This is a genomic window from gamma proteobacterium symbiont of Scutellera amethystina (assembly GCF_059730845.1).
Window position 1 is genome coordinate 2,802,496 of the sequence record NZ_AP035935.1, and the last position, 56,782, is coordinate 2,859,277.

The following is a 56,782-nucleotide window of genomic DNA, read 5'->3' on the forward strand; positions in this document are numbered from 1 at the left end:
CAGGTCGTTCGGCCAGATATAAAAATAGGCGGTACGCGCATCCTGTTCGACGATGGCGGTTAAAGTGTGTTGCTGATTCGGCACCTCAGCAATCAGAGGTTGGTGTGTCATAACGCCTCGACAATGCCTGGAGGGATCCATTTTCCCCGAGAATAGAGCAGGATCGGCACTCGCGCCATGTGACACAAGGGTAAAACTCTCAAAGTGCGCCAGGCCATCGTTCAGCCTGGCTTAAGAATGGTGGGGGCAGCGGCGGCGAAGCTTCAGATTTTTTTGCGATTCATTTACCGCTTCGCATGCTATTGTCAGCGCACTCTTCTGTTGCGGAGCTGTCGTCATGGTGCTGCAAACCCTCGATCTCAATCTGCGCGAAATCGTGATTCTCGCCCTGCTGCTGTGGCTGTTTGTCCGCTATACGTGGGTGATGGCAGCCCTGACGCTGAACGTCGGTGCCATCGCGCTGCTGGTGCTGCTGCCGCTGGATATCTACTACACGCTGGTGCCGCTGGCGCTACTGGGCGTTGGCCTGGGCATGCTGCTGCATCACTATCAGCAGCGCCAGCTCCTGCTGAAACGCGAGGCGCGCACGCCGCGTAGCTATACCAGCAAGCAGGATGAATTTCACCTGTAACGCGGATCGCGCCCCATGCGCTGCATGGCACGCGCCCAGGCGCCACGCTGGATTGACCAGCGCAACAGGGCGGCAATCAACGCGATCTGCTTATCAATCCGCCATTGCGCCACTGGCCCGATCGGCTGTTGCATCAGCTGTTGCGCCCAGTCGGGCAGCAGACCACAGCCAGCCCGCAGCATGACGCGCATCGCCGGTTTCGCCTGCCAGCTGGGTGCTGGCGCATTAAGCAGCAGCTGCATCACTTCGTGAGTGCGCGCATCGTAAACCAGCTCTGCCCGCATCGCCTGTAAATAGGCCTCAACCGCCTCTACGCTTTTCGGCACCTGCTGCGCACCAAGCGCTTCCGCCACCCGCGCCGCTTCGGCGTAATAACGATCGCGATCGGCGAGGCTGAGCTGTGGATTTTTGTAGCGCAGATGCGCGGCCAGGAAGCGGCTGGTTTCTGCAACGTGCACCCAGGTAAGCAGATGCGGATCGCTGGCGGCATAGGGTTTGCCGGTGTTATCGATGCCGGTGACGCGCAGATGGATGCGTTTGACCCGCTCAATCAGCGTATGCGCATCGGCGGTGTTGCCGAAGGTGGTGACCGCGATGAACTGGCTGGTGCGCCGCAGCCGGCCGAGCATGTCCTGGCGGAAACTGGAGTGATCCCACACGCCCGCCAGCGCCGCCGGATGCAGCATCTGTAGCATCAGCGCGCTGATGCCGCCGCACAGCATCGCGGGAAAGTCGCCGTGCACCTGCCAGATGATGTGGTCAGGACCGAACAGGCCGGGATCGCCCGGCGGTTGAGAGATGTCAAATTCGTTGAGCGACAGGCCGTTAAGGCGAAAGACCTGCTGTTCGATGCGGTGGCGGAGATTCATCATATTGACGCGTCAGGCTGGTTAAGCTGGTCGGCATGAATGCCGACCCTACAATGTCACGTCAGCATAACATGTACAGGTTGATCTGGTCGGCATGAATACCGCCCCCGGAATGCTACGACAGCATAACCTGTAGGGTCAGCATTTATGCTGACCCTAAGACTCACAAATAATCGAACTGCGCATCCTGGGTTCTGACTGAATCCAGACCGATCATCACGTTGAATTTGCCCGGCTCGGCGACGTGCTGCATCTTCTGATTCCAGAACTTCAGCGCATCGACATCAATCTTAAAGCGCACGGTCTGCGACTCGCCGGCCTTCAGCATAATGCGCTGGAAGCCTCGCAGCTCCTGCACCGGACGGCTGATACTGGCAACCGGATCGTTCAGGTACAGCTGCACCACCGTGGCACCATCGCGTTTGCCGGTATTCGTCACCGTCACGCTGGCTTCCACCGTGCCGTTACGCGGCATGGTCGGGACAGACATCTTCACCGGCGACACGCTGAACTGGGTATAGCTCAAACCGTAACCAAACGGATAGAGCGGACCGTTGACCGCGTCGTAGTAGTGCGAGGTGTACTTGTTCGGCTTCTCGAAATTGTACGGACGGCCGGTTGGCAAATGATTGTAATAAATCGGAATCTGTCCGACCGAGCGCGGGAATGACACCGGCAGTTTGCCCGATGGGTTGTAATCACCGAACAGCACATCGGCGATGGCGTTCCCGCCCTCGGTACCGCTGAACCAGGTCTCCAGCATCGCATCCGCCATGCGGTCCTCATTTACCAGCGCCAGCGGACGGCCATTCATCAGCACAATCACCAGCGGTTTCCCGGTGGCTTTCAGGGCCGCCAGCAGCTTCTGCTGGCTCGGCGGGATCACCAGATCGCTGCGGCTCGACGCTTCATGCGCCATGCCCTGCGCCTCGCCCACTGCCGCCACTACCACGTCCGCTTTTTTCGCCTGCGCGACCGCTTCGTCAATCAGCTGCTGCGGCGAACGGGCATCGACGCTGACCGCCTGCTCATACAGGTTGAGGAAGTTCTGGATACCTTTGTTATCAGAAATATTGGCCCCTTTGGCATACAGCACGGTGCCTTTGCCGGCCATGGCGCTGCGCATGCCCTGCAGCAGCGAGACAGATTGCTTCGCCACACCCGCAGCCGACCAGCTGCCCATGATATCGCGCTGACTATCGGCCAGCGGTCCCACCAGCGCCACGGTGGCCTCTTTCTTCAGCGGCAGGGTTTCATGCCAGTTTTTCAGCAGCACCATACTGCGGCGCGCCACGTCGCGCGCTTCCGCCCGGTGCAGGCGGCTTTCCGCATTGGTGTCCTGCGGATCGCTGCCTTTCGGACCCAGATGGCTGTACGGATCGTTGAACAGGCCCATGTCATATTTAACGTTGAGCACGTGACGGGCCGCATCGTCGATTTCCGCCATGCTCACCGCGCCGCTTTTCACCAGTCCCGGCAGGTATTTGCTGTAATACTCGTCGCTCATACTCATGTCGATACCGGATTTCAGCGCAATGCGCACGGCATCCTGCGGATCGCTGGCGACGCCGTGTTTGATTAACTCTTTGATGGCACCGTGATCGCTGATGGTGATGCCTTTGAATTTCCAGTCGTTGCGCAGAATATCTTTCAGCAGCCAGCTGTCGGCGGTGGCCGGGGTGCCGTTCAGCGAGTTGAGCGCCACCATCACGCCGCCGCTGCCGGCATCCAGTGAAGCTTTATACGGCGGCAGATAATCCTGGAACAGGCGCTGCGGGCTCATGTCGACGGTGTTGTAATCACGACCGCCTTCCACTGCGCCGTAAGCTGCAAAGTGCTTAACGCTGGTCATGATGGCGTAGCGGTCAGCGGCGCTCTTGCCCTGCATGGCTTTGACCATCGCACTGCCCATCTGCGAGGTGAGATAGGTATCCTCGCCAAATCCTTCAGAGCCGCGGCCCCAGCGCGGTTCGCGTGACACATCCACCATCGGTGCCCAGGTCATGTTGAGGCCATCGTCTGCCGCTTCATAGGCGGAGATGCGTCCCACTTCGCTAACGGCTTGCAGATCCCAGCTGGCGGCGAGGCCAAGCGGAATCGGAAAAATAGTGCGCTGGCCGTGCACCACATCATAAGCAAAGAACAGCGGCACCTTCAGGCGGCTGAGCTGCATGACCTGATCCTGCATGGCGCGGATATCCGGACGCGTTACCGTATTGAAAATCGCCCCGACCTGGCCGTGCTGAATCATGTCGCGAATCGCCTCTTTTGGCGTATCCGGACCGACGCTAATCAGGCGCATCTGCCCGATCTTTTCATCCAGCGTCATTTTGCTCAGCAGCTGATTAACAAAGGCGTCGCGCGCCTGTTCCGTCATTGGATGGGGGCCGAACAGGTCGTCCGCAAACGCGGGTTGCACGGCAAGGGAAACAGCGAGGCTAACAGAGTAAATCCATTTCATCAGGTCGGGTTCTCTTAAGTAACTGCGCAATATCGAAATAACCGGGGCAGTGTGCCACAAGATGAGGATAGCAGGTAGCCGCCATTGTCACACTGCGCCCCCGTGGCCGACGCGTGCTACAGTAGAAACGCCACGTTAACGACAAGGATAGGCTAATGAATAACAACACCTCACACCCTGCCCTGCTGTCCGAGCTGCGCCGTCTGGTCGGCGCATCACAGCTGCTGACCGACGCGGAGCAGACCGCACGCTATCGTAAGGGTTTCCGTTCCGGCGAAGGCGATGCGCTGGCGGTGGTTTTCCCCGGCTCGCTGCTGGAGCTGTGGCGCGTGCTGCAGGCGCTGGTACAGGCCGATGCCATCGTGCTGATGCAGGCCGCCAATACCGGCCTGACCGAAGGTTCAACGCCCAACGGCAACGATTACGATCGCCCGGTGGTGATCATCAGTACCCTGCGTCTCGACAAACTGCAGCTGATCGACGGCGGCAGGCAGATTCTCGCCTTCCCCGGCAGCACACTGTATCAGCTGGAGAAAACCCTCAAACCGCTCGGGCGCGAGCCGCACTCGGTGATTGGCTCCTCGTGCATCGGCGCCTCGGTGCTGGGCGGCATCTGCAATAACTCCGGCGGCTCGCTGATCAAACGCGGCCCGGCCTACAGCGAAATGGCGCTGTTTGCGCAGGTGGACGCCGACGGCAAGCTCCGGCTGGTCAACCATCTGGGCATCGACCTCGGTCATTCGCCGGAAGAGATTCTCGGCCGGCTGGACGACGAGCGCTGGCAGCCGGATGATGTGCGCTGGGATGCGCGCCACGCGTCCGACCACGAATACGCCGAGCGGGTGCGGGACATTCACGCCGATACGCCGGCGCGTTTCAACGCCGACCAGCGGCGCCTGTTTGAGGCGTCAGGCTGCGCCGGCAAACTGGCGGTGTTTGCCGTGCGGCTCGACACCTTCCCCACCGAGCCAAAGCAGCAGGTGTTTTACATTGGCACCAACGACCCGGCGACGCTCGGCGAGCTGCGTCGCCACATGCTGGCGGAGTTTACCCATTTACCGGTCGCCGGTGAGTACATGCACCGCGATATTTTCGACATCGCCGAGGTCTACGGCAAAGACACCTTTGTGATGATTGATAAACTCGGCACCGACAAGATGCCACTGTTTTTCACCCTCAAAGGCCGGGTGGATGCCTGGCTCAGCAAGCTGAGCTTCGTTAAGCCGCACCTGACCGATCGCCTGCTGCAACGCATCAGCCGCTGGTTCCCGGCGCACCTGCCGAAGCGCCTGAAGCAGTATCGTGACAAATACGAGCACCACCTGATGCTGAAGATGTCCGGCGACGGCGTGGCCGAAGCGCAGGCGTATCTGCAGGAGTATTTCCGCGAAGGCGGCGGTGAGTTCTTTGCCTGCGACGCCAAAGAGGGCGCGCACGCCTTTCTGCATCGTTTTGCCGCAGCCGGTGCCGCCGTGCGCTATCACGCGGTGCACGCTGACGAAGTGGAGGATATTCTGGCGCTGGACATTGCGCTGCGCCGCAACGATCAGGAGTGGTTTGAGCGCCTGCCGCCGGAGTTTGATAACGATCTGATTCATCGCCTTTACTACGGCCACTTCTTCTGCCACGTGTTTCATCAGGATTACATTGTGAAGAAAGGCGTAGATGCCCATGCGCTGAAGGAGAAGATGCTGGCGATCCTCGCGGCGCGCGGCGCGGAGTATCCGGCAGAGCATAACGTTGGACATCTGTATGCGGCCAAACCGCAGCTGCAGGCGTTTTACCGCCAGCTCGATCCGACCAATACCTTTAACCCGGGCATCGGGAAAACCAGTAAGCAGAAAGGCTGGGCGGTGAAAGCCTGAGTCAGATCTGCCGGACCCGTAGCGGCGCGATTTATCGCGCGGGTTTGCTGCATCAGAGGCAAACCTTAGCGCAATGAATTGCGCCGCTACGGTCTCATGCCATTATGGCAACGCTTCACCTTCATTCTGCGGCGCCGGCAGCGCGCGGCGTTCGATGATCATGGTCTGTGGCGTCGACAGCACGATGCCCTCTTTACGCAGGCGCGTCAGGATATCGAACAGCAGATCGCTTTTCGCACCGGAAATCTGGCGCTGGCTGGCGACGTTGCCGGTCACGCTCAGCACAATGCCGGCCGGCGTCAAATCTTTAAACGAAACCGACGGCTCCGGCGTTTCGAGAATACGCTCGTTTTCACGATAGACGTCCAGCAACAGTTCACGCACCTGCACCGGATCGATATCCAGCGGGAAGGTCAGCTGAATCGTCACCACGCCCTGCGCATTGCCCATGGTGGCGTTACGCACGTTCTGCGAAATCAGCTGCGAGTTCGGCACAATCACCGTAGATTTATCGCCCAGCTGAATCTCAGTCGCACGCACGTTAATACGGCGAATATCCCCTTCGATACCGCTGATGCTCACCAGATCGCCGACCTTCACCGGACGCTCGGTCAGCAGGATCAGACCGGAGATAAAGTTCTTCACAATCTCCTGTAAGCCGAAACCGATACCCACCGACAGGGCGCTGACGATCCACGCCAGCTTGTTCCACTGCAGCCCCATAATCGACAGCGTCAGCAGGATAATCAACACGTAGCCGATATTGCTGAACAGCGTCACCAGCGACACGCGCATGCCGATATCCATGGTGGTCTTCGGCAGGAACTCTTTGTCCAGCCAGCGCCGCACCGAGCGCAGCACGTAGATACCCACCACCAGACACAGAATGGCGTTCACCATGTGCGCCGGCACAATGTTGAGCGACTCCAGCCCTTTGCCACCCCAGAACTCAATGACTTTCTGGATCAGCTCAATCGGCGTGGACGAGGCAAACGTGCCGTTGAGCAGCGCCAGCGCGACAAATGCCACCAGCAGAGTTTTCCCCACGGCGCTGAGCAGCGTTGCGGCCTGCTGCAGATAGCGCTCGTCAATATTCAGCGAGGTCTGCAACCGCTTGCCGGTCGCGTTGTTGGTGGAGAACAGGCTTTCACAACCGTCGTTGATCAGATGACTGAGGAAGTAGAACGAGCCAAACAGGATGCCGCACCAGATCACTTCATAGCTGAGGAAGCGCGCCAGCGTGACGTAGCCGACAATCAGCGAAACCAGAATCGCCACGGCGGTGACCGTCAGCGCCAGCTGCACCAGGCCGACGACTGTGGGACGCGCTTCCGGCGGATTGCCGGCCTGCGCCATGCGACGACGCACGCGATTGGTGCGCATGCTGATCGCCAGCCCGGTGCTGCCAATTAGCAGCGCCGTCAGACCGTTGGCAAAAATGGTGGTGTTCAGGCTGGTGCCGACCGTGTAGTTAAACGACTCGGCGGTCTGGAAGATAAACACCAGCGCGGCGGTAATCGGCGGGAACGGCTTCAGCGCCAGCGCCACTTCACTGGAGATACTCGGCAGACGCCAGCTTGGACGGCGCGTTGACAGGAACGCGCGGCCGAGACCGGCGATCAGTCCGCAGTAAACGCTGAGCTGCACCAGACGGCTGATAAAATCCTGCACGTCGCTGGACACTTCATCGCGGCGCACAAACGCCAGCGAGAGAAAGTTAAAGGTCAGCACCACGGCCGCCAGCGTGGTCAGCGCAATCGCCGCCGCGAGGAAGCTGCGGCGCAATCGCCCTTCCGGCAGTTTGTGAATGCTGACCCACGCCAGAAACTCTTCGCTGTAGCGCCGGCCCAGCGTCATCACCAGCAGCGCCGCCAGCAGCCAGCCGACCGTGCCCACGCGCCAGCCTGGCTCCCACGACAGCGCGGCGGTGTCCTGCAGTTCGCTGATAAAGTCGCCAATTTTTTCGCCATCCAGGTCCTGACGGCTGAACAGCGGTGACCAGAAGCGTGGCCCTAAAATACTGCCGGAGTTGAGCGCCAGCTGGCTTTTCAGCTGATCGCGCCGCAGGTTGACGATCTGCGAGGACAGTACCAGCGCCCCGTTTTTGATGCCGTCGGCCTGCTTGATCTGATCATCCAGTTTGCCCTTCTGATTCTCCAGCGCGGCGCGTTTGCGCGTCACTTCCGGCGTCTCTTTCACGCCGCTGTCCGCCTTCGGCGCCGGGCCGAGCACCGCCAGCTGCGCATCCAGCTGCTGACGCTGCGGAATCAGCGCCTGGCCGAGGGTTTCCGCGTTACCTGACAGCTCCAGCGCCATCTCATTGAGCTGGTTGAGCTGGTTTTCATTGGTATCGCCAGACACCTGGCCCTTAATTTTGTCGAGGATCTTCTGCATCTTTGGCAGCTCGACCGCCGGATTGACCTTCGGTGCCGCATCGTCTTCCTGCTGCGCAGCCGCGGCGTTGTCATCCGCATAGCTCAGTGCCGGCGTCAGTAGCACCAGCAGCAGCAGGAACGGGGTAAACAGAGAACGAAACTTGAACATATGAGTGAGATTCCAGCGCAATAACAGCCTATAAACGCAAGGTTGACCGTGAATGGTCGCCAGTGTAGGACTTTGCCGTCAGGGAAACTATAGGAATGGTGGCGTAAAACATTGGTGCTAACGATAAGAAATTTTGTTCATTTAAGCGCCGTTGACCGTCAGTCACGCGCCACCACAATACACGGCGCACTCCCTTGCGCCGCTACGCTGAGTAACAGGTTGCGTTACTCCACGTCCGCACTGCTGGCAAGCTGCGACGCTTTCTGCTTTTTGTACGCCAGCGCGGCCGCCGGCACCGGCGCCGCCTTGCCGGTTTCCAGCCAGTCGCGCAGGCGGTTGGCATCGGCAAAGTGGGTATATTTGCCAAACGCATCCAGCACCACCAGCGCCACCGGACGGTTATTAATCATGGTACGCATTATCAGGCAGTGACCGGCCTCGTCGGTGTAACCGGTTTTGGTCAGCTGAATGCGCCAGTCATTTTTGTACACCAGATGGTTAGTGTTGCGGAACGGCAGCGCGTAGCTGGGGTGTTTAAACACCGCCGTCTCCTCTTTGGTGGTGCTCAGCTGACCAATCAGCGGATACTGGCGCGTGGCCTTCAGCAGCTTCACCAGATCTTCCGCACTGGAAACGTTATGCAGCGACAAACCGGTCGGCTCTACGTAGTGGGTGTGCGTCATGCCGAGCGCGCGCGCTTTGGCGTTCATAGCGCGGATAAAGGCGTCGTAACCGCCGGGATAGTGATGCGCCAGGCTGGCCGCCGCGCGGTTTTCCGAGGACATCAGCGCCAGCAGCAGCATGTTGCGGCGGCTGATTTCACTGTTGAGCTTCACGCGCGAGAATACGCCGCGCATTTCGGGCGTCTGGCTGATATCCACAGACAGCATTTCGTCCATCGGCAGCCGGGCATCCAGCACCACCATCGCAGTCATCACTTTGGTGATCGACGCGATAGGCCGCACCCGATCCGGATGGCTGGAAAACAGCACTTTGTTATTATCGAGATCGACAATCAGCGCGCTGCCGGAGGCGATTTGCGGCTGGGCAATCGGCGCCAGATCGGCCAGTTTTGCTGCGGCGGCGAGCGCCGGAGTCATCGCAGCTGGCGCGGCGACAAACAGCGCCAGCGACAGCAAAGAAATACGCATTTTTACAGACATCGTGTCAAAAAAATCCGGTGAGGAGGTTTGCGCTGTGTTGTAACACAGGCCGCCGGCGTCAGGCCTGATGCGACGCGGGCTGGCTGCGCTATCATACGCGCTCGTCTGCGAAATTTCTTAGGGAGATTGTTTCCGGGCGTTAAAAAAGGCGGGCATAACAAACGCTGTCAGGCGCAGCGGGATCAGTCAGGTCGCCATGGCTGACGACCTGACCCCTCTCACGGTCAGAACAAGCGTGGTCCGTAACCCCACAGAATCACCGTCAGCGCCAGCAGCACCTCGAACACCAGCACACCAATCGCCAGCGTCGAGCCGGAGAAGCGCAGGCTCTCTTCACGGTCAATGTTGAGGAATACCGGGATGCCGACGTACAGCAGATAGCCGGTGTACATCAGCGCTAACGCACCGGCCAGCACGCATAGCCACACCAGCGGATAGAGCGCCACCAGCCCGCTGATAAACAGCGGCGTCGCCACATAGCCGGCAAACACGGTACAGCGCTGGATGGTGGGACGCTGCGGATAGTCGCGCGCCATCCAGTGAATGACGCGGCCCATCACCGCCACACCGCCTAAGATGATCAGGTAAAACAGAATGCCAAGACCAATACCGGTCAGCATGTTGAGTTGCACGAACTGCCCTTCGCCCAGATTCCAGCCCAATTGCGTGGTGCCGATAAAGGCGCAGATCACCGGGATCGCCGCCATCAGCAGAACGTGATGGGTGTAGTGGTGCGAAACGCTCTCGTTTTCCTGCTTGATATCACGCATCTCCTGATTGGGATGCGCCAGAAGACCCCAGACATGATTCATACAATCACTCCTCTGATGCGACGGGCTGCCCCAGCGATCAGGCTGTCCAATGCAGGCAGCTTCAGTTCAAGTATAATCGGCGCGGCTGTTTTTGCGGCCAGCGGCACAAAAAAAGCCGCAGCCAGCTAGACTGTTAGCTGTATCGCTTACCCAGGGAGGAGCAATTGCACATCGATATCAATGGATTAATCACCCAGTACGGTTACCTGGCGCTGCTGATTGGCTGCATTGCCGAAGGGGAAACCTTTACCCTGCTGGGCGGCGTCGCGGCGCACGAAGGCCTGCTGCACTTCAGCGGCGTGGTGCTGGCGGCGATGGGCGGCGGCATTATTGGCGATCAGCTGCTGTTCTGGCTTGGCCGCCGCTATGGCACGCGCATTCTGCGGCGCTTCCGCAAACATCAGGACACCATTAAAAAAGCTAACCGGCTGATTCAGAAGCACCCCAGCCTGTTTGTGATTGGCGTGCGCTTCATGTACGGCTTTCGCCTGATTGGACCGATTATTATTGGCACCAGCCGTCTTAAGCCGCTGCGCTTTTTCGTGCTTAACGTCATTGGCGCCGCGCTGTGGGCGCTGATTTTTGTCACCCTCGGCTACTTCGCCGGTGAAATCATCACGCCGTGGCTGCACAAGCTTGATCAGCACCTCAAGCACTTCATCTGGCTGGCGGCGGCAATTGTGTTCGGCATCGTGCTGCGCTTTGTGATTCGCCGCTGGAACCGCCGCCGCGCCGGTTAACTGTGGTAACCCTTGAACTGCGGGTTGGCCAGCATGAAGCCGCCGTCGACCACGAATGACTGCCCGGTGGTGTAAGTGGCCCATTCCGAGCACAGCCACGCCACCAGACTGGCGATTTCGCGCGTATCGCCAGGGCGGCCAATCGGGATTTCCGGCATGCGCCGGCTGTGCGCCTCGCTGTTGCTCATGTCGTTCATCGGCGTAGCGATGGCGCCCGGCGCCACGGCATTCACCAGAATGTGATGCGGCAGCAGGCTCAGCGCCATCGATTTGGTCAGCCCGCCAAGCGCATGTTTGGCTGCGGTATAGGCAGCGGCATCCGGCAGCGGCGTATGCTCATGCACCGAGGTGATGTTGATGATGCGCCCGCCGTCGCCCTGATCCACCATATGACGCGCGGCAATCTGTCCGCAGACAAAGGCGCCGTCTACGTCAACGGTAAAGACTTTGCGCCAGTCCTCAAAGGTCACATCAAGGAAATCGGCTTTGGTCATCACGCCGGCATTGTTCACCAGCACATCAATGCGCCCCAGCGAATTGATCAGCTGCGCCAGCTGCTGCCCGCCAGCCTGCGGATCGGACAGATCGAGCTGCCGCACCTGGGCCAGCTGGCCTTTACTCTCCACCAGCCGCGCGGTCTCCTGCGCGCCCTCTTCATCCGAGCGCCAGGTAATGCCGACAGTGTAGCCGGCCTCGGCCAGCATCACGGCGCAGCTGCGTCCAATCCCCGAATCTGAAGCGGTCACTACGGCGACTTTCTGTTTGCCCAGTGTCATAACGTTCTCCTGCCTGATGGGTGTCTCCACAGTATAGAAGTTATCGTTCTGTGCCACGTCGCAGCCGATTCTGCCGTTTCGTCTATAGTTAACAATCGGATAGCGTTCAGGAGGCAGGATGAGCAAGATTAAACGCAGAATTGACGACCACGGCGTCATCGGTGATTTACGCACCTGTGCCCTGATCGCGAACGACGGCACCATTGATTATCTCTGCTGGCCCGAACTCGACAGCCCCTCCGTGTTTGCCGCCCTGCTCGACAGCGACGAAGCCGGCCTGTTTTCGCTGGCACCGCAGTGGCAAAACGCGCGCCAGCAGCAGCTCTACCTGCCCGATACCAACATTCTGCAAACCCGCTGGCTTGACGAGGCCGGCGTGGCGGAAATCACTGATTACATGCCGATCTGCGATGAGCGCAGCAAAGTGCCGCGCCTGGTGCGGCGGGTAAAAATGATCCGCGGCACCGCCACCTTTGATCTGCGCTGCGCGCCGCGCCACGACTATGCACGTGCCGAAACGCACACGGAGACGCGCCCCGGCGGTATCGCCTTTGTCGCCGAAGGCCAGCCGTCGCTGCGCCTGAGCGCCACGGTGGTGATGACGCGCGAACCGGACAGCGCGGTGGCGCAGTTTACCCTGCAGGCCGGAGAGCACGCTGAATTTGTGTTTGGCAACGATGACGATCCGCAGGTGCAGCATATCGCGACCGAGCGCTGCTTTCGCGATACCGTGGATTACTGGCGGCGCTGGAGCAGCCACAGCTCTTATCGCGGCCGCTGGCGCGAGATGGTGACGCGCTCGGCGCTGGCGCTCAAGCTGCTCACCTCACACCAGCACGGCTCAATTGCGGCTGCCGCCACCTTTGGCCTGCCGGAAGAGCTGGGCGGCGAGCGTAACTGGGATTACCGCGCCTCGTGGATTCGCGATGCCTCGTTCAGCATGTACGCGCTGATGCGGCTCGGCTATGTGGAAGAAGCGCGTGACTTTACCCACTGGGTCGGCCGCTGCGTTGAGCACAGCCACGACGATACGCCGCATTTGCAGGTGATGTACCGTCTCGACAGCGGCACCGAGCTGCACGAAACCGAACTGCTCAACCTCTCCGGTTACGCCAACTCGCGCCCGGTGCGTATCGGCAATGATGCCTGGCGCCAGACGCAGCTGGATATTTATGGCGAGCTGATGGATGCGGTCTACCTTGCCAACAAATACGGCGAAGCCATCTCGCAGCGCGGCTGGCGCCATGTGTCCAGCATGATTGACTACGTCTGCGTTAACTGGAACCAGCCGGACGCCGGTATCTGGGAGATGCGCGGCGAGCCGGAGCACTTTCTGCATTCGCGCCTGATGTGCTGGGTGGCGCTGGACCGCGCGCTGCGGCTGGGCATGAAGCGTTCGCTGCCGATGCCGTACGATCGCTGGGATCGGGTGCGCAGCGAGATCCGCGACGACATCTGGCAGAACTTCTGGAACGACGAACTCGGCCACTTCACCGCCACGCGCGGCGGTAAATACCTGGATGCGTCGATGCTGCTGATGCCGCTGGTGCGCTTTGTCAGCTCGACCGATCCGGAGTGGATCGCCACGCTGGATGCGATTAAAACCCATCTGGTGAGCGACGGTTTAGTGCGGCGTTATAACATCAGTGAGACGCCCGCCGATGCGCTGACCGGTGGCGAGGGTGCGTTTGCCGCCTGTTCGTTCTGGTATGTGGAGTGTCTGGCGCGCGCCGGGCGGGTGCACGAGGCGCATTTCGAGTTTGAAAAGCTGCTGAGCTACGCCAATCCGCTGGGATTGTACGCCGAGGAGTTTACCTCGCACGGCAACGCGCTGGGCAACATGCCGCAGGCGCTGACCCATCTGGCGTTGATCAGTGCCGCGTTTTTCCTCAACCGTAAACTGAGCGGCGAAGTGACGCTGTGGCAACCGTAAGAAAATTCACATTTTGGGCGGCGTGGCAAAGAGAATAGTCTGTGAAACGTGGCGTTTTGCGTAAAGTATCTTCAACCAGCGAAAATCCTGATTCCCATCATTGCGCCTATGCACATATAATGCGCAGCGGGTTATTCTGACCCTGATGGGTTCGACACACTGACAAGCCATGAAAATGGCCATAACGACTTGTAAAAACATGAAAAAAAGCATTCGCGCGTTCGCTTCACTCGCCCTCGTACTGGCGGCGTTCAGCCAGTCGGCCTTTGCAGTCGTCTATCCGCTGCCTCCAGCGAATAGCCGCCTGATTGGCGAAAATATTGAAATCACCGTGCCAGACGACAGCAAACTGCCGCTGGAAGCGTTTGCGGCGCAGTACCAGATGGGCCTCAGCAACATGCTGGAAGCCAATCCGGGCGTGGACGTTTACCTGCCGAAAGCAGGCACTAAAATGGTGATCCCGCAGCAACTGATTCTGCCTGACGCACCGCGTGAAGGCATCGTGATCAACAGCGCCGAGATGCGTCTCTATTACTACCCGAAAGGCACTAAGACTGTCGTGGTGCTGCCGATCGGTATCGGCGAGCTGGGTAAAGATACGCCGGTTAACTGGACCACCGCGGTTGAGCGCAAGAAGAATGGCCCAACCTGGACGCCAACCAAAGCGATGCACGCAGAGTACGCGGCGCGCGGCGAGAGCATCCCGGCCGTGTTCCCGGCAGGTCCGGATAACCCGATGGGCCTGTACGCGCTATACATTGGTCGTCTGTATGCGATTCACGGCACCAACGCCAACTTTGGTATCGGCCTGCGCGTGAGCCACGGCTGCGTGCGTCTGCGTGCAGACGACATCAAATGGCTGTTCGACAACGTGCCAGTAGGTACGCGCGTCCAGTTCATTGACCAGCCGGTAAAAGCCACCGTTGAGCCAGACGGTTCGCGCTACATCGAGGTTCACAACCCGCTGTCGACCACCGAAGAGCAGTTCAACTCACGTGAACTGGTGCCAATCAGCCTGACGTCCGCTGTGACCAAAGTGGTGGCCGATGCCAGCACCAATCAGGATGCCGTGAACAACGCCATCCAGGCACGTACCGGTATGCCGACCAAAATCAACGGTCAGCCGGGCGAAGCCCAGCCTGCGCCGGTGATGGTACAAGAGTCTTCTGACGCGATGCCGAAAGAAGAGCCGATGACGCCGCAGGGTGCCACCGCCGTCGCGCCGCAGGCCGATGTGCAGCAGCCCGCTGAAGCCGCTCCGGTTGAGCAGGCCGCGCCGGCACAGCCTGCCAGCAACGGCAACAGCCTGTAAGGGTTCGCTGTCGATGATCAAGCCAGCCGCAGGGCTGGCTTTTTTATTGCCCGATCGCCGGGATCATTGTGCGATTGTGTCGCGGTGCAGTTGCGCGCTCAATCGTGTGGTCGGCGTAACGCCAGCCAGCCCGCCACCAGAGTAAACACCAGCACCACCAGCACTAACAGCAGAAAGCCGTGCGGATTGTTCGCCAGCGGAATGCCGCCCACGTTCATGCCAAAAAAACCGGCTACGATATTGATGGGCAGCGCCAGCACGGTGATTGAGGTGAGCAAAAACAGCGTTCGGTTGCTCTGCTCCATCAGGCGGGCAGCGATCTCCTCCTGCAGCAGGCGAATGCGCTCCATCAGGCTGGCAAGATCGTTAAGCGCTACGCTGAACTCCTCGGTGAAAATCCGCAGCTCACTGAGCGGCTCCCGGTTGAGCCAGTTTGGCGGCCGGTTAAGCAGGCGAAACAGCGCGGCCGGCTCCGGCGCCAGCAGCCGCTGGACGCGCAGCAGCATGCGGCGCAGATGGCCCAGCTCGCTGCGGTTGGCTTTGATCGCCGCGCTCAGCAGCCGCTCTTCTATCGCATCCACCGCCTGGCTGGAGCGCCGCACCACCTGCTCCAGCTGCGCTTCCTGTTCGCCGAGCAGCCACAGCAGCATCGCATCCGGCGCGCTGAAGCACAGCCGATCAATCTGCTGATGCATACGCTCAATCATGCCAACCGGGCGATAGCGCGCGCTGACCATCACCTGCGGCCGGCACCAGATCCACAGCGTCGCATTTTGCGTGCTGCGCTCCTCTTTACTGAAGGTGACGTCATTCAGCACCGCCAGCAGCGCATCGTTTTGCTGCGCCAGCCGGGTGCGTGGCGAGGCCGAATGAATCTCATCGAAAAAATCGTCATCTACGCTGAAATGGTCCTGAACCCAGCGCTCGGCGCGGGCATGATTCAGGTTAATGTGCAGCCAGAGAAAGCAGCCGTCGGGTAAGGTGTGCCGCGCCAGCTGCGCGGCCTCGCGCGCGTTGAGCCGCTGTGGCGGCGCATCCGGGTTGAACAGGTAACCGTGAATCAGTCCGGCGACTTCGTTGTTGAAGTCGGGCAGCGAGGCAAGCGGCAGAACAGGCTGGAGCATAGCGGCGTGAAGATCCCAGAGCGGTCAGATCCACAGCCTGCGACAGGTCTGTTACAGCATGATGACAGCCCGCGCTGGCATCATCATTCTGTCATACAAAACCCGTATCACACTGCAGTTAACGGATGCCGTTCGTGCATCGTTAATTCACCCCGGGGGGTGTGTTATGGCTGAAAACAGTTTCCCTGCATCATCGTCCGACCGCGGACGGCCCAATCTGCACCCGCGCAGCGGTCGCGCGTCGCGCGTGCTGTTTCTGCTGCTGCTGGTGGCCGGGCTGGTGTTCACCGGTATCAATCTGTTCAACGACGTGGAAGAGACCGGCGCGGTCGTCACCAGCTATACGCCGTTCCTGCTGCTCGGCGTGGCGCTGCTGATTGCGCTCGGCTTTGAGTTTGTTAACGGCTTTCACGATACCGCCAACGCCGTCGCCACGGTGATCTACACTCACTCGCTGTCGCCGGGCGTGGCGGTGGTCTGGTCCGGCTTGTGTAATTTCCTTGGTGTACTGCTCTCCAGCGGCGTGGTGGCGTTTGGCATTATTTCGCTGCTGCCGGTGGAGCTGATTCTGCAGGCGGGCAGCGGTCACGGCTTTGCTATGGTGTATGCGCTGCTGTGCTCGGCGATTGTCTGGAACCTTGGCACCTGGTATTTCGGCCTGCCCTCTTCCTCTTCGCACACGCTGATCGGCTCGATTATCGGCGTGGGCGTGGCGAATGCGCTGCTGCACGGCCGCAGCGGCACCAGCGGCGTCGACTGGGATCAGGCGGTTAAAGTCGGTTACGCCCTGCTGCTGTCGCCGGTGATTGGCTTCATCTGCGCCGCCGTGCTGCTGCTGGCCATGAAGGCATTGGTACGCAATCGCCTGTTGTATCAGGCGCCGGAAGGCAATCAGCCGCCGCCAGCGTGGATTCGTGGCCTGCTGATCCTCACCTGTACCGGCGTTTCGTTTGCCCACGGCTCGAACGACGGTCAGAAAGGCATGGGGCTGATTATGCTGATCCTGGTTGGCACCATGCCGATCGCCTATGCGCTCAACCGCTCGCTGCCGCCGGAGCAAATTCCGCGCGTGGCGGCGTTAACCCAGGTGACCGAACAGCAGTTGCTGACGCTGCAGCCACCGCCCGCCGCGATGCCGGCAGCGCGTGAGGTGCTGACGGAATATGTACGCACCAGCCAGAACCGGCCGCAGGTGCTGCCGGCGCTCGGCATGATGCTCGGCGATATCGGCGAACAGATTCGCCAGTACGGTTCGGTAGAAAATATTCCGGCGCAGGCAGTCACCAACACGCGCAACGATATGTATCTCGCCTCGGAGACCATCAAGCATCTGCAATCGGCCAACGTCGCGCTGCCGGAAGAGACGGCGCGCAACCTGACGGCGGTGAAGCACGAGCTGGACGCGGCTACGCGCTTTATCCCGATGTGGGTCAAAGTGGTGGTGGCGATTGCGCTGGGTCTCGGCACCATGGTCGGCTGGCGCCGGATTGTGGTTACGGTGGGTGAGCGCATCGGCAAAACCCATCTAACCTATGCGCAGGGTGCCAGTGCGGAGCTGGTGGCGATGGCCACCATTGGCGCAGCCGATGCCTTTGGTTTACCGGTGTCGACCACCCATGTGCTGTCGTCCGGCGTGGCCGGTACCATGGCGGCCAACCGATCCGGCCTGCAGCTCGCCACCCTGCGTAATCTGGCGCTGGCGTGGGTGCTGACGCTGCCGGTATCGGTGCTGCTGTCAGGGCTGCTGTATGCGCTGTTTATTCATCTGGCCTGATAGGCTCTGAAGACTGCTGGTGCAGGCGCAGCGTAATCAGGAACGCGCCCAGCACCATCAGTGCTGCCGCCAGATACACCGACTGCATGCCCCAGTGGCCGATTAACAGCCCCGCCACTGGTCCGGTCAACCCCAGCCCCAAATCGAGAAACGCCGAATAGGTACCGAGCGCCGATCCCTGATCCTGCTGCTGTACCCGCTTCACCGCTTCCACGCCCAGCGCCGGGAACACCAGCGAAAAACCGCCGCCGGTGAGGAAGGCGCCAATATCCACCAGCCAGCTGCTGTCCGCCTGCCAGATCAGCAGCAGACCAGCGCCCTCCAGCACGAAGGAGATCAGCGAGACCTGCAGCCCGCCGAAGCGCGTGATATAGCGCCCGCACGCCAGCCGCACCAGCACGAAGCCGAGGCTGAACAGCGTCAGCGCGAACGCCGCGCCGCTCCAGTCGCGACTGGCGAAATAAAGGGTAATGAAGGTGGAGATCACGCCAAAGCCGATGGTGCCAAATCCCAGCGCCAGGCCAAACAGCCAGACGCGGCTGACCACGCGATGAAACGGAATGCGCACGCCGGCGCTGACGCTGACCGCCGGCTTGCCGGAGGCCATCCAGAAGCCGATCGCCCCCATCAGCGCGACCAGACCGGCAAAGCCGCTGATGCCAAAAATCTGATTCAGCAGCACGCCCAGCGGCGCACCAATCGCCATGGCAAAGTAAGTCGCCACGCCGTTCCACGAAATGACCCGCGCAGTTTGCCGCGGGCCAACGATGTTCATGCCCCACAGCGTCGAGCCGGTACTGCTGAAGCTTTCTCCGACGCCGAGAAACAGCCGCCCCAGCGCCAGCAGCGTCAGGCTCAGCAGCGGCGCACCGCTGCACAGCGCGGCAATGATCGACAGCACGCCGCTCATGCCGCAGCACACCAGCCCCATCATCACCACGCGTTTCGGGCCGTAACGATCGGCCAGCCGGCCAGAGTGCGGGCGACTGAGCAGCGTAGCGAAATATTGCAGACTGATGATCAGCCCGGCGATAAACGAGCTGAAGCCCAGCTGGTTATGCACAAACCCCGGCAGCACCGCCAGCGGCAACCCGACGGACAGGTAGCAAAAGAAGGTGAAAATGATGACGGAGAGGATGCGTTTATTTAACTGAGCATTACTCAGTACAGCGGCGTCAGACATGGAAGATGGCGTCAGAAACGTGGTGAAAGCGAAGGTTCACTATACCGGTTAGCAGACTAAGGATCGCGGCTTTTTTTGTTATAAAACATGGCGGCAGCGCACGCTTTCACCGGGTGATCGCTGGCTTGCCCGTTAAAGCGGCGGACCTGACGGTTCAGGTACCACCGCTCAGGTTCAGATGCAGGACACCTGGGCCATGCGTGCGGCATGGCGTTCGATGGCGCTGGCGATCTCGGCGGAGACACGCAGCGTGCGGATCTCGCTGAACAGGCCGTCGGCCTCATGGTAGGCTTTGCGCAGATAGCCCAGCCACTGCTTGATGCGCGCAACGTGATAGTTGCCGGTATCACCCTGCTTCTCCAGCTGGGTGTAGCGCAGCAGCAGCTCAACCACCTGCGACCACGGCATCGGGGCTTCGTTGTATTTCACCACGCGCCCCAGGTTAGGCACATTGAGCGCGCCGCGCCCGAGCATGACCGCGTCGCAGCCGGTAATGCGCAGGCAATCCTGCGCATCCTGCCAGTCCCAGATTTCGCCGTTGGCGATCACCGGAATTGTCAGACGCTGGCGAATCTCACCAATCGCCTGCCAGTTGATGCTCTCTGCACGATAGCCGTCCTCTTTGGTCCGGCCATGCACCACCAGCTCGCTGGCACCGGCCTGCTGCACCGCATCGGCGATCTCGAAACGCCGCGCGCCCGAATCCCAGCCGAGCCGCACTTTCACCGTGACCGGCAGATGAGCGGGCACCGCCTCGCGCATCGCTCTGGCACCGCGATAGATCAGCTCCGGATCTTTCAGCAGCGTCGCACCGCCGCCGCTGCCGTTCACCAGCTTCGACGGGCAGCCGCAGTTGAGGTCAACGCCCCACGAGCCCAGCTCCACCGCGCGTGCGGCGTTTTCTGCCAGCCATTCAGGATACTGGCCCAGCAGCTGCATGCGCACGCGCGTGCCGGAGGGCGTCCGGCTGTGATGGTGCAGCTCCGGGCACAAACGGTAGAAGGATTTTACCGGCAGCAGCTGATCGACCACGCGTAAAAACTCGGTGACGCACAGGTCATAGTCATTCACGCCGGAGAGCAGTTCACGTACCAGCGAATCCAGTACGCCTTCCATGGGCGCCAGTAAAACCCGCATACCGTTACGCGTTCCCGTTGCTCTTCGCTGCCGGGCGACGTGAGCGCGCCGGTTTACCCGCGTTGCCTGCCGCCGGGCCGTTGTTGCCCGGACGACGCGGTGCACGCGCCTCGCCCTGTGGACGCGCGCCGCCGTTACCGGCGCTGGCACGCTGACCATTGCCGCCGCTGCGGCTGCGCGGTGCGTCAGCACCCTGCCCCGGCGCGCGGCCCTGGCCACGTCCGCGTGGCTGCTGCTGACGGCCATTCTGAATCGGCTCCGCCTTGATGCTCGGATCCGGCTCAAAGCCCGGCAGCGCAATGCGCGGAATTTCCCGCTTCAGCAGGCGCTCAATATCACGCAGCAGCTTGTGCTCGTCCACGCACACCAGCGACAGCGCAGCACCGGTAGCCGCGGCACGACCGGTACGGCCGATGCGGTGCACGTAATCTTCCGCCACGTTCGGCAGCTCGTAGTTGACCACATGCGGCAGCTCTTCGATATCCAGACCGCGCGCGGCAATATCCGTTGCCACCAGCACGCGAATGCCGCCGGTTTTGAAGTCGGCCAGCGCACGGGTACGCGCGCCCTGGCTCTTGTTGCCGTGGATCGCGGCGGCAGTGATGCCATCTTTGTTGAGCTGCTCAGCTAGGTGGTTAGCACCGTGCTTGGTGCGGGTGAACACCAGCACCTGCTGCCAGTTGTCGCGACCAATCATCAGCGACAGCAGTTCCCGTTTGCGCTTCTTATCGACAAAATGCACCTGCTGCGACACCTGCTCGGAAGCGGTGTTGCGGCGTGCCACTTCCACCTGTTCCGGGTTAGTGAGCAGTTTTTCCGCCAGCGCTTTGATCTCGTCCGAGAAGGTGGCAGAGAACAGCAGGTTCTGCCGTTTGGCCGGCAGTTTTGCCAGCACGCGGCGAATGTCGTGGATAAAGCCCATGTCGAGCATGCGATCCGCTTCGTCCAGCACCAGGATTTCCACCTGCGACAGATCGACCGCGTTCTGGTGCGCCAGATCGAGCAGACGCCCCGGCGTGGCGATCAGTACATCGACGCCGCCGCGCAGTTTCATCATCTGCGGATTAATGCTGACGCCGCCGAACACCACCAGCGAACGCATGTTGAGGTACTGGCTGTATTCACGTACGTTTTCGCCAACCTGCGCCGCCAGTTCACGGGTTGGAGTGAGGATCAGCGCACGTACCGGACGGCGACCGCGCGCCGCTGCCGGTTTTTCTGACAGACGCTGCAGCAGAGGCAGCGTGAAACCGGCGGTTTTACCCGTGCCGGTCTGGGCGCTCGCCAGCAGGTCACGACCGGCCAGCACCACGGGAATCGCCTGACGCTGGATCGGCGTCGGTTCACGGTAGCCCTGTTCTGCTACCGCACGCAAAATATCGGCATTCAAGCCGAGAGAGTCAAAAGACATGCAGGTGTATTACTCCGAACCGCCCTGATCGCACTGCGCGATGTAGTTTTCAGGGGGGATATGACGCAGCCTCAAGGCCTGCGTGTGAAAAGGGCACAAACTACCATGCGTAAGAGCGGCAGTGTAGCAGCTTTCCGCAGGAACCGCGACCAGCAAAACGTGAGGGTAATGGGCCGCTGCGCGGTAGCGCATAAAAAAGGAGCCGCAGTGGGCTCCTCTTTTCTTGCTGGCACGTCCGCTTAGCTGCGTTTTTTCTGCACGCGCTGCGGTGGCTCTTTGGCCAGCAGCGACACCAGCGCCGGGCCCACCAGCATTACCACGCCCAGACAACCAATCAGCAGATTGTTGTGGATGAAGCGTGAAATCAGGAACAGCGTCAGCATCGCCGCGCCGAAGTAGTATGTCGTCGTCACTTCTTCCAGAGAGTCACCAAAGCGGCGCAAACGGGCACTACGCTGCAGGGCCAGCATGGTGATGAACACCAGCGCATAAGCTGCCACCAGGGTACTGCTCACTTCGACCAGTGCCTTATGTTTCCAGCCCCACACCAGTGCCGCGATCACCAGCAGGTGGGTCGCAATATGCAGGCAGGTTTGACCGGTAACAATCTGAACACGATTAGACCATTTCATTCTCTTCTCCTGGCAGACCCAACAGGTCGCCCAAGTGTATCTGACCGCAGCCAGACGGATTTCCTCAATGTAAAGCAAATTTCGGATAACACCCTAATTTTCTGTCTCCAGCACCACCCATTTGTGACAAAGACTACACTTTGTTCTGTTGATGATGAAAAGGAGCGCGTCGCAGTATGCCACAAAACACGCAAGGATCTTCATTTAAAGTCCTGACGATCAATACCCATAAGGGGTTCACCAGCTTTAACCGTCGCTTTATCCTGCCGGAACTGCGCGACGCCGTGTGCGCGACCTCGGCGGATATCGTCTTTTTACAGGAGGTGATGGGCACGCACGCCATCCACTCCGCACACATTGAAAACTGGCCGGAAAATTCGCACTACGAATACCTTGCCGACACCATGTGGCACGATTTCGCTTACGGCCGCAACGCGGTCTATCCCGAAGGCCATCACGGCAACGCGATACTGTCACGCTTTCCGATCACCGAATACCAAAACCGCGATATTTCTGTCGCCGGCAGTGAGAAACGCGGCATGTTGCACTGCCAGATCAGCCTGCCGGATCGGCCGGAACCGATTCACACGTTGTGCGTGCACCTCGGCCTGAAAGAGAAGCATCGTCTGGCGCAGATGCGCATGATGTGTGAACTGATTGAGTCGCTGCCACCGGATGCGCCCCTGGTGGTGGCCGGCGATTTTAATGACTGGCAGGTACGCGCTAATCGATTTTTACAGCGCGGAGCCGGTCTGCAGGAGGTGTTTAGCATGAAAAACGGTCGCCCGGCGCGCACCTTCCCGGCGCGCTTTCCGCTGCTGCGTCTCGATCGCATCTATATCCGTAATGCGTCGGTGAGCCAGCCGTGGGCGCTGCCGGTGAAACCCTGGTCACATCTGTCCGATCATGCCCCGCTGGCCGTGGAGATCTTTCTATGAATTTCAGCTGGCGCGAAGGTAACCAGCTGCGGCTGCTGGAGAATGGCGATCAATTCTTTCCACGCGTCTCCGGCGCGATTCAGCGCGCCCAGCGTACGCTGCTGCTGGAGACGTTTATCCTGTTTGAAGATGAGGTTGGTAAGGCGCTGCACCGCGATCTGCTGGCCGCCGCGCAGCGCGGTGTTAAGGTGGAAGTAATGGTGGATGGCTACGGCTCGCCGGATCTTTCCAGCCAGTACATTAATAGCCTGACCGAAGCAGGCGTGCGCTTTATCTATTACGATCCGCGCCCGCTGGTGATGGGCATGCGCACCAACGTGTTCCGCCGTCTGCATCGCAAAATCGTGGTGATTGATGAGGAGATTGCGTTTGTCGGCGGTATCAATTTCTCCGCCGAGCACAACACCGATTACGGGCCGGAAGCCAAGCAGGATTACGCCGTCGAGGTGAAAGGGCCGGTGGTGCTGGATATCGCGCGCTATGTACAGCAGGCGATCGGCAGCGAACAGGTGACGCGCCGCTGGTGGGGCGCGCGCTCCCAGCGCCTGGTGGTGAACGCCCTGCCCGGTGATGCGCAGGTGCTGTTTGTCTACCGCGATAACGATGAGCACCGCGACGACATCGAACAGCACTATCTCGATATGCTGCGCAAGGCGAAGCAGGATGTGATTATCGCCAACGCCTACTTCTTCCCCGGCTATCGCCTGCTGCGGGAAATGCGCAGCGCGGCTCAGCGCGGTGTGCGCGTGCGGCTGATTGTGCAGGGTGAACCGGACATGCCGATTGTCAAAGTCGGCGCCGAGCTGCTGTACAACTATCTGGTGGATGCTGGCGTTGAAGTGTACGAATACTGCCGCCGCCCGCTGCATGGCAAAGTGGCGGTACAGGATCAGCAGTGGTCAACGGTCGGTTCCAGCAATCTCGACCCGCTCAGCCTGTCGCTGAATCTTGAAGCCAACCTGATCATCCACGACCACGCCTTCAACCAGACGCTGCGCGATAATCTTGAGCAGCTGCTGGCTGCGGACTGCGTGCGCGTCGATGAAGACAAGCTGCCGCCGCGCACCTGGTGGCAGCTGACCAAAAGCGTCGTCGTGTTCCATTTCCTGCGCCATTTCCCGGCCATCGCCGGCTGGCTGCCTGCCCATACGCCCCATTTGTCTCAGGTCGATCCGCCGGTGCAGCCGGAAATGGAAACCCAGGACCGGGTTGAAGCCGATAACGAAGGAGCGAAACCCTGATGAGCAAAAAGAACCCGCGCTGGCAGTTAGCGAAAAAAATTCTTACCTGGCTGTTCTTCATTGCGGTGATCGTGCTGCTGGTGGTTTACGCACGCAAGGTGAACTGGGAGGACGTGTATAAGGTCATCGTCGGCTATAACCGCTACGTGGTGCTGAGCGCCGCCGCGTTAGTGGTGGTGAGCTACCTCACCTACGGTCTGTACGATTTGATTGGCCGCGCCTACTGCGGGCATAAGCTGGCGAAACGTCAGGTGATGCTGGTGTCATTCATCTGTTACGCCTTTAACCTGACGCTGAGCACCTGGGTGGGCGGTGTGGCGATGCGCTATCGCCTCTATTCGCGCCTCGGCCTGCCCGGCGGCACCATCACGCGCATCTTTTCACTGAGTATTGCCACCAACTGGCTGGGCTACATTTTGCTTGGCGGCGTAGTGTTTGTCTCCGGCATGGTGCCGATTCCGCCCGGCTGGTTCATCGGCGAGGGCACGCTACGGGTGATTGGTGCGGTACTGCTGGCGATGGTGGTGGTTTATCTGTGGGCCTGTGCTTTCGCCAAAAAGCGCCGCTGGACGGTGAAGGGCCAGCATCTGCAGCTGCCCTCGCTGCGCATGGCGCTGTTTCAGTTTGCCGTTTCCTGCGCCAACTGGATGGTGATGGGCACCATTATCTGGCTGCTGCTGGCGCGTGAAGTGGATTATCCCATCGTGCTGGGCGTGCTGTTAATCAGCAGTATTGCCGGGGTGATTATTCATATTCCGGCGGGCATTGGCGTGCTGGAAGCGGTGTTCCTCGCGCTGCTCAGCGGCCAGCATGCCTCGCATGGCGAGATCATCGCCGCGCTGCTGGCCTATCGCGTGCTCTATTTTATTCTGCCGCTGCTGCTGGCGCTGGTGCTGTATCTGTGGCTGGAGAGCCGCGCGAAGCATTTACGGCAGAAGAATGAGCGCAAGATGGCGGCGCGATAAGGCGTGCCGGGCGCAGGCTGAATAACGCGTAATACACAACGCCGCTACGGACAAGGTGAAACGGGCTGATAAGTACAAACCGTTCACCTCGCCGTAGCGGCGCGATTATTTTCACAGCCTTAATGGCTGGTTACTCTTAGCGACGGTTACCGAAAATCCGCAGCAGCATCAGGAACAGGTTGATGAAATCGAGATACAGCGTCAGCGCGCCCATGATGGAGAAGCGGCGCAGATTCTCTTTATCGTTAACATCAATGCCCTCACCGATGGCTTTCAGCTTCTGGGTGTCATAAGCCGTCAGGCCCACAAACACCACCACGCCGATATAGGTAATCGCCCACATCAGCGCCGGGCTTTTCAGCCAGAAGTTCACCAGCGACGCCAGCAGAATGCCGATCAGCGCCATAAACAGCAGGCTGCCGAAGCGGCTCAGGTCGCGTTTGGTGGTGTAGCCGTAAAAGCTCATGGCACCAAACATGCCCGCGGTAACGAAGAAGGTACTGGCGATCGACGAGTAGGTATAAACAAGGAAAATACTCGCCATTGTCAGCCCGGTCAGCGCGGAATAGAGCATAAACAGCCCGGTCGCCACGGCGCCGCTCATGCGCTGCACCATGCCGGAAAGCACGAATACCAGCGCCAGCTGCGCGATAATCAGGCCGAAGAAGGTGATGCGATTGGCAAACACCAGCTCCATGACGGCAGGCGTGCGCGCGGCAAACCACGACACAAACGCCGTCAGCAGTAAGCCGCAGGTCATCCAGCCATACACCTGCGCCATATAGGTTTGCAGCCCGGTCGACGCCTGCTGCACGATTGAACCATTACGTGGATATCGATCCATGATGCACCTCTTTAAAAGTTACTGATAACGTCAGTGTGAAGTGTACACCACCGATCGTCAACGGCGCGTCATACACTGCTGATATCGCCCGTCAACCCGCTGGGCAAACCACGCGGTGGTGAGATTACGGGTAATTTTCGGGCTCTCCAGCTTAATGCCCGGCAGCACTTCGCGCGGCAGACGTTTTCCCGCCATCTTATCGGCGAGGATAAAGGTCTGTTTCCACAGCGTGCTGTCGCTGAAGCTTTCGCTATCGCCCTTCTCCAGATCGCGGCGAATTTCCCGCGGGCTCATGTCCAGCTGCTTCGCCAGCGTGCGCACCGCCAGTTCGGTGGCGCTCGCCTGTTCGCTGCCGTAGCGGATCAGGTCGCCGTCCAGCGCCAGTTTGATGCCGCTGGCACGCGCCACCGCAGCCTGGAACGCGGCGTTGCGGCTGGCGTACCAGCCGGCGTTGAAGTCAGCGAAGCGATACAGCGGCTGGCTGTAGTCCACCGGATAGCCCAGCAGGTGCAGGGTGCCGAAGTAGATACCGCCGCGCCGGCTAAACACTTCGCGCCGGATCGAACCGTCAATCGGGTACGGATAGCCCTGCGCATGCGCTTCGGCAAAGGCAATGCTGACCTGCATCGGCCCGCCGGTGTGGATTGGGTTGAGATTACCGAACAGCTTCTGCCCCATCGGCACCATATCAATAAAGTCATCGAAAATGGCGCTCAGCTCTTTCTCGCTGTGCACCTTATCGAGACGTGCCGCGTAGCTCTCGCCGTTGGAGGATTTGATCAGTAACGCGGTGCGCACCAGAAACGCCGGCACGTGCACGCTGGCGGCGCGGCGGTCAATTTCAGCCCAGGCGATTTTTGGCAGACCCGGCACGGTGGCATCGGCGCTGAAGTTAGATTCCTGATCGGTCACGGCGATCACCGCGCAAATGTTGCTGGCGCTGGCGTCGATGTGCTGCACGCGCAGCGCGGTATAGATGTCGTCGGCCCAGGCCGATTTTTGCGTCACATGGGCGGGCAGCAATTGCTGAATTTGCGCTTTCACGTCAGCGGGCTGGCGGGCCGGCAGCTGCGGCTCCTTTTTGGTGCTGCATCCGGCCAGCACCAGCGCAGCCAGCAGCGCTGCGCCTCGTAATATCGTGGTGGTGTTCATCCTGCTCCCTGATAAGCCAGCAAAAACCGTACCTTACCGTTTTCGTAGTCTGTCGGCTATCGGCGCGGGCGGATTTTGCGCGCTAGTTCCAGCGTTCAGCGGCCTGATGGTCGCTGTCGCGGGCATCGACCCAGCGATCGCCCTGCGCGGTGGCTTCGCGCTTCCAGAACGGCGCGCGGGTTTTCAGGTAATCCATAATGAATTCACTGGCGGCAAAGGCGCTGCCGCGATGGGCGCTGCTGACGCCAACAAACACGATCTCATCACCAGGGAACAGTTCGCCTACGCGATGAATCACCGTTACCTGCTGCAGCGCCCAGCGCTGACGCGCATCTGCCACAATCTCTGCCAGCGCTTTTTCCGTCATACCCGGATAGTGCTCCAGCGTTAGCGCAGCCACGCTGTCGCCGAGATTATGGTTGCGGACTTTGCCGGTGAAGGTGACGACCGCGCCGTCGCTGTCATGCGCCGCCAGCAGCGCATACTCTTCGCCAACGTTAAACGGCGCACTGCCGACGCGAATTCGGGTTGTCATGCTCAGCCTCCGGTAACCGGCGGGAAGAACGCCACTTCATCGCCGGCGCGCAGCGGATGGTTCATCGGCACCAGCGTCTGATTCACCGCCGCCAGCAGCTTGCCGGACTCCAGCGCCAGCGCCCAGCGATCGCTTTTCTGCGCCAGCGCAGCGCGCAGCGTGGCGACGTCAGCATACTCTGCCGCCAGATCCAGCGCGGCGGTGCCGGTCAGTTCGCGCACCTGGGCAAAAAACAGCACCTTAATCATGGCGCACCGCCTGGAAATCACCGGATTTACCGCCGCTTTTGCTCAGCAGCCGCAGCTGGTCGATAACGATATCTTTCTGCACCGCTTTACACATGTCGTAGATGGTCAGCGCCGCGACCGAGGCGGCGGTCAGCGCTTCCATTTCCACGCCGGTTTTGCCGCTCAGGCGACAGCGCGAGGTAATGCGTACGCGGCTGTGCTCCGGCTCAGCCACCAGCGTCACCTCGACTTTGCTCAGCATCAGCGGATGGCACAGCGGAATCAGTTCCCAGGTGCGCTTCGCCGCCTGGATGCCAGCAATGCGTGCGGTGGCGAACACATCGCCTTTGTCGTGACTGCCGTCGAGGATCATCTGCAGCGTGGCTGGCTGCATCAGCACCAGCGCTTCCGCCTGCGCTTCTCGCACGGTGTCAGTTTTGCCGGAGACGTCCACCATGTGGGCTTCGCCGGCCGCGTTGATATGGGTTAACGAGGACATGCTTATAACTTCTTCAAATGTGAGACAAAATTACACGGACGCGTACGCGCATCCAGCTGGGCTTCAATGATACGCTCCCATGCACTGCGGCAGGCACCGGTTGAGCCCGGCACGGCGAACAGCAGCGTCTGGTTGGCCAGACCGGCCACCGCGCGTGATTGCAGCGTCGCGCTACCGATCTCCTCGTAGGAGATCATGCGAAACAGTTCGCCAAAGCCGTCAATTTCGCGATCCAGCAGCGGCAGCAGCGCTTCCGGCGTACTGTTTTTACTGCTAAAGCCGGTACCGCCGTTAATCAGCACCACCTGCACATCTTCACTGGCGATCCAGCGCGACAGCGTGGCGCGGATGCGATAACGGTTGTCCGGAACAATGGCGTGATCGACCACCTGATGCCCGGCTTCGGTCAGCGCCTCACGCAGATAGTCGCCGGAGCTGTCACTGCTGGCGTCGCGGCTGTCAGAGACGGTCATCACCGCCGCATTTAAGGCGACAAAATCGCCGGAAGGTTTACCCATGGCCGTAACTCCTGTGTTTAGCCACCAATGAAGGAGAGGTTCTGCGTGATGCCGGTATGGCCCTGATGCAGGAAATGCGTCTGCTTCTTCTGCCCGAGGCTGTGGGCGATGCGCGCCTGCAGCTCGGCCTGCTGATCGTCTGAAGCCAGCAGGTCGCGCAGCGGCACGCCGCCGTCGCCAAACAGGCACAGATGCAGGTTACCGATCGCCGATACGCGCAGGCGATTACAGCTGGCGCAGAAATCTTTTTCATACGGCATGATCAGGCCGACTTCACCCTGATAATCCGGATGGCGGAACACCTGGGCCGGACCATCGCTGCGGCCGCGCGGCTGGCGCTGCCAGCCCTGCATGATCAGCTGATCGCGGATCACCTCGCCGGACACATGATGACGGCGGAACAGATCGCCGCCCTCGCCGGTTTCCATCAGCTCGATAAAGCGCAGCTGAATCGGCCGGGTGCGGATCCACGCCAGAAAGGTCTCCAGACTGTGGCTGTTGAAGTCGCGCATCAGCACGCTGTTGACTTTGACGGTGCTGAAACCGGCATCAAAGGCCGCATCAATCCCCGCCATGACTTCATGAAACTTGTTCTGCCCGGTAATGGCGTGAAACTGCCGTGCGTCGAGGCTGTCGACGCTGACATTGATATGGGTGAGGCCTGCCGCACGCCAGGCGCCGACGTCGCGCGCCATGCGGTAGCCATTGGTGGTCATGGCGATCTGGCGGATCGCCGCGTTGTCGCGCACGGCGGCAATGATATCGGTGAAGTCGCGCCGCATCGAGGGTTCGCCGCCGGTCAGGCGCACTTTTTCGGTGCCCGCCGCCGCAAAGGCACGCGTCACGCGACGAATCTCATCCAGCGAGAGAAAACTTTTGTTGTGCACGCCGTTCGGCCGGTAGCCGTCGGGCAGGCAGTAGGTACAACGGAAGTTACACACATCCGTGACCGACAGGCGCAGATAATAAAAGCTGCGCGCATAGGCATCTGTAAATTGTGGCACCTGAACACCTTTCCAAAGTACGGGAGATGCAGTCATTTCTTTCTGCACCCTGGCAGCTCGCGGCTGCGGCCAGGCATCCATATCACACGACTTAGGAACGCAAGGCTTGGGAGTCTGTTGTCATTGTGGACAACACGGTTAAAGCAAATGGTAGCGCGATTTGACGCTCGCATCCATCGGCATTTATCGCTATATATATTGATACATAACGTTATTTCACCGCATTTTCGCGACAGGATACGGTAAAATGCGCGACAGATATTGATACACATCAGACGAACGCCGTCTGCACCTCACGTGCGGCGTTTTTAAGGAGCATCATGAATCGTACCCTGGCAGATTTGGATCGCGTGGTGGCACTCGGCGGCGGCCACGGCCTTGGCCGCGTGATGTCGGCGCTGGCGCCGCTGGGCTCACGCCTGACCGGCATCGTCACCACCACCGACAACGGCGGATCCACCGGCCGCATACGCCGTTCAGAAGGCGGCATTGCCTGGGGCGACATGCGCAACTGCATTAATCAGCTGATCACCGAACCCAGCGTGGCCTCTGCCATGTTCGAGTATCGCTTTACCGGCAACGGCGAACTGGCCGGGCATAATCTGGGCAATCTGATCCTGAAAGCGCTCGATCACCTCAGCGTGCGTCCGCTGGAAGCCATCAACATTATCCGCAACCTGCTGAAGGTGGATGCGTTTCTGATTCCGATGTCGGAACAGCCGGTGGACCTGGTCGCGCAGGATAGCGAAGGCAATATGGTGTACGGTGAAACGGCGATTGACGAAATGAAGCAGGCGCCGGAAGAGCTGATGCTGCACCCTAATGTGGTGCCGACGCGTGAAGCGCTGGACGCCGTCGCCGAGGCCGATTTGATCCTGATTGGTCCTGGCAGCTTTTACACAAGCCTGATGCCGATTCTGCTGATGGAGGAGATGGCACGCGCGCTGCGCCGGACGCCTGCCACCATGGTGTTCATCGGAAATCTCGGGCGTGAACTGAGTCCAGCGGCGGCCAGCCTGACGGTCGCCGACAAGCTGGCGATGATGGAAAAAGCTATTGGCAAACGGGTGATTGACGCTGTAGTGGTCGGCCCGTCAGCAGACACGCGCGGCGTCACTGAGCGGTTGATCGTGCGCGAACCGCTGGAAGCCGCCGATATCCGCTATCGTCACGACCGCCAGCTGCTGCGCCGCGCGCTGGAACATGCCATTCAGGCGGTTTAGCCGGCGCGCAACGCGACCGCCGGTTTCACATTAAGAGGCGGCGATAAACAGTTCACGCAGCTCGTGCAGCTGGTCGCGCACCCGCGCGGCCTCTTCGAACTCCAGGTTCTGCGCGTGCTGCTGCATCTGCCCTTCCAGCTCGTGGATCTTCTTCTGCATGGCTTGTGGCGTGAGCGCCAGATAGCTGGCCTCAGCCTCGGCGGCAGTGCGTGAAGCCGTTTTACCTTTGCCGCGCGTTTTCACCACGTTTTTGCCCAGCTCAAGAATATCGGTGATTTTCTTGTTCAGGCCCTGCGGCACAATGCCCCGCTCTTCGTTATAACGCTGCTGCTTCTCGCGGCGGCGCTCGGTCTCTTCCATCGCCCGCGCCATCGACGGCGTGATCTTATCTGCGTAGAGAATCGCTCTGCCGTTGACGTTACGCGCCGCGCGTCCGATGGTCTGAATCAGTGAGCGCTCGGAGCGCAGGAAGCCCTCTTTATCGGCGTCCAGAATCGCCACCAGTGACACTTCCGGCATATCCAGCCCTTCGCGCAGCAGGTTGATCCCCACCAGCACGTCAAACTCCCCGAGACGCAGATCACGAATGATCTCCATACGCTCAACGGTATCAATGTCGGAGTGCAGATAGCGCACCTTCTCGCCGTGCTCTTCAAGATACTCGGTGAGGTCTTCGGCCATGCGCTTGGTCAGCGTAGTGACCAGCACGCGCTCGTTGATTTCGACGCGCTTGCGGATCTCCGACAGCAGATCGTCGACCTGGGTCGCCACCGGTCGCACCTCAAGAATCGGATCGAGCAGACCGGTAGGCCGCACCACCTGATCGATAACGTCGCCGCCCGATTTCTCCAGCTCGTAGTTACCAGGCGTGGCCGAGACGTAAATGGTCTGCGGTGCCAGCGCTTCAAACTCTTCAAAGCGCAGCGGACGGTTATCCAGCGCCGACGGCAGGCGGAAACCGTACTCCACCAGCGTCTCTTTACGCGCGCGGTCACCGCGATACATGCCGCCAATCTGCGGAATAGTCACGTGGGATTCATCGACCACCAGCAGGCCATCCGCCGGCAGGTAATCAAACAGCGTCGGCGGCGGCTCACCCGGTCCGCGTCCGGAGAGATAGCGCGAATAGTTTTCAATGCCCGAGCAGTAGCCGAGTTCGTTCATCATTTCGAGGTCGAACTGGGTACGCTGGGTGATGCGCTGCTCTTCCAGCAGTTTGTTGTTCTCCAGCAGCACTTTGCGCCGCACCGCCAGCTCATCCTTAATCTCTTCCATCGCCTGCAGAATACGCTCGCGCGGCGTCACGTAGTGCGTCTTCGGGTAGATGGTGAAACGCGGAATCACCGAGATCACCTGGCCGGTCAGCGGGTCGAACAGCGACAGGCGCTCAACCTCTTCATCAAACAGCTCTACACGCAGACCAATGTCATCGGATTCCGCCGGGAAGATATCGATCACTTCGCCGCGCACGCGGAAGGTGCCGCGCTGGAAAACCTGATCGTTGCGGGTGTACTGCAGTTCGGCGAGGCGGCGCAGGATGCTGCGCTGGTCGATGATCATGCCGCGCGTCAGATGCAGCATCATTTTCAGGTAGAGATCGGGATCGCCCAGGCCGTAGATAGCAGAAACCGACGCCACCACAATCACGTCGCGGCGCTCCAGCATCGCTTTGGTGGCAGAGAGACGCATCTGCTCGATATGCTCGTTTACCGCTGCATCTTTCTCGATGAAGGTATCCGAACTGGGCACGTAGGCTTCCGGCTGATAGTAGTCGTAGTAGGAGACGAAGAACTCGACGGCATTATCCGGAAAGAACTCTTTCATCTCGCCATACAGCTGTGCCGCCAGCGTTTTATTCGGTGCCATTACCATGGTCGGCCGGTTGAGATCGGCAATGACGTTGGCGATGGTAAAAGTTTTTCCTGAACCGGTAACCCCCAGCAGCGTCTGGTGCGCCAGTCCATCCTCCAGCCCTTCTTCAAGGCGACGAATCGCCTCAGGCTGATCGCCTGAAGGTTTGAAAGCGGAGTTGAGTTTAAAGGCTTTACTCATGGTATTACGGTTCCTGCTGAAGAAGTCGGCGGGCAGGCTGGTAATTCTACTCTGCTATGGCGATTTTGCCAGAAAAAAATACTGGATATAATTACAGATATGCTGCACGATGATGGGGAGATGTCGCGATTCGCTTCAGCGTAATTTATGCGGTAATCCGGAAGCGTTTGTTGCGCAAGGTTATCCCCAGACGAGCAACGCTTTTAACAATTGTCAATAGAGCGTCATTAAATTGCAGTCTGATGACAAGCCAGACAATTCTCAGGCTTGCTTTTAAATAACCTGCTGATTTAAAAGACTTTGACTCAAAAGCCCAGTTTCGCAGCATTATGTATGCAACCCGCGTATTTCCTCGCTTGCGCCCGGTTTTCAGTCGCTAATGCACAAGGTTATCCACAGGAATAGTGGATAACTGAATCCAGCCCCACGTCCATCGGCTGTGTATAATTTTCCCCTCGCTTATCCTGCCGTGCGAAAAAATTTTTTTTGCGATTATTTTTCCATCATCCCGTGCGGCTTTAACTATTCTTTTGGCGTACCCCATCGTGCCGTAACGGGAAAAAGCCCAGCGTTAAGGCCACTTATTTCTTCAGTCCCTGCCTTATGACAGCACAGATGCACCAGAAACGTTAAGCAGTCAGCACCGTCAAAGTGCAGGCGAGTTATTACTGCGGGCAATTGTTAAGCTTTCCTCATCAATTATGGCGAGTTTCACTGCCTTTTACCCCGGTTGAGGCTGCTTTGGCGGATCTGGCCTGGGAATTGCAGTGAATTAACGGTGGAGTGACGAGTCCATGCCGGCAGGATGAACAAGCGCCGCCGGCGACAGCAGTGTCCCAATAGCCATTGTGCATGACTGTATGCCAGACGACACAGAGCGGGAGCATTCAGGCGAATAATCTGGAAGGAGAATGTCAGATGCTGAGTTTACGTTCGGTGAATCAATTTTACGGTCAGAACCATATTTTATGGGATGTGGATCTCGATCTGCCGCCAGGCACCTGCACCGGCGTGCTGGGCAGCCCGGGGATGGGCAAAACCACGCTGGTGAACTGTATTATGGGTCGCCTGCCCATTAATAGTGGATCGATGACCTGGCAGGAAGACGGCGCGCCGCCGGAAAACCTGCTGCTGCAGCCTGCTGAGCAACGCGCGCGCATGGGCATCGGCTACGTGCCACAGGGACGCCACATCTTTTCCCAGATGAGCGTGGAAGATAACCTGCTGATTGCGTTGATGGCGGCACAGGACGATCGCAGCCGCGCTATTCCCGAGATGGTGTTCGATCTGTTTCCGGCGCTCTACTCGCTGCGTCATCAGCGCAGCGGCGAACTGCCGATGGATCAGCAGCAGCAGCTGGCCCTGGCGCGCGCGCTGGTGCTGCAGCCGAAACTATTGATCCTCGATGAACCCACCGAAGGTATGTCGCCGTGGCTGGAGGAGGAGATGGGGAATCTGATTCGCCGCCTGAACCGCGACTATGGCCTGACGATTCTGCTGCTGGAACAGCATGTGTCGTTCATTCGCCGCGTGGCGGACTATTTTCTGCTGCTGCATCGCGGCCGCAACGTGGCGCAGGGCAGCGTGGCGCAGCTGGATGATGTAACGGTGAGTAAGTGGCTAACGGCCACCTAGCGTCGGTAGCGTGCGGCGCAGGGTGCTGCGCCGCCGCGCCATTTACTCTGGCAGGGTAAGGTAACGGCCACAGTCGGCCTGCTGTGCCGCGCTGCTCAGCCACGGAATCTCACCGAGGAACGGGGCCGCAATGCGCTGTTGCAGCGTTGCCAGATATTCCGCATGTCGCTTACCCGGCGGCTGGATGTCATTGGCAATCCAGCCGGCGAGGCGCAACCCGCGCGCTTTCACCGCTTCCGCCGTCAGCATGGCGTGGTTGATGCAGCCGAGCTTCACGCCGACCACCAGAATCACCGGCAGCTGCTCGGCGGCGACCCAGTCGGCGTAAGTTTGCGTCGCGGACAGCGGCGTGAACCAGCCGCCCGCACCTTCCACCAGCACCCATTCAGCCTGCTGTTCCAGCGCGCGTAAGCCAGCGGAGAGCTGCGCAAATTCAATCGGTCTGCCCTCTTCCGCGCTGACGATATGCGGCGACGTCGGTTCGATGAACGCCAGCGGGTTTACCTGCTCATAGCTCAGCGCCAGGCTGCTGTAGCGCTGCAGCGCCAGCGCGTCGCTGTTGCGCACGCCGTCGGGCGTGATCTCGCAGCCGGAGGCCACCGGTTTGTAGCCAGCAGTGCGTAATCCCGCAGCGCTGGCCGCCTGCAACAGAGCGCCGCTGGCGACTGTTTTGCCCACTTCGGTGTCAGTTCCGGTAATAAACCAGCGTGTCATTTTTGTAAAACTCCATACATCAGGTGATAACTGAGACGATAGCCGTGCGCATCCTGCGGCCAGTGCTGCTCCAGCTGCGCCAGCTGCGGGCGCGTCAGCAGGGCCGCGTGTCGCCCATCGTGCAGGTGCGTTGCGCCGATGCCTTTCAGCGAGCGCATGGCGCTCAGCGCACTGGGGAAGTGCAGCGTGACGATCTGCGTCTGGCTGCGCAGCGGCAGGCCCGCGGCAGCCTGGGCAAAGGCATCGCCGCTGAGGAAGCGATTGGCGTGACGCCGACCATCGATCTGCGCCCACGCCTGATGCACCTCCTGCAGCGAGCCGTCGAGCAGCGTCGAGAACAGCACGCTGCCGCCCGGGCGCGTCACGCGCAGAAACTGCTGCAGCGCGGTGCGCAGATCGCTGCTCCACTGCACCGCCAGGTTGCTCCAGACGCCGTCGACGCTGTTATCCGCCAGCGGTAACTGGTCGATATCGCCCTGTAAATAGTCGTGCGCCGAGTGCTGTTCGCGTGCCGCCTGCAGCATCGCCGGTGACAGATCCAGCGCGCAGACCTGGCGACCGCGATCGCGCCAGTAGCGGCTGAACCAGCCGGTGCCGCAGCCGGCGTCCAGCAGCTGTGGGCCAAATCCGGCCGGCGCCAGCGCCAGCAGCGCCTCGCCGCTCTGGCGCTGCAGCTGAGCATGCTGTTCGTAATGCGCGGCCGCCCGGCCAAATGCCTGCGCCACCGCCTGTTTATTCACCTGCAGCGTCATACAGTGCCTCCAGCAACGCGTCGATATCTTCGGGATGATGCGCCGCGGTGAGCGTAATGCGCAGCCGCGCGGTACCCGGCGGCACCGTTGGTGGCCGGATCGCGCTCACCCAGCAACCGGCCTGTGCCAGCCGCTGTGACAGCGCCAGCGCGGCGCGGTTTTCGCCGACGATCAGCGGCTGAATGGCGCTGTCAGAGGCCATCAGCTGCCACGGCAACTGCGCCGCGCCCGCGCGAAAGCGGGCAATATTTTGCTGCAACCGCGCGCGCAGCGCGTCGCCCTGCTGGATCTGCGCCAGCGCCGCCAGCAGCGCACAACACTGCGCCGGCGGCATGGCGGTGGAATAGATTAAATGGCGCGAGAACTGCTCGACGTAATCTGCGGTAGCGTCATCACACAGCAGCGCGGCACCGCTGACGCCAAAGCCTTTACCAAAAGTCACCACCAGCAATTCCGGTTTCACCTGCTGCTGCCAGCAGCTGCCGCGCCCCTGCTCACCGGTGACGCCAATGCCGTGCGCATCGTCCACCAGCAGCCAGCCGCCCGCGCGCCGGGTTTCGGCGGCAAGTTCAGCCAGCGGCGCACTGTCGCCATCCATGCTGAATACGCCCTCGGTCACCACCAGCGTGCCGCCTTCCGCGCGCGTCGCCAGCAGCTTCGCCAGGCTGGCCGGCTGGTTGTGGGCAAAACGGCGCAGCGTTGCCGGACTGTGGCTGGCGGCATCCAGCAGCGAGGCGTGCGCCAGTTTGTCAGCGATAATGCGATCCGACTTTTGCGCCAGCAGATGGATTACTGCCTGGTTGGCGGCAAAGCCGGAGATAAACAGCAGCGCGCGCGGGTAGCCGAGCCAGGATGCCAGCTGCTGTTCCAGCTGCGCATGATGACGGCTGTAGCCAGTGACGTGGCCGGAAGCCCCAGCACCGACGCCCGCCTCGCGCACGCCCTGCTGCCAGGCAGCCATCACCGCCGGATGCTGGCTCAGGCCGAGGTAATCATTGCTGGAGAAGTGGCGATAGCGCTGCCCGTCGAGGGTAATTTCACGCACGCTGTTGTGCTCAATGCGCCGCCGCTGCCGCCAGCCGTCGGCGGCACGCTGCGCCGTCAGCGCCTGCGCAATACGTTCAGACCACATTTACACGGCCGCGTTATAGAACTGCGCGCTGTCGGCGTGCAGCAACTGCTCGCTGAGCTGATGCTGCTGTTCGTTATCGCCCGCAGTCGTGGCGGTGTGCTCCGGATTCAGGCCCAGCTTGCGGAACAGGATCAGATCTTTGTCTTCTTCCGGGTTCGGCGTAGTCAGCAGCTTGCAGCCGTAGAAAATCGAGTTGGCACCCGCCATGAAGCACATCGCCTGGGTCTGTTCGCTCATCTGCTCGCGACCGGCCGACAGGCGCACGTGCGAGGTTGGCATCATGATGCGCGCCACGGCAATGGTGCGGATAAAGTCGAACGGCTCGACGTCATCGTTATCCGCCAGCGGCGTGCCTTTGACTTTCACCAGCATGTTAATCGGCACGCTCTCCGGCGGCGTGGGCAGGTTGGCCAGTTGCACCAGCAAACCGGCGCGGTCGTTGACCGTTTCGCCCAGCCCGACAATGCCGCCTGAACACACTTTGATGCCGGCGTTGCGCACTTTATCCAGCGTATCAAGACGCTCCTGATAGGTACGGGTGGTGATGATGCTGCCGTAAAACTCCGGCGAGGTGTCGAGGTTATGGTTGTAAAAATCGAGCCCGGCGCTGGCCAGCCGCTGCGCCTGATCGTGGTCAAGCGTTCCCAGCGTCATGCAGGTTTCCATGCCCATAGCTTTCACGCCCTGCACCATCTGCTCAAGGTACGGCATGTCGCGCTCGTGCGGGTTTTTCCACGCCGCGCCCATGCAGAAGCGGCTGGAGCCGGCTGCTTTGGCCTTGCGCGCCGATTCCAGCACCGCTTCCACCTCCATCAGGCGCTCGGTTTCCAGCCCGGTTTTGTAACGCGCGCTCTGCGGACAGTATTTACAGTCTTCCGGACAGGCGCCGGTTTTGATCGACAGCAGCGTGCTGACCTGCACCTGACGCGGGTCGAAGTGCTGGCGGTGCACCTGCTGTGCTTCAAACATCAGCTCGAGAAAAGGTTTATCAAATAGCGCCTGAGCCTGAGCCAGTGTCCAGCGATTAGCCATTGCTTACTCCAAAAAAGGGGGTTCATCCTGACGATTAACGTGGTTATACTTGTAAACTAAATCTTTTCAAAATGGTTTACAAGACAGATGTTCACACAGGACGACCTCCGCTTTGACCGCCAGCATATCTGGCATCCTTACACCTCAATGCGCGATCCGCTGCCGTGCTACCCGGTGGTGGCCGCGCACGGCTGCACGCTGCAGCTGGCCGATGGACGTGAGCTGGTCGACGGCATGTCGTCGTGGTGGGCAGCGATCCACGGCTATAACCATCCGCGCCTCAATCAGGCGTTGCAGCAGCAGATGGCGCAGATGTCACACGTGATGTTTGGCGGCATCACCCATCCGCCAGCCGTGGAGCTGAGCCGCCAGCTGATCGCCATGACGCCCGAGGCGCTGGAGTGCGTGTTCCTCGCCGATTCCGGCTCGATCGCCGTCGAAGTGTCGATGAAAATGGCGCTGCAGTACTGGCTGGGTCGCGGAGAGACGCGGCAGAAATTCCTCACGCTGCAGCGCGGTTATCACGGCGATACGTTTGCCGCCATGTCGGTCTGCGATCCGGAAAACTCCATGCACAGCCTGTGGCGCGGCTACCTGCCCGAGCATCTGTTCGCCCGCGCGCCGCAGTGTGGCTTTGACGATGACTGGGATGACAACGATATTGCCGATTTCGCCCGGCTGGCCGAACAGCACCATCGCAGCATTGCCGCGGTAATTCTGGAACCTATCGTACAGGGTGCCGGCGGCATGCGCTTTTACCATCCACGCTATCTGCAACAGGTGCGGGCGCTGTGCGATCGCTACGGTTTATTGCTGATCGCCGATGAGATCGCCACCGGCTTCGGCCGCAGCGGCAAGCTGTTTGCCTGCGAGCACGCCGGCATCACGCCGGACATTTTGTGCCTCGGCAAGGCGCTGACCGGCGGCACCCTGACGCTCTCCGCCACCCTGACCACGCGCGACGTCGCCGATACCATCAGCCGCAGCGCGGCGGGCTGCTTTATGCATGGTCCGACGTTTATGGGCAATCCGCTGGCCTGTGCGGTGGCGGTTGAAAGCCTGAAGCTGATCAACGAAGGGCACTGGCCGGCGCAGGTAGCGGCGATTGAACAGCAGCTGCGTGCGGAACTGCTGCCGCTGCGCGACCATCCGATGGTGGCGGATGCGCGCGTGCTGGGGGCGATTGGCGTGATTGAAACCCATCAGCCGGTGAACATGGCGGCGCTGCAGCAGTTCTTCGTGGAACGCGGCGTATGGATTCGCCCGTTCGGTAAGCTGATTTACCTGATGCCACCTTATCTGATTTCTGCCGCACAGCTGACGCAGCTGACGGCGGCGTTAAGCGCTGCACTGGCGGTGGACGGCCACTTTCAGCCCTGACACCGCTGGCACTCGCCGCCATTTTCCACCATCATGGAAAGCAGTACACAACAGGAAAGGAGAGATCATGCGCGTAGTGAGCCAGGATTTTAACGATGGCGATAAAATGCCCGAGCGCCACGTGTTTAACGGCATGGGTTACCAGGGCGATAATCTGTCGCCGCACCTGGCATGGGATGAAGTGCCGGCCGGCACCAAAAGCTTTGTGGTGACCTGCTACGATCCGGATGCCCCGACCGGCTCTGGCTGGTGGCACTGGGTGGTCGCCAATATTCCGGCTGAGGTGACCGTGCTGTCACAGGGCGCCGGTTCCGGCGTGGCGGAGCTGCCGGAGGGTGCCATTCAGACGCGTACCGATTTCGGCCAGAGCGGTTACGGTGGCGCAGCGCCGCCGCAGGGCGAATCGCATCGCTATATCTTTACGGTGCATGCGCTGGGCGTGGAGAAAATTGAGGTGGACGAAGGTGCCAGCGGCGCGATGGTCGGCTTCAACGTGCACTTCCATGCGCTGGCCAGCGCGTCGATCACGGTGAAATACGCCTGATTACATAAGGTGCGCATCGCTGCGCACCCTGACAGAGGTCGCCGTAGATGGCGACCCTGCATGACCGAAGCGCGTTCCTCAGTCCAGCGCGTGAATCACTACCCACATCGGGCCCTGACCCACGGCGTAACGCGCCAGCGGTTGCAGCAGGCCACGATCGCCAATGCGATAGACTTCAATGTGATGCGATTTCTGCCCCGCCGCCACCAGATACTGACCGCTGCCATCAATGTTAAAGCCACGCGGCTGAGTTTCGGTCGGCTGATAACCTTCAATCGTCAGCACCGAGCCGTCCTCACTGATACTGAACACGGTCAGCGTGCTGCTGGTGCGGTCACAGGCATACAGGAAGCGACCGTCCGGGGTGATATGGATATCTGCTGCCCAGCGCGTATCGCTGAAGCCCGGCGGCATGATATCAAGACTCTGCACGCGCTCGACCTGGCCGTTAACATTGTTCAGTGCCCAGACGTCGACGGTACTGTCCAGTTCGTTAACCACATAGCCATAGGCACCGTTCGGGTGGAACGCCATATGACGCGGGCCGGCGCCTTCTACGGTGGTCACCTGTGGCTGCGCGCGCGGTGCCAGCGTGCCGTCGGCCTGCAGCTGATACAGGCAGATGCGATCCTGCTTCAGCGCCGGTACAAACAGCGTCTGGTTGCTGAGGTCGATATTCGCCGAATGGCAGCCTTCCAGCCCGTTAATTACCTGCAGCGGCGCCTGCGGCAGGCCGTCGCTGCCAATCGGGCTGATGCTGACGCAGGCATCGTTATAGGAGCCGCAGAACAGATAGTTGCCCTGGCGGTCGGTAGAAATGTGCGTCGGGCTGCCCGGCAGCGGCGCTTCACCGGCCAGGCTTAACGTACCGTCGGCCGCAATGCGGTACGCCAGTACGCGAAAATTCGGACGCACGCCGACATAGAGAAAATCTTTCTTCGGGCTCACCACCATCGGCTGCACCTGGCCGGCCACATCCGTGACCTGCAATAACGTCAGTGCGCCATCTTCCTGCATTTGCCAGGCGTGGATCTGCTGGCTCTCGGGACTGGCGGTATACACGACTTGTTTCATGCGTTTTCCTTATTCGCTGCCTGATGAAAAACAGTAACTGTAGCGCGTTTCACCGCCGCGCGCTGGGCTGATTTGTGCCCTGCTTTTTGTCTCAGGGCCGCTGGCGGGTGTAGACTTAATGCTTTGCTAACTCCGGACGGAAAGTGTAATGAGCTACCGCGTAATCGCCCTTGACCTCGACGGCACCCTGCTGACCCCAAACAAAACCATCCTGCCAGAATCCCTTGAAGCCTTAGCCCGCGCGCAACAGGCTGGCGTTCAGGTGCTGATCGTCACCGGTCGCCATCACTGCGCCATTCACCCGTTTTATCAGGCGCTGCAGCTGACAACGCCCGCCATCTGCTGTAACGGTACGTACCTGTACGATTACCAGGCGCAACGGGTGCTGGCGGCCGATCCGCTGGAGAAAAGTCAGGCGGCGCGGGTGATTGAGATGCTCGATCAGGAGAATATTCACGGTCTGCTGTATGTCGATGATGCGATGCTGTACCAGGAAGCGACCGGCCATGTGACGCGCACCCTCAACTGGGCGCAGTCGCTGCCGGAAGCGCAGCGCCCGCTGTTTGTACAGGTGCCGAGCCTGGCGCAGGCGGCGCACGACGCGCAGTCGATCTGGAAATTTGCCCTGTCGCATCCGGATACCCGCGCGCTGCAGCAGTTTGCCGAGCGCACCGAACGCGAGCTGGGTCTGGCGTGTGAATGGTCGTGGCACGATCAGGTCGACATCGCTCAGGTCGGCAACAGCAAAGGCAAACGCCTGGCACAGTGGGTGGCGAGCCAGGGTCTGAGCATGCAGGACGTGCTGGCGTTTGGCGACAATTACAACGATCTCAGCATGCTGGAGCAGGCCGGGCTGGGCGTGGCGATGGGCAATGCCGATGACGCCATCAAAGCACGCGCGCGCAAAGTGATCGGCACCAACCTTGAGCCGGGCATTGCGCAGGTGATCTACCAGGAAGTGCTGTAATGCCAGGCTGGTCGCGGCATAAGGCATCAGTCAGGTTGGCCGGAAAAAAGCGCGAAAAAACGCGCTGATCCGCAGACCGGACGTACCGCGCTGTCGTCCGGTTTGTGTTACGCGGTAATCGACACGCTCTTGATCTGCGCATACAGCCACTGATCGGGCCGGATATTCAGTTCGTCGCGCGCCCACGGTGAAATGCGCGCCCACAGCTCGCTGACGCCGATGCGCAGCTTCACTTCGACCTGGTCGTCCAGCTCCAGCAGCTCCACCACCTGCGCCGGTAAAATATTGCGGATCGAGGTATTTTGCGGCGGCTGCAGCGCCAGCGACACGTCCGCCGAGGCGATACGGATGCGCAGTACGCTTTTCACCGGCTGATTCACCCGGCTGACCCAGATGTGCTGATCGCCAAGCGACAGCGCGGTCATCGGGTAATCCGGATGCTGCTCCAGCACCTGCACGCGCAGCACGCTGCTGCGCTCGGCCGCCGGCAGCCAGGGCCGCATCGCGCTGCTGCCCCACACTTTTTCCAGCGTGCCGAAGGCTTTGACGTTACCGTTATCCAGCACCAGCACCTGATTCGCCAGCTGGACAATCTCCTCCAGGCTGTGGCTCACGTACAGCAGCGGAATCTCCACCTGCTTCGCCAGCTTCTGCAAATAGGGCATCAGCTCGCGCTTGCGTGGCAGATCGAGCGACGCCAGCGGTTCGTCCATCAGCAGGATATCCGGCGCGCTCAGCAGCGCCCGGCCCATCGCCACGCGCTGCTTTTCACCCCCCGACAGCGAGGCCGGATAGCGATCCAGCAGCGCATCCAGTCCCAGCAGCGTCACCAGCGCCCCGAACTGCGCCTTCATTTTAGGCGCCATGCCATACTGCAGATTGCCGCGCACGCGATAATGGGGAAACAGGCGCGCATCCTGAAACACGTAGCCGATGCGGCGTTTTTCCGGCGGCAGATTGATACCGCTGTCGCGGTCAAACAACAGACGATCGTTAAGCGCAATCTGGCCGCTCTGCGGCTGCGTCAGACCGCTGATGGCATTGATTAATGAGGTTTTTCCTGCCCCGGACACGCCAAAAATCGCGGTGATGCCGCTGGCCGGAATCTCCACATCGACGTTGAGCTGATGCTCACCGAGCTGTTGCGCAATGTTGATTTTCAGCATCAGGCCGCTCCCAGCCGCTTGCGGCCCCAGCGCGCCAGCAGCTCCGAGGCCACCAGCGACAGCAGCGCCAGCGCAATCGCCACCGCGCACAGCCGCGCCGCAGTGCCTTCCGCGCCGGGCGTTTCAATCAGGGTAAACATGGCTGACGGGATGGTGCGGGTTTCGCCGGGAATGTTGGAGACAAAAGTAATGGTGGCACCAAACTCACCGAGCGAGCGGGCAAACGCCAGCACGGTGCCCACGATGATGCCCGGAAAAGTCAGCGGCAGCGTGATGGTGAAAAACACCCGCCAGCGGCCCGCGCCTAAGGTCCGCGCCGCCTGCTCCAGCCGGCTGTCTACCGCTTCCAGCGCCAGACGAATGGCGCGCACCATCAGCGGAAACGCCATCACCGCCGAGGCCAGCACCGCACCGCGCCAGCTGAAGGCGAAGGTGATACCGAACCAGTCGTACAGCCAGCTGCCAATCAGGCCGCGCCGTCCCAGCGTTAGCAGCAGTAAATAGCCCACCACCACCGGCGGCAGCACCAGCGGCAGGTGAATCAGGCTATCGAGCAGGGATTTGCCAGGAAAGCGACAGCGCGCCAGAATCCACGCCATCAGGATGCCAAACGGCAGGCTGCACAGCACCGCCACGCAGGAAACTTTCAGGCTGAGGAACACGGCCTGCCATTCGGGATCGCTCAGTATCATCTCTTCGGCGTAAATCCATACTGTTTAAACACGGCAGCGGCATCCGGCCCCTGCAGATAGTCATAGAAGGCCTGCACCGCTGCGTTCTGGTGATCGCTGACCACCGCCATCGGGTACTCTACGGGTTTGTGACTCGCTTCGGGGAAGCGTCCGACCACCTGCACCTTATCACTGGCTACCGCGTCGGAACCGTACACGATGCCATACGGCGTTTCGCGGCGCTCCACCAGCGCCAGCGCGGCACGCACGTTGTTAGCCGGTGCGAGCTGTGAAGACAGCGTGTCCCACGCGCCCAGCTTTTGCAGCGCTTCTTTGGCATAAATGCCTGCCGGCACGTGATCCGGATCGCCCACCGCCAGGCGCTCGCCCTTAAGCAGGTTCTGCCATGGGGTCTGCGCATTGATGGTCACCGGCTGCGCGTTAGCGCTTTTTGCCGCCACCAGCACCAGATCGTTGCCCAGCAGCGTGTAGCGCGTACTGCCGATCACGCTGTTTTTCGCCACCGCATCGTCCATCCACTGCTGATCGGCAGAGATAAACAGATCCGCCGGGGCGCCCTGCTCGATTTGCCGCGCCAGCGTCGACGAGGAAGCGAACGAGGATACCACTTCAACGCCGCTTTTTTGCTGATATTGCGTGGCAATCTGCTGCATCGCATTGGTCAGCGAGGCCGCGGCGAACACGGTAATTTTCTCCGCCGCCAGCGCCTGACCCGACAGCGACACGGTGACCACGGCCGCGGCCGCCCAGCGATAAACAGTGTTTTGCATAATAAGCTCCAGGTTACGTTATATAGTTGATAATACAACGCGAGCCTGAAAGCTGTCATGAGCTTTATATCGGCAAAAACGGCGGAAAGTTAAGGGCAAAACGCCCGCAGCGTGCGGGCGTTAAAAATCAGTGGTGTGAGCTATTGGCGGGACGGTCGTCGCGGCGGCCAAATTTAGAGATGACGTTAAAGACTTCACCCAGGCCGTAAATCAGACCCAGCATAATCGCCATCACGATGGGCACCATGATGATGGCGACCGCCAGGCTTTTTAACAGTTCCAGCATGGAAACCTCGCGCAAAGAGTAAAAAAGTGATTGTAACGGCTGGAGAAAAAAAGGCACTGCCCTTTTCGTGCTTTTACTTTAGGCCTTACAATTGGCGCATTCACCTAAGGAGCTGACATGCAGGCAGAACTCTCTCTTCACATTCGTCTTCAGCAGAAACTGTTTGCCGATCCGCGCCGTATTGAGCTGCTCAGGCGCGTGCAGGAAACCGGCTCCATCAGCCAGGGCGCCAGACTGGCGGGCATCAGCTATAAAAGCGCCTGGGACGCCATCAATGAGATGAATCAGCTGGCGGATCAGACGCTGGTCGAACGCGCAACCGGCGGCAAAGGCGGCGGCGGTGCCCGGCTGACGCGCTACGGCGAGCGATTGATTCAGCTGTTTCAGCTGATGGAACAGATCCAGCAAAAAGCCTTTGACGTGCTGCAAAACGACAGCCTGCCGCTCGAAAGCCTGCTGGCGGCGATCGCCCGCTTTTCCCTGCAAACCAGCGCGCGCAACCAGCTGTTTGGCACGGTGCAGGCGCGCGATCGTCAGCAGGTGCAGCAGCACATTGAGGTACTGCTGAACGACGGCGTGACGCGCCTGCAGGTGGCCCTGACCGAACGCAGCGCGGAGCGGCTGCAGCTCGACAGCGGTAAAGAGGTGCTGGTGCTGATCAAAGCGCCGTGGATCCGCCTGACGCCTGACGCCGCCGAGGGCGATAATCAGCTGCCGGGCCTTGTCCACACCATCGAACCTGGCGAAACGCAGAGTGAAGTGCTGATTGCGCTGACGGGCGGTGAAATGCTGTGCGCCACCGTCCCCAGCCAGGTGCTTCGCCAGCATAATCTGCAGCCCGGCAGCGCCGTGACCGCCTGTTTTAATGCCGAACACGCCATCATCGCCACACTGCTCTGATCTGGCCGCCATGATTTGACTTCATTTCGCTGGCTCGCTACAACTGAGCGACTTGATGCAGAAAACGGAACAAATCATGGCCTCATTGCAAATTTCGCAAGGCATATTTCACCTGAGCGATAGCCGTACCCTGACCCTGCCGGACTTAACCCTGCACAGCGGCGAAAGCTGGGCCTTTGTCGGTGCCAACGGCAGCGGTAAATCTTCGCTGGCGCGCGCGCTGTCCGGCGAGCTGACGGCGGCCAAGGGCGAGCTGCGGCAGGATTTTCAGCGCCGCACCCGTCTGTCGCTGGAGCAGCTACAACAGCTGGTGACGCAGGAGTGGGAGCGCAACAACACCGATCTGCTGAGTGAAGGCGAAGATGACACCGGCCGCACCGCACTGGAGATCATTCAGGATGAAGTAAAGGATGAGGCGCGGGCGCAGGCGCTGGCCCAGCAGTTTGACATCAGCGCTTTACTGACTCGCCGCTTCAAATACCTTTCTACCGGCGAAACGCGCAAAACGCTGCTGTGTCAGGCGCTGATGGCGCAGCCGGATTTGCTGATCCTCGACGAACCTTTTGATGGTCTGGATGTGGCATCGCGCGCCAGTCTTGCCGATACGCTGCATCAGCTGCATCGCGACGGCTACACCGTGGTACTGGTGCTGAACCGCTTTGACGATATTCCGGATTTTGTCCAGCAGGTCGGCGTGCTGGCGGAGTGCACGCTGACGCACGTGGGCGCGCGCCAGGCGATTCTCGCCGAAGCGCTGGTGGCGCAGCTGGCGCACAGCGAACGCCTGCAGGGCATGGCGCTGCCGGAGCCGGACCAGCCGGATCAGCTGCCGCAGCTGGCGGCAGATGCGCCGCGCGTTATCCTGCGCAACGGCGTGGTGTCGTATAACGATCACGCGGTGATCGACGGCCTGAACTGGCAGGTCAATCCCGGCGAGCACTGGCAGATCATCGGCCCCAACGGCGCGGGTAAATCGACCCTGCTCAGCCTGGTCACCGGCGATCATCCGCAGGGCTACAGCAATGATTTAACGCTGTTTGGTATTCGGCGCGGCAGCGGTGAAACCATCTGGGACATCAAGCAGCATATCGGTTACGTCAGCAGCAGCCTGCATCTGGATTACCGCGTCAGCTGTAACGTGCGTACGGTGATCCTCTCAGGCTTTTTTGATTCGATCGGTCTGTATCAGGCGGTATCGGATCGGCAGAAAGCGCTGGCGCGCCAGTGGCTGGCGCTGCTTGGCATGGACAATGCGCTGGCCGATGCGCCGTTTCATAGCCTGTCGTGGGGCCAGCAGCGGCTGGTGCTGATTGCACGCGCGCTGGTGAAGCACCCGACGCTGTTAATCCTGGATGAACCGCTGCAGGGGCTCGATCCCATTAACCGCCAGCTGGTGCGCCGCTTTGTTGATGTGCTGATCGGCGAAGGTCGTACCCAGCTGATGTTTGTTTCCCACCACGCCGAGGACGCGCCGCAGTGCATCACCCACCGCCTGAGTTTTGTAAAACAGGGCGCGGGCTATGCTTATCAGCAGGAGGCGTTGCGTTAGTTTTCATTGATGAGCGGGTCGCCATCCATGGCGGCCCGGCGATAACAGTACGCACCTGACAGATTTCCTTCCCTAAAAATGTAACCGCTACCACTAGCCTGCCGCATTATTCAGCAAACGCTGCGCATAAACCCACAAAATGAGAATCGTCACCTTGTGTAAACGATACCATTTATCCAGACTGGATCACGCTTTCAGCGCCACCGTTATGCTACGTTGAAGGCAGTGATTTTCTTCTGTTTGCCGATTACCAGGACTTGTTATGCAAAAATTTAACCCGGTCGATCATCCGCATCGCCGCTATAACCCGTTGATCGATCAATGGGTGCTGGTGTCACCGCATCGCGCCAAACGTCCGTGGCAGGGTGCGCAGGAGACGCCAGCGCTGGAGCAACTGCCCGCACACGATCCGGACTGCTTCCTGTGCGCCGGTAACACCCGTATCACCGGCGACAAAAATCCCGATTACAAAAGCACTTACGTGTTCACCAATGACTTCGCCGCGCTGATGACCGATACGCCGGACGCGCCGCAGAGCGATGATGTGCTGATGCGCTGTGAAGGCGCGCGCGGTACCAGTCGGGTGATCTGCTTCTCGCCGGATCACAGCAAAACCCTGCCCGAACTGCCGCTGCACAACTTGCAGGACATCGTGCGCACCTGGCAGGAGCAGACCGCCGAACTCGGCCAGCACTATCCGTGGGTGCAGGTGTTTGAAAACAAAGGCGCAGCGATGGGCTGCTCAAATCCGCATCCGCACGGTCAGGTGTGGGCCAACAGTTTTCTGCCGAATGAAGCGCAAAAAGAGGATGACAACCAGCGCCGCTACTTTGCTGATAAAGGTACGCCGCTGCTGGTGGATTACGTAGCGCGCGAACTGCAGGACGGCAGCCGTACCGTGGTTGAAACCGATCACTGGCTGGCGGTAGTGCCGTGGTGGGCGGCCTGGCCGTTTGAAACCCTGCTGCTGCCTAAAACGCACGTGAAACGCATTACCGATCTCAGCGAGGCGCAGCGCACCGATCTGGCGCTGGCGCTCAAGCAGCTCACCAGCCGTTACGACAATCTGTTCCAGTGCTCGTTCCCCTATTCGATGGGCTGGCACGGCGCGCCGTTTAACGGCGAAGCCAACGATCACTGGCAGCTGCACGCGCACTTCTATCCCCCGCTGCTGCGCTCCGCGACGGTACGAAAATTTATGGTTGGCTACGAAATGCTGGCCGAGAGCCAACGTGATTTAACGGCGGAACAGGCAGCAGAACGTCTGCGCTCTGTCAGCGCTATCCATTTCCGCGAGGAACAATAAATGTCTTTAAAATCGATCACTCAACAGGTTTTCGCTGACACCTTCGGCTATGCGCCGAGCCACAGCATTCAGGCACCGGGCCGGGTGAACCTGATCGGCGAGCATACCGATTACAACGACGGCTTCGTGCTGCCCTGCGCCATTGACTATCAGACCGTGATTGCCTGCGCCCGCCGCGACGATCGCCAGGTGCGCGTGGTGGCAGTGGATTACGACAATCAGCAGGATAGCTTCTCGCTGGATGCGCCGATTGAGCCGCTCAGCGAACCGATGTGGGCCAATTACGTGCGCGGCGTGGTGAAACATCTGCAGCAGCGCGACGCCAGCTTTGGCGGCGTGGATATGGTGATCAGCGGCAACGTGCCGCAGGGTGCCGGTCTCAGCTCGTCCGCCTCGCTGGAAGTGGCGGTGGGCACCGTGTTCCAGCAGCTGTATCAGCTGAAGCTCGACGGCGCAGCAATTGCCGTTAACGGGCAGGAAGCGGAGAACCAGTTTGTTGGCTGCAACTGCGGCATCATGGATCAGCTGATTTCAGCGCTCGGCCAGCAGGATCACGCCATGCTGCTGGACTGCCGCACGCTGGGCACGCGCGCCGTATCCATGCCGGAGGATGTCGCGGTGGTGATCATCAACTCGAACTTCCGCCGTAATCTGGTGGGCAGCGAATACAATACCCGCCGCGAGCAGTGCGAAACCGGTGCGCGCTTCTTCAACAAAAAGGCGCTGCGCGACGTGACGCTGGAGGAGTTTGCGGCGGCAGAACAGCAGCTCGATCCGCTGGTGGCCAAACGCGTACGTCACGTGATCACCGAAAATGCCCGGACGCTGGAAGCGGCGGACGCGCTGAGCAGCGGCGATCTGCAACGCATGGGTGAGCTGATGGCCGCCTCGCACGCCTCAATGCGCGACGATTTTGAGATTACCGTCGCGCCCATCGACCAGCTGGTGGAGATCGTCAAAGCGGAGATCGGCCCGCGCGGCGGCGTGCGTATGACCGGCGGCGGCTTCGGTGGCTGTATTGTCGCCCTGATGCCAACCGATCTGGTCGATCAGGTGAAAGCGGCGGTGGCGCAGCAGTACGAAGCGCAGACCGGCATCAAAGAGACCTTTTACGTGTGTAAAGCCTCAGCAGGAGCCGGCCAATGGTAAGCGACGTCAACTCTCATGCGCCGGACGGCCAGCCGTGGCGCATCACCGTGCTGCGCAACCGCAACGGCATGGTCGCCACCTTTATGGACTGGGGCGCCACCTGGCTGTCGGCGCGCGTGCCGATGCAGGACGGCAGCGTGCGCGAAGCGCTGCTCGGCTGCGCCACGCCGTCCGACTATCTGCATCAGGATGCTTATCTCGGTGCCACCATCGGGCGTTACGCGAACCGCATCGCCTTCGCTGAGCTAAAGCCACTTAACCGGCTGCTGGCGGCCAATCAGGGTCCGCACCAGCTGCATGGCGGGCCGCAGGGTTTCGACAAGCGCCGCTGGCAGATCCTCAGCCAGAGCGACAGCGAAGTGCACTATCGTCTTGATTCGCCGGACGGCGACCAGGGCTATCCCGGCAATCTGATTGCCGATGTAATTTATCAGCTCGATGACGATAACTGCCTGTCGATTCGCTATGAAGCGCAGACCGATCAGGCCTGTCCGGTCAACCTGACCAACCATGCTTACTTCAACCTTGATGCGCATCATGGCGACGCGCGCCAGCATCGCTTACAACTGCAGGCCGATCGTTATCTGCCGGTGGACAGCGCAGGCATTCCCAATGCGCCGCTGAAAGCGGTGGACGGCACCAGCTTTGATTTCCGCCAGCCGAAACGCGTGGCGGATGAGTTCCTGGCCGACGACGATCAGCGCGCGGTAAAAGGTTACGATCACGCGTTTCTGCTCACCACCGCCGGTGACAGCAGCCAGCCTGCTGCGCAGCTGTGGTCAGCGGACGACAAACTTAGCGTGAGCGTGTTCACCGCCGCGCCGGCGCTGCAGTTCTACTCCGGCAACTATCTGGAGGGAACGCGCGCCCGTGAACAGGGCAGCTATACTGCTTTCCAGGGCATCGCTCTGGAGAGTGAGTTTTTACCGGATTCGCCCAACCATAGCGAGTGGCCGCAGCCTGATTGCTGGCTGCAGCCCGGCGACACATGGCACTCCGTGACGCGTTATCGCTTCACCCCGCACTAAGCGCCGGTTGAAAAACGCGCACTGCGGTGCCGACAGGCTTACGCCGTGCGCTGTTTTCCGCTATGGTATGGCGCTATCAGTGTGCCGCTGAAATCAGCGGCCGCAGCCGGTTTCTATCATCATCGAAACATTAAGCATTAAGGAGTAAAGCTATGGCCGTAACTAAGCTGGTTCTGGTGCGCCACGGCGAAAGCCAGTGGAATCAGGAAAACCGCTTCACCGGATGGTACGACGTGGATCTGTCCGACAAGGGTCGCACCGAAGCCAAAGCAGCCGGTCAGCTGCTGAAAAAAGAAGGTTTCGTGTTTGATTTTGCCTACACCTCAGTGCTGAAGCGTGCCATCCACACTCTGTGGAACGTGCTGGATGAGCTGGATCAGGCCTGGCTGCCGGTCGAGAAAACCTGGCGTCTGAACGAGCGTCACTACGGTGCGCTGCAGGGTCTGGACAAAGCGGAAACCGCCGCCAAATACGGCGACGATCAGGTGAAACAGTGGCGCCGCGGCTTTGCCGTTACGCCGCCAGAGCTGGATCGTAACGACGAGCGTTTCCCGGGCCACGACCCGCGCTACAAATCCCTGACCGACGCGCAGCTGCCGACCACCGAAAGCCTGGCACTGACCATCGATCGCGTGATCCCATTCTGGAACGAGAGCATTCTGCCGCGCATCAAGAGCGGTGAGAAAGTGATCGTTGCCGCGCACGGTAACTCACTGCGCGCGCTGGTGAAATACCTCGATAACATGAGCGAAGATGAGATCCTCGAACTGAACATCCCAACCGGCGTACCGCTGGTGTATGAGTTCGACGAGAACTTCAAGCCAATCAAACATTACTATCTGGGTGATGCCGACGAGATCGCAGCGAAAGCCGCCGCCGTTGCTAACCAGGGTAAAGCGAAGTAAGTTCACGCTGAAACGCAAAAGGCCAGACGCGAGTCTGGCCTTTTTTTATGCCGTGCGCTGCCGTTAGCCGCGACGGGTTTTGATCGCCTGCGCCAGCTGACGCAGCGCTTTTTCCGTGTCGTCCCAGCCAATACAGGCGTCGGTGACGCTCTGGCCGTACACCAGCGGTTTACCGCTGTCGAGGCTCTGGTTGCCTTCCACCAGGTGGCTCTCAATCATCACGCCGGTAATCGCCTGCTCGCCGCCAGCAATCTGCTGTGCCACGTCTGCGGCCACCACCATCTGACGCTGGAACTGCTTGCTGCTGTTGGCGTGGCTGAAATCGATCATCACCTGTGGACGCAGGCCCGCTTTTTCCAGCCCGGTTTTCACCGCCGCAACGTGCTCCGCACTGTAGTTTGGCTCTTTGCCGCCGCGCAGAATGATGTGGCAATCTTCATTACCGCTGGTTTCGACAATCGCCGAATGACCATATTTGGTGACCGACAGGAAACAGTGCGGCGCGCTGGCAGCGCCGATGGCATCGATCGCCACTTTGATGGTGCCGTCGGTACCGTTTTTGAAGCCGACCGGACAGGAGAGCCCGGAGGAGAGCTCGCGGTGCACCTGCGATTCGGTGGTGCGCGCACCAATCGCGCCCCAGCTCATCAAATCCGCCATGTATTGCGGCGTGATCATGTCGAGGAACTCACCGGCAGCCGGCAGTCCGGTGTCGTTGATATCCACCAGCAGCTTACGCGCCAGGCGCAGGCCGTCGTTAATCTGGAAGCTACCGTCCATGTAAGGATCGTTGATCAGCCCTTTCCAGCCCACCGTGGTACGCGGTTTTTCAAAGTACACGCGCATCACCACTTCCAGCTCACCCTTCAGCTCCTCGCGCAACGTCAGCAGGCGAGCGGCATACTCTTTGGCTGCCTGCGTATCGTGGATGGAGCATGGCCCAATCACCACCAGCAGGCGGTCATCTTCACCGTGCAGAATGCGGTGAATGGCCTGGCGGGCCTGGGCAACGGTTTGAGCAGCGTTATCGGTGGCGGGGAATTTTTCCAGCAGCGCAACAGGGGGCAATAACTCTTTGATCTCTCTGATGCGTAAATCGTCGTTCTGGTAATCCATACTTATTCCATTCAAATTTCTGGCCCTGCGTACGCCGGGCGCAACCCGTCCAATGTATCCCTTCAGGCACCAGGTGTAAATTATGTCCTGTGCGCCAATGGCTCGCTCAGATTTGCATTTATTCGTTTATGAACTAAGCTTTTTAAACGTAAGCACTGAGGAATGAGGTGCTTTCGCTATTTATATTCATGCCGAACACTCATGACGGAATTAAATTCCGTCGCGGCACGCTTTTTTCGTCAAACAGCACCAGCGGGTGTCACGCGGCAACTATCCATTTATTACAGGAGCATAATGATGAATAAGTTTGCATTGATTTTTCTGACGGCAGCGATGACTTTGGGCAGCGGCGCAGCACTGGCTGCAGATAACAACAACGGCCAGGCGAATGCGTCAGCAGAAGCCGGCGCAGCCGCAGGCGGCGCGAAAGAGAATCTGCCGCCAAATAATGTCGATAATAGCAACATTAATAACGGCAGCATGAACACCAACGGTGCCGCGACTTCTGGTACCAGCTCCGGCAATATGTCGGCCAGCCAGGAACACAAAAATACCATGTGTAAAGATGGTCGCTGCCCGGATATGAATAAGAAAGTTGAAACTAAGGAAGGCGGTGGTCACGTTAAACACAAAACTGACGGCACCACGCAGTAATCCACGCGGAGCGTGATGCAGGGCGAGCTTCGGCTCGCCCTGTTGTTTTTCCCCTGCCCTATTTCCGCTATGCTAACGCTATGAAATTCACAGGAACTGTTTCATGGCTTCGCTGCTGCTTATCGATGATCACCCGTTAGTTGAAGTCGCGCTGGAAGCGGCCTGCCTCAACGCCCCCATTCCGTTACAGCTCTACGCCGCCGGCGACGAAGCTCAGGCGCGCCTGCTGCTGCAACAGCATCCTATTGACCTGATTGTGCTGGATATCGGCCTGCCGGACAGCGATGGTCTGGAGCTGCTGCGCCGTCTGCGCGCGCGCCATCAGCAGTGTCCGGTGCTGATTTACTCGGCCCAGCAGAGCCGCCACACGCTGCTCAGCGCCGCTTCGTTCGGCGCGGCCGGCTATGTGGTGAAGAGTCAGAGCATGGCGCAGCTGCTGAGCGCGATTCTGGCGGTGCTGGGCGGCCAGCAGGCGTTTCCGCCGCTGCCGGAGCGCATCGCGCTGCCGCTTACCGAGAAAGAGCAGCAGATTGTCGCGCTGCTGGTGCGCGGGCTGTCGAATATTCAGATTGGCGAACAGCTGCACATCAGCAACAAAACCGTCAGCACGCACAAGAAAAATATCCTTGAGAAGACCGGCGTGCAGTCGGTGGTTGAGCTGGCAGAACTGTGGAAAGCGCAGCAGTGACACGCTGGCTGCCGTTGCTTTTCCTGCTGTTTAGCCTGCTGGCGCGCGCCGGGCTGCAGCCCGCCAGTAGCGTGATGCTGCCCGCCATGATGCCCGCGCCGCACGCCGAGCCGTGGCCGGGACCGGTGCTGCGCGTGGCGGTGCCGGCGCAAAATAGCGCGCCCTGGGCAATGCGCATTGGCGATCGCATCTGGGGCATTGATGCCGACTATCTCAGCGCCCTCAGCCAGCTGAGTGGCAGCGCATTCAGCCTGCACGGCTACCCTGACTTTGCCGCCCAGCTGGCGGCGCTGCAGCGCGGCGACGTGGATATGGTGCTGAGCACCCGCCAGCGCAATCTGCCCGCCGACGTACTGACCAGCGATAGCTGGTTCACCAGCCCGATGCGCATCTACCGCAATCGTGACAATCAGCGCGCGGTGATGTTCAACAGTGACAACGCTCAGCTGACCATCGCCGCCGACACGCTGGCGCAGCTGCCGCAAAACTTTGCACATCGCCACCGCTGGCAGACGCTGCCCGGCAATTTACAGGCGCTGTATGCGCTGCTGAACCAGCAGAGTGACTATCTGGTGGCCGATGAAGCCAGCGCCGGTTTCCTGCTCAGCCAGCTGCAGCAGGGACAGATTTATCAAATCACTGCCGATCCCGGTGCCGGCGAGCTGTCGCTGCGCGCACTAACGCGCGATCCGGCGCTGATTGCCTGGCTCAACCGCCAGCTGCGTTTGCTGCCAGCGGAGTTCAGCAATCGCGTGCAGCAGCGCTGGAGTCCGCCGCTGCTGCGCTATCAGGATACGCAAACCCTGATGCTGACGGGCGCAGAGAAACAGTGGCTGGCGCAGCAGGATGCCATCCCTTATGCCGCCGAGAGCGATAACGCGCCGTGGAGCTATCGCGATGCCAGCGGCAACGCGCGCGGCTTCGGTATTGACCTGCTTAACGCCCTGAGCCAGAGCACCGGCCTGCGTTTCACGCCGCGCTGGGTCAATAATCCGCAGCAGGCCGCCAGTCTGTTGCAGCAGCAGCAGGTGATGCTCAACCTGTTACAGCCGCTGTACGGGGACGATGCTAACCGCACCGCGCTGCCAGTGTGGCGCGCCATCTGGGGCATTTACACGCTGTCCGACAGGCAGCCGATGGACTGGTCCGCGCTGCACGCTCAGCGCGTCGGCGTGCTGCGTGGCGATCTGGCGCAGCGTCTGCTTCCGGCTGAGATCGCGCCCCAGCTGTTCGACGATCGCGCCCAGCTGTGGCAGGCCCTCAACACTGGCCAGATTGATGCAGTGGTGGATAACGTGCTGTCGGCGCGCTGGCGCATGGCCAGCCATGAGGGCAACCGCGTGCATCTCGCGTTTGTGGCCAGCGATATCGCCTGGCCGCTGGCGCCGCAGGTGAGCGCACAGCAGCCGCAGCTGAGCGCCCTGCTCGACCATGCGCTGCAGCAGATTCCGGCGGATACGCTGAACCAGATGCGCGTCAGTTGGTCGCAGCCGCCGCAGCCCGGCACCACCATGACGATGCGCAATGTGCCGCTGCTGATTTTGATTGCGGCCGCCGTGATCATCCTGCTGTTGCTGGTATTGCTGCTGCGCCGCTATCTGCAGCAGCGGCGTGAGCGGTTACAGCGCGAGCAGGCGGAGCGCGCCAACGCCGCTAAAAGCCAGTTTCTCGCCACCGCCAGCCACGAGCTGCGCACGCCGATGCAGGCGATTCTGGGTCTGCTGGAGCTGGAGCAGCAGCAGCATCCGAGCGCGCGGCTCGATCTGATGCACAGCAGC

General features: G+C 60.3%; 53 protein-coding genes and 1 riboswitch (2 of these 54 running past the window's edge). Of the genes, 23 read left to right on the top strand and 30 right to left on the bottom strand.

Annotated features, from left to right (window positions below):
* Positions 1-111: the 5' portion of a suppressor of fused domain protein gene (locus AC6I79_RS13115; RefSeq protein WP_021508468.1), read on the bottom strand. It extends 999 nt beyond the left edge of the window; only the first 111 of its 1,110 coding nucleotides appear in the window; the start codon lies at positions 109-111; its stop codon lies off the left edge, out of view.
* Between the two features lie 226 nt (positions 112-337).
* Between AC6I79_RS13115 and AC6I79_RS13120 the strand changes: the two genes are divergently transcribed.
* Positions 338-631, top strand: coding sequence for a hypothetical protein (locus AC6I79_RS13120; protein ID WP_021508469.1), 294 nt, complete (start codon positions 338-340; stop codon positions 629-631).
* Here the strand turns inward: AC6I79_RS13120 and AC6I79_RS13125 are convergent.
* Complete coding sequence (locus AC6I79_RS13125) at positions 622-1,503, bottom strand: oxygenase MpaB family protein (protein WP_021508470.1); 882 nt, start codon at positions 1,501-1,503, stop codon at positions 622-624. The two genes, AC6I79_RS13120 and AC6I79_RS13125, sit on opposite strands and share 10 nt — an antisense overlap.
* Before the next feature lie 160 nt (positions 1,504-1,663).
* Positions 1,664-3,961 carry a beta-glucosidase BglX gene (gene bglX / locus AC6I79_RS13130; RefSeq protein ID WP_498027326.1) on the bottom strand — a complete coding sequence of 766 codons (2,298 nt, stop codon included), beginning with the start codon at positions 3,959-3,961 and terminating at the stop codon, positions 1,664-1,666.
* 155 nt (positions 3,962-4,116) lie between these two features.
* Here bglX and dld point away from each other — a divergent pair, with 155 nt between their 5' ends.
* Positions 4,117-5,826, top strand: a complete 1,710-nt coding sequence (gene dld / locus AC6I79_RS13135; RefSeq protein WP_058781288.1) for a D-lactate dehydrogenase — start codon at positions 4,117-4,119, stop codon at positions 5,824-5,826.
* 102 nt (positions 5,827-5,928) lie between these two features.
* On the opposite strand, the gene AC6I79_RS13140 is transcribed toward dld, so the two are convergent.
* The 3 genes from AC6I79_RS13140 to AC6I79_RS13150 all read right to left on the bottom strand — a co-directional run bounded on the left by AC6I79_RS13140 (position 5,929) and on the right by AC6I79_RS13150 (position 10,345).
* A complete protein-coding gene (locus AC6I79_RS13140) occupies positions 5,929-8,370 on the bottom strand; it encodes a DUF3772 domain-containing protein (RefSeq protein WP_498027327.1) in 2,442 nt (813 codons plus the stop codon).
* 224 nt (positions 8,371-8,594) lie between these two features.
* Positions 8,595-9,533: a D-alanyl-D-alanine endopeptidase gene (gene pbpG, locus AC6I79_RS13145; RefSeq protein WP_058769479.1), complete on the bottom strand. Its 939-nt coding sequence runs from the start codon at positions 9,531-9,533 to the stop codon at positions 8,595-8,597.
* Between the two features lie 224 nt (positions 9,534-9,757).
* Positions 9,758-10,345 carry a Yip1 family protein gene (locus tag AC6I79_RS13150; RefSeq protein WP_498027328.1) on the bottom strand — a complete coding sequence of 196 codons (588 nt, stop codon included), beginning with the start codon at positions 10,343-10,345 and terminating at the stop codon, positions 9,758-9,760.
* Positions 10,346-10,509: 164 nt separating this feature from the next.
* Here AC6I79_RS13150 and AC6I79_RS13155 point away from each other — a divergent pair, with 164 nt between their 5' ends.
* Positions 10,510-11,085, top strand: coding sequence for a DedA family protein (locus tag AC6I79_RS13155; protein WP_021508476.1), 576 nt, complete (start codon positions 10,510-10,512; stop codon positions 11,083-11,085).
* Here AC6I79_RS13155 and AC6I79_RS13160 read toward each other — a convergent pair.
* Positions 11,082-11,861: an SDR family oxidoreductase gene (locus tag AC6I79_RS13160; RefSeq protein WP_058757839.1), complete on the bottom strand. Its 780-nt coding sequence runs from the start codon at positions 11,859-11,861 to the stop codon at positions 11,082-11,084. The two genes, AC6I79_RS13155 and AC6I79_RS13160, sit on opposite strands and share 4 nt — an antisense overlap.
* 118 nt (positions 11,862-11,979) lie before the next feature.
* Between AC6I79_RS13160 and AC6I79_RS13165 the strand changes: the two genes are divergently transcribed.
* Positions 11,980-13,794, top strand: coding sequence for a glycoside hydrolase family 15 protein (locus AC6I79_RS13165; protein WP_141496531.1), 1,815 nt, complete (start codon positions 11,980-11,982; stop codon positions 13,792-13,794).
* A gap of 199 nt (positions 13,795-13,993) precedes the next feature.
* Positions 13,994-15,106, top strand: coding sequence for a L,D-transpeptidase family protein (locus AC6I79_RS13170; RefSeq protein ID WP_058757840.1), 1,113 nt, complete (start codon positions 13,994-13,996; stop codon positions 15,104-15,106).
* 98 nt (positions 15,107-15,204) lie between these two features.
* Here the strand turns inward: AC6I79_RS13170 and AC6I79_RS13175 are convergent, their stop codons facing one another.
* Complete coding sequence (locus AC6I79_RS13175; RefSeq protein ID WP_021508480.1) at positions 15,205-16,230, bottom strand: transporter; 1,026 nt, start codon at positions 16,228-16,230, stop codon at positions 15,205-15,207.
* 166 nt (positions 16,231-16,396) lie between these two features.
* Here AC6I79_RS13175 and AC6I79_RS13180 point away from each other — a divergent pair, with 166 nt between their 5' ends.
* Positions 16,397-18,004: an inorganic phosphate transporter gene (locus AC6I79_RS13180; RefSeq protein ID WP_159378347.1), complete on the top strand. Its 1,608-nt coding sequence runs from the start codon at positions 16,397-16,399 to the stop codon at positions 18,002-18,004.
* On the opposite strand, the gene AC6I79_RS13185 is transcribed toward AC6I79_RS13180, so the two are convergent.
* The 4 genes from AC6I79_RS13185 to AC6I79_RS13200 all read right to left on the bottom strand — a co-directional run bounded on the left by AC6I79_RS13185 (position 17,988) and on the right by AC6I79_RS13200 (position 22,367).
* On the bottom strand, positions 17,988-19,187 hold the full coding sequence (locus AC6I79_RS13185; protein WP_159378348.1) for an MFS transporter: 1,200 nt from the start codon (positions 19,185-19,187) through the stop codon (positions 17,988-17,990). The two genes, AC6I79_RS13180 and AC6I79_RS13185, sit on opposite strands and share 17 nt — an antisense overlap.
* Positions 19,188-19,361: 174 nt before the next feature.
* Positions 19,362-20,324 (bottom strand): tRNA dihydrouridine(16) synthase DusC, encoded by a 963-nt coding sequence (gene dusC, locus AC6I79_RS13190; RefSeq protein WP_159378349.1) that lies wholly within the window; start codon positions 20,322-20,324, stop codon positions 19,362-19,364.
* Between the two features lie 4 nt (positions 20,325-20,328).
* Positions 20,329-21,735, bottom strand: coding sequence for an ATP-dependent RNA helicase RhlE (rhlE, locus tag AC6I79_RS13195; RefSeq protein ID WP_021508484.1), 1,407 nt, complete (start codon positions 21,733-21,735; stop codon positions 20,329-20,331).
* A 239-nt stretch (positions 21,736-21,974) separates the two neighbouring features.
* Complete coding sequence (locus AC6I79_RS13200; RefSeq protein WP_021508485.1) at positions 21,975-22,367, bottom strand: YbhQ family protein; 393 nt, start codon at positions 22,365-22,367, stop codon at positions 21,975-21,977.
* Between the two features lie 176 nt (positions 22,368-22,543).
* On the opposite strand from AC6I79_RS13200, the gene AC6I79_RS13205 reads away from it, so the two are divergent.
* From AC6I79_RS13205 to AC6I79_RS13215, 3 genes are read left to right on the top strand one after another with little or no spacing between them, the layout of a single operon-like run.
* Positions 22,544-23,305, top strand: coding sequence for an endonuclease/exonuclease/phosphatase family protein (locus AC6I79_RS13205; protein WP_498027329.1), 762 nt, complete (start codon positions 22,544-22,546; stop codon positions 23,303-23,305).
* Entirely contained in the window at positions 23,302-24,546 is a 1,245-nt protein-coding gene (gene clsB, locus AC6I79_RS13210) for a cardiolipin synthase ClsB (RefSeq protein ID WP_159378350.1), read from the top strand. The genes AC6I79_RS13205 and clsB overlap by 4 nt, the downstream gene beginning before the upstream one ends.
* A complete protein-coding gene (locus AC6I79_RS13215; protein WP_159378351.1) occupies positions 24,546-25,511 on the top strand; it encodes a lysylphosphatidylglycerol synthase domain-containing protein in 966 nt (321 codons plus the stop codon). Before clsB ends, AC6I79_RS13215 begins: the two co-directional genes overlap by 1 nt.
* Before the next feature lie 136 nt (positions 25,512-25,647).
* Here AC6I79_RS13215 and AC6I79_RS13220 read toward each other — a convergent pair whose 3' ends face one another.
* From AC6I79_RS13220 to moaA, 7 genes are all read right to left on the bottom strand, one after another.
* The gene (locus tag AC6I79_RS13220) at positions 25,648-26,355 is read right to left on the bottom strand and encodes a Bax inhibitor-1/YccA family protein (protein ID WP_021508489.1); all 708 of its coding nucleotides are present in this window, start codon (positions 26,353-26,355) and stop codon (positions 25,648-25,650) included.
* Between the two features lie 57 nt (positions 26,356-26,412).
* A complete protein-coding gene (locus tag AC6I79_RS13225) occupies positions 26,413-27,507 on the bottom strand; it encodes a DUF1615 domain-containing protein (RefSeq protein ID WP_104187090.1) in 1,095 nt (364 codons plus the stop codon).
* A gap of 82 nt (positions 27,508-27,589) precedes the next feature.
* Entirely contained in the window at positions 27,590-28,042 is a 453-nt protein-coding gene (moaE, locus tag AC6I79_RS13230) for a molybdopterin synthase catalytic subunit MoaE (RefSeq protein ID WP_010616036.1), read from the bottom strand.
* A 2-nt stretch (positions 28,043-28,044) separates the two neighbouring features.
* The gene (gene moaD, locus AC6I79_RS13235) at positions 28,045-28,290 is read right to left on the bottom strand and encodes a molybdopterin synthase sulfur carrier subunit (protein WP_021508492.1); all 246 of its coding nucleotides are present in this window, start codon (positions 28,288-28,290) and stop codon (positions 28,045-28,047) included.
* Positions 28,283-28,768 (bottom strand): cyclic pyranopterin monophosphate synthase MoaC, encoded by a 486-nt coding sequence (gene moaC, locus AC6I79_RS13240; RefSeq protein ID WP_058757847.1) that lies wholly within the window; start codon positions 28,766-28,768, stop codon positions 28,283-28,285. The genes moaD and moaC overlap by 8 nt, the downstream gene beginning before the upstream one ends.
* Before the next feature lie 2 nt (positions 28,769-28,770).
* Complete coding sequence (moaB, locus tag AC6I79_RS13245) at positions 28,771-29,286, bottom strand: molybdenum cofactor biosynthesis protein B (protein WP_159378352.1); 516 nt, start codon at positions 29,284-29,286, stop codon at positions 28,771-28,773.
* Between the two features lie 17 nt (positions 29,287-29,303).
* A complete protein-coding gene (gene moaA / locus AC6I79_RS13250) occupies positions 29,304-30,290 on the bottom strand; it encodes a GTP 3',8-cyclase MoaA (protein ID WP_498027330.1) in 987 nt (328 codons plus the stop codon).
* A riboswitch (molybdenum cofactor riboswitch) is annotated at positions 30,279-30,415 on the bottom strand. (Overlaps the previous gene by 12 nt.)
* Before the next feature lie 195 nt (positions 30,416-30,610).
* On the opposite strand from moaA, the gene AC6I79_RS13255 reads away from it, so the two are divergent.
* Positions 30,611-31,513 (top strand): gluconeogenesis factor YvcK family protein, encoded by a 903-nt coding sequence (locus AC6I79_RS13255; RefSeq protein ID WP_021508496.1) that lies wholly within the window; start codon positions 30,611-30,613, stop codon positions 31,511-31,513.
* 30 nt (positions 31,514-31,543) lie between these two features.
* Here the strand turns inward: AC6I79_RS13255 and uvrB are convergent, their stop codons facing one another.
* Positions 31,544-33,565, bottom strand: a complete 2,022-nt coding sequence (uvrB, locus tag AC6I79_RS13260; RefSeq protein WP_021508497.1) for an excinuclease ABC subunit UvrB — start codon at positions 33,563-33,565, stop codon at positions 31,544-31,546.
* Positions 33,566-34,483: 918 nt separating this feature from the next.
* On the opposite strand from uvrB, the gene AC6I79_RS13265 reads away from it, so the two are divergent.
* A complete protein-coding gene (locus AC6I79_RS13265; RefSeq protein WP_021508499.1) occupies positions 34,484-35,200 on the top strand; it encodes an ABC transporter ATP-binding protein in 717 nt (238 codons plus the stop codon).
* A 42-nt stretch (positions 35,201-35,242) separates the two neighbouring features.
* On the opposite strand, the gene bioD is transcribed toward AC6I79_RS13265, so the two are convergent.
* Genes bioD through bioB form a run of 4 tightly spaced genes read right to left on the bottom strand, consistent with a single transcriptional unit; the run spans position 35,243 to position 38,830 of the window.
* Positions 35,243-35,914, bottom strand: a complete 672-nt coding sequence (gene bioD / locus AC6I79_RS13270) for a dethiobiotin synthase (RefSeq protein WP_159378353.1) — start codon at positions 35,912-35,914, stop codon at positions 35,243-35,245.
* Positions 35,911-36,666, bottom strand: a complete 756-nt coding sequence (gene bioC, locus AC6I79_RS13275; protein ID WP_159378354.1) for a malonyl-ACP O-methyltransferase BioC — start codon at positions 36,664-36,666, stop codon at positions 35,911-35,913. The genes bioD and bioC overlap by 4 nt, the downstream gene beginning before the upstream one ends.
* Positions 36,647-37,798, bottom strand: coding sequence for an 8-amino-7-oxononanoate synthase (bioF, locus tag AC6I79_RS13280; protein ID WP_141496539.1), 1,152 nt, complete (start codon positions 37,796-37,798; stop codon positions 36,647-36,649). Before bioF ends, bioC begins: the two co-directional genes overlap by 20 nt.
* Positions 37,799-38,830 carry a biotin synthase BioB gene (gene bioB, locus AC6I79_RS13285; RefSeq protein ID WP_058757850.1) on the bottom strand — a complete coding sequence of 344 codons (1,032 nt, stop codon included), beginning with the start codon at positions 38,828-38,830 and terminating at the stop codon, positions 37,799-37,801.
* A gap of 87 nt (positions 38,831-38,917) precedes the next feature.
* Between bioB and bioA the strand changes: the two genes are divergently transcribed.
* Together bioA and AC6I79_RS13295 are read left to right on the top strand one after the other, a co-directional pair.
* Positions 38,918-40,210, top strand: coding sequence for an adenosylmethionine--8-amino-7-oxononanoate transaminase (gene bioA / locus AC6I79_RS13290; RefSeq protein ID WP_159378355.1), 1,293 nt, complete (start codon positions 38,918-38,920; stop codon positions 40,208-40,210).
* A 67-nt stretch (positions 40,211-40,277) separates the two neighbouring features.
* The gene (locus AC6I79_RS13295; protein WP_159378356.1) at positions 40,278-40,754 is read left to right on the top strand and encodes a kinase inhibitor; all 477 of its coding nucleotides are present in this window, start codon (positions 40,278-40,280) and stop codon (positions 40,752-40,754) included.
* Between the two features lie 78 nt (positions 40,755-40,832).
* Here the strand turns inward: AC6I79_RS13295 and pgl are convergent, their stop codons facing one another.
* Positions 40,833-41,828 carry a 6-phosphogluconolactonase gene (pgl, locus tag AC6I79_RS13300; protein ID WP_058781274.1) on the bottom strand — a complete coding sequence of 332 codons (996 nt, stop codon included), beginning with the start codon at positions 41,826-41,828 and terminating at the stop codon, positions 40,833-40,835.
* 148 nt (positions 41,829-41,976) lie between these two features.
* Here pgl and AC6I79_RS13305 point away from each other — a divergent pair, with 148 nt between their 5' ends.
* Complete coding sequence (locus AC6I79_RS13305; RefSeq protein ID WP_159378357.1) at positions 41,977-42,795, top strand: pyridoxal phosphatase; 819 nt, start codon at positions 41,977-41,979, stop codon at positions 42,793-42,795.
* A gap of 107 nt (positions 42,796-42,902) precedes the next feature.
* Here AC6I79_RS13305 and modC read toward each other — a convergent pair whose 3' ends face one another.
* From modC to AC6I79_RS13325, 4 genes are all read right to left on the bottom strand, one after another.
* Positions 42,903-43,961 (bottom strand): molybdenum ABC transporter ATP-binding protein ModC, encoded by a 1,059-nt coding sequence (gene modC / locus AC6I79_RS13310; protein ID WP_150058428.1) that lies wholly within the window; start codon positions 43,959-43,961, stop codon positions 42,903-42,905.
* A complete protein-coding gene (modB, locus tag AC6I79_RS13315) occupies positions 43,961-44,653 on the bottom strand; it encodes a molybdate ABC transporter permease subunit (protein ID WP_238561068.1) in 693 nt (230 codons plus the stop codon). The genes modC and modB overlap by 1 nt, the downstream gene beginning before the upstream one ends.
* Positions 44,650-45,423: a molybdate ABC transporter substrate-binding protein gene (modA, locus tag AC6I79_RS13320; protein ID WP_238561069.1), complete on the bottom strand. Its 774-nt coding sequence runs from the start codon at positions 45,421-45,423 to the stop codon at positions 44,650-44,652. Before modA ends, modB begins: the two co-directional genes overlap by 4 nt.
* 127 nt (positions 45,424-45,550) lie before the next feature.
* Positions 45,551-45,709: an AcrZ family multidrug efflux pump-associated protein gene (locus AC6I79_RS13325; RefSeq protein ID WP_021508511.1), complete on the bottom strand. Its 159-nt coding sequence runs from the start codon at positions 45,707-45,709 to the stop codon at positions 45,551-45,553.
* A gap of 117 nt (positions 45,710-45,826) precedes the next feature.
* On the opposite strand from AC6I79_RS13325, the gene modE reads away from it, so the two are divergent.
* From modE to gpmA, 6 genes are all read left to right on the top strand, one after another.
* Complete coding sequence (gene modE, locus AC6I79_RS13330; RefSeq protein ID WP_238561070.1) at positions 45,827-46,609, top strand: molybdenum-dependent transcriptional regulator; 783 nt, start codon at positions 45,827-45,829, stop codon at positions 46,607-46,609.
* Positions 46,610-46,685: 76 nt separating this feature from the next.
* Positions 46,686-48,158, top strand: a complete 1,473-nt coding sequence (gene modF / locus AC6I79_RS13335) for a molybdate ABC transporter ATP-binding protein ModF (RefSeq protein WP_058769850.1) — start codon at positions 46,686-46,688, stop codon at positions 48,156-48,158.
* 262 nt (positions 48,159-48,420) lie between these two features.
* Entirely contained in the window at positions 48,421-49,464 is a 1,044-nt protein-coding gene (gene galT, locus AC6I79_RS13340; RefSeq protein ID WP_264441506.1) for a galactose-1-phosphate uridylyltransferase, read from the top strand.
* Positions 49,465-50,613, top strand: coding sequence for a galactokinase (galK, locus tag AC6I79_RS13345; protein ID WP_058775295.1), 1,149 nt, complete (start codon positions 49,465-49,467; stop codon positions 50,611-50,613).
* The gene (galM, locus tag AC6I79_RS13350; RefSeq protein WP_058757860.1) at positions 50,607-51,641 is read left to right on the top strand and encodes a galactose-1-epimerase; all 1,035 of its coding nucleotides are present in this window, start codon (positions 50,607-50,609) and stop codon (positions 51,639-51,641) included. The genes galK and galM overlap by 7 nt, the downstream gene beginning before the upstream one ends.
* A gap of 152 nt (positions 51,642-51,793) precedes the next feature.
* Positions 51,794-52,546, top strand: coding sequence for a 2,3-diphosphoglycerate-dependent phosphoglycerate mutase (gene gpmA, locus AC6I79_RS13355; protein WP_010616013.1), 753 nt, complete (start codon positions 51,794-51,796; stop codon positions 52,544-52,546).
* 63 nt (positions 52,547-52,609) lie between these two features.
* Here gpmA and aroG read toward each other — a convergent pair whose 3' ends face one another.
* On the bottom strand, positions 52,610-53,662 hold the full coding sequence (gene aroG / locus AC6I79_RS13360) for a 3-deoxy-7-phosphoheptulonate synthase AroG (protein WP_021508517.1): 1,053 nt from the start codon (positions 53,660-53,662) through the stop codon (positions 52,610-52,612).
* A 297-nt stretch (positions 53,663-53,959) separates the two neighbouring features.
* Between aroG and AC6I79_RS13365 the strand changes: the two genes are divergently transcribed.
* The 3 genes from AC6I79_RS13365 to AC6I79_RS13375 form a co-directional block, all read left to right on the top strand.
* Entirely contained in the window at positions 53,960-54,316 is a 357-nt protein-coding gene (locus AC6I79_RS13365) for a YbgS-like family protein (RefSeq protein ID WP_088516301.1), read from the top strand.
* Positions 54,317-54,419: 103 nt separating this feature from the next.
* On the top strand, positions 54,420-55,004 hold the full coding sequence (locus tag AC6I79_RS13370) for a response regulator transcription factor (RefSeq protein WP_238561071.1): 585 nt from the start codon (positions 54,420-54,422) through the stop codon (positions 55,002-55,004).
* Positions 54,986-56,782: the 5' portion of an ATP-binding protein gene (locus AC6I79_RS13375; protein ID WP_498027331.1), read on the top strand. It continues 1,284 nt past the right edge of the window; only the first 1,797 of its 3,081 coding nucleotides appear in the window; it begins with the start codon at positions 54,986-54,988; the stop codon falls past the right edge of the window. Before AC6I79_RS13370 ends, AC6I79_RS13375 begins: the two co-directional genes overlap by 19 nt.

Coding starts and splice junctions, on each gene's coding strand:
- AC6I79_RS13120 (WP_021508469.1), top strand. CDS start 338: ATGGTGCTGCAAACCCTCGATCTCAATCTGCGCGAAATCGTGATTCTC.
- AC6I79_RS13125 (WP_021508470.1), bottom strand. CDS start 1,503: ATGATGAATCTCCGCCACCGCATCGAACAGCAGGTCTTTCGCCTTAAC.
- bglX (WP_498027326.1), bottom strand. CDS start 3,961: ATGAAATGGATTTACTCTGTTAGCCTCGCTGTTTCCCTTGCCGTGCAA.
- dld (WP_058781288.1), top strand. CDS start 4,117: ATGAATAACAACACCTCACACCCTGCCCTGCTGTCCGAGCTGCGCCGT.
- AC6I79_RS13140 (WP_498027327.1), bottom strand. CDS start 8,370: ATGTTCAAGTTTCGTTCTCTGTTTACCCCGTTCCTGCTGCTGCTGGTG.
- pbpG (WP_058769479.1), bottom strand. CDS start 9,533: ATGTCTGTAAAAATGCGTATTTCTTTGCTGTCGCTGGCGCTGTTTGTC.
- AC6I79_RS13150 (WP_498027328.1), bottom strand. CDS start 10,345: ATGAATCATGTCTGGGGTCTTCTGGCGCATCCCAATCAGGAGATGCGT.
- AC6I79_RS13160 (WP_058757839.1), bottom strand. CDS start 11,861: ATGACACTGGGCAAACAGAAAGTCGCCGTAGTGACCGCTTCAGATTCG.
- AC6I79_RS13165 (WP_141496531.1), top strand. CDS start 11,980: ATGAGCAAGATTAAACGCAGAATTGACGACCACGGCGTCATCGGTGAT.
- AC6I79_RS13170 (WP_058757840.1), top strand. CDS start 13,994: ATGAAAAAAAGCATTCGCGCGTTCGCTTCACTCGCCCTCGTACTGGCG.
- AC6I79_RS13175 (WP_021508480.1), bottom strand. CDS start 16,230: ATGCTCCAGCCTGTTCTGCCGCTTGCCTCGCTGCCCGACTTCAACAAC.
- AC6I79_RS13180 (WP_159378347.1), top strand. CDS start 16,397: ATGGCTGAAAACAGTTTCCCTGCATCATCGTCCGACCGCGGACGGCCC.
- AC6I79_RS13185 (WP_159378348.1), bottom strand. CDS start 19,187: ATGTCTGACGCCGCTGTACTGAGTAATGCTCAGTTAAATAAACGCATC.
- dusC (WP_159378349.1), bottom strand. CDS start 20,324: ATGCGGGTTTTACTGGCGCCCATGGAAGGCGTACTGGATTCGCTGGTA.
- rhlE (WP_021508484.1), bottom strand. CDS start 21,735: ATGTCTTTTGACTCTCTCGGCTTGAATGCCGATATTTTGCGTGCGGTA.
- AC6I79_RS13200 (WP_021508485.1), bottom strand. CDS start 22,367: ATGAAATGGTCTAATCGTGTTCAGATTGTTACCGGTCAAACCTGCCTG.
- AC6I79_RS13205 (WP_498027329.1), top strand. CDS start 22,544: ATGCCACAAAACACGCAAGGATCTTCATTTAAAGTCCTGACGATCAAT.
- clsB (WP_159378350.1), top strand. CDS start 23,302: ATGAATTTCAGCTGGCGCGAAGGTAACCAGCTGCGGCTGCTGGAGAAT.
- AC6I79_RS13215 (WP_159378351.1), top strand. CDS start 24,546: ATGAGCAAAAAGAACCCGCGCTGGCAGTTAGCGAAAAAAATTCTTACC.
- AC6I79_RS13220 (WP_021508489.1), bottom strand. CDS start 26,355: ATGGATCGATATCCACGTAATGGTTCAATCGTGCAGCAGGCGTCGACC.
- AC6I79_RS13225 (WP_104187090.1), bottom strand. CDS start 27,507: ATGAACACCACCACGATATTACGAGGCGCAGCGCTGCTGGCTGCGCTG.
- moaE (WP_010616036.1), bottom strand. CDS start 28,042: ATGACAACCCGAATTCGCGTCGGCAGTGCGCCGTTTAACGTTGGCGAA.
- moaD (WP_021508492.1), bottom strand. CDS start 28,290: ATGATTAAGGTGCTGTTTTTTGCCCAGGTGCGCGAACTGACCGGCACC.
- moaC (WP_058757847.1), bottom strand. CDS start 28,768: ATGTCCTCGTTAACCCATATCAACGCGGCCGGCGAAGCCCACATGGTG.
- moaB (WP_159378352.1), bottom strand. CDS start 29,286: ATGGGTAAACCTTCCGGCGATTTTGTCGCCTTAAATGCGGCGGTGATG.
- AC6I79_RS13255 (WP_021508496.1), top strand. CDS start 30,611: ATGAATCGTACCCTGGCAGATTTGGATCGCGTGGTGGCACTCGGCGGC.
- uvrB (WP_021508497.1), bottom strand. CDS start 33,565: ATGAGTAAAGCCTTTAAACTCAACTCCGCTTTCAAACCTTCAGGCGAT.
- AC6I79_RS13265 (WP_021508499.1), top strand. CDS start 34,484: ATGCTGAGTTTACGTTCGGTGAATCAATTTTACGGTCAGAACCATATT.
- bioD (WP_159378353.1), bottom strand. CDS start 35,914: ATGACACGCTGGTTTATTACCGGAACTGACACCGAAGTGGGCAAAACA.
- bioC (WP_159378354.1), bottom strand. CDS start 36,666: ATGACGCTGCAGGTGAATAAACAGGCGGTGGCGCAGGCATTTGGCCGG.
- bioF (WP_141496539.1), bottom strand. CDS start 37,798: ATGTGGTCTGAACGTATTGCGCAGGCGCTGACGGCGCAGCGTGCCGCC.
- bioB (WP_058757850.1), bottom strand. CDS start 38,830: ATGGCTAATCGCTGGACACTGGCTCAGGCTCAGGCGCTATTTGATAAA.
- bioA (WP_159378355.1), top strand. CDS start 38,918: ATGTTCACACAGGACGACCTCCGCTTTGACCGCCAGCATATCTGGCAT.
- AC6I79_RS13295 (WP_159378356.1), top strand. CDS start 40,278: ATGCGCGTAGTGAGCCAGGATTTTAACGATGGCGATAAAATGCCCGAG.
- pgl (WP_058781274.1), bottom strand. CDS start 41,828: ATGAAACAAGTCGTGTATACCGCCAGTCCCGAGAGCCAGCAGATCCAC.
- AC6I79_RS13305 (WP_159378357.1), top strand. CDS start 41,977: ATGAGCTACCGCGTAATCGCCCTTGACCTCGACGGCACCCTGCTGACC.
- modC (WP_150058428.1), bottom strand. CDS start 43,961: ATGCTGAAAATCAACATTGCGCAACAGCTCGGTGAGCATCAGCTCAAC.
- modB (WP_238561068.1), bottom strand. CDS start 44,653: ATGATACTGAGCGATCCCGAATGGCAGGCCGTGTTCCTCAGCCTGAAA.
- modA (WP_238561069.1), bottom strand. CDS start 45,423: ATGCAAAACACTGTTTATCGCTGGGCGGCCGCGGCCGTGGTCACCGTG.
- AC6I79_RS13325 (WP_021508511.1), bottom strand. CDS start 45,709: ATGCTGGAACTGTTAAAAAGCCTGGCGGTCGCCATCATCATGGTGCCC.
- modE (WP_238561070.1), top strand. CDS start 45,827: ATGCAGGCAGAACTCTCTCTTCACATTCGTCTTCAGCAGAAACTGTTT.
- modF (WP_058769850.1), top strand. CDS start 46,686: ATGGCCTCATTGCAAATTTCGCAAGGCATATTTCACCTGAGCGATAGC.
- galT (WP_264441506.1), top strand. CDS start 48,421: ATGCAAAAATTTAACCCGGTCGATCATCCGCATCGCCGCTATAACCCG.
- galK (WP_058775295.1), top strand. CDS start 49,465: ATGTCTTTAAAATCGATCACTCAACAGGTTTTCGCTGACACCTTCGGC.
- galM (WP_058757860.1), top strand. CDS start 50,607: ATGGTAAGCGACGTCAACTCTCATGCGCCGGACGGCCAGCCGTGGCGC.
- gpmA (WP_010616013.1), top strand. CDS start 51,794: ATGGCCGTAACTAAGCTGGTTCTGGTGCGCCACGGCGAAAGCCAGTGG.
- aroG (WP_021508517.1), bottom strand. CDS start 53,662: ATGGATTACCAGAACGACGATTTACGCATCAGAGAGATCAAAGAGTTA.
- AC6I79_RS13365 (WP_088516301.1), top strand. CDS start 53,960: ATGAATAAGTTTGCATTGATTTTTCTGACGGCAGCGATGACTTTGGGC.
- AC6I79_RS13370 (WP_238561071.1), top strand. CDS start 54,420: ATGGCTTCGCTGCTGCTTATCGATGATCACCCGTTAGTTGAAGTCGCG.